Genomic DNA, 57398 nt, shown 5'->3' with positions numbered 1-57398 from the left:
GTCGTACATGCCGCTTTGTACCTTGGAGTAGCTGTTGACACCCAGGCTGCGACCATAATCCCAGCTCACTGCACTGTTTTTGTAGTACACGGTTGCAGCTTCGGCTGCCGTTCCAGCACCAAAAGCCGCCGCAAGTACCAGAGAAGCCCCTGCTACTGCTTTCAGAATTTTGTTTCTCATTTCAATCAACTCCTTTGTGATTTCTTGGTGGGTATGAGTAGTACCATGTGTGATTCATAATATATATGCATATGGTGATTTGCAACACTTTATGCTGTTCGAGCTGAAGGAGTCTTTATAAATGCCTGAGGCGAAGCAGGTTCACAGCGACGCTGCCGGTTCTGTGGGTGGTGTGAACCGCCTGGTGAACGAAGCTAATCAGACGAGGGGTGTTGAGCGGGGGTGCGAAATAAATGCCTTTTGAGTAAGCCTCAAGACTTTTAGGACTTTTGTGTTCGCTGGCGAGGGTGCAACGAACCCCACCCTGTGAAACAAGATGGGGTTGATTAATCTCAGATGAGTCTAGCAGGCACCAAGTAGGCGGTTGAGCTTGTTGAAAGAGGACTTCCAGCCAGTTACCGACATCTCGTGCATAGCTGGGTCAAGAGGACCCTGGGGGGATGGTAACGCAGGTGGTGCGCTCGTCAATCTTCTTGAAAGCAGTGCGGTTGAGGAAGTAGGAGCCGGCCTCCACACCGTGGGCCTCAGCCAGCTCCTCACCGATAGCCTCATAGCCCTCATTCAGCCCACCGGGCACCAGCTTGTGGAAGGTGCCGTTGACGGGGGAGATGAACTCGGGGTTCTCTTCGCTGACCATGACGAACTTCTGGGCGCCGCCCTCACGCACGTCAATCTCAACGGTATCTAGCGGCACGGTGAAGACCTCGGGGCCGAAGTGCCCCTTCCCTTCCCTGGGGCAGGGTAGCGGGGGTGCGGCGTCCTGAGCTTTATAGTGTAGGAGAAATTTTAGGGCAGAAGTTCCGCTAACTCTGCGTAGCTTGAGAAAGTATAGGTCGGCTGCAGCTGGCTGGGGCTAGGTGCTCCACTCGGGTTGTACCAGGCTGTATCTATGCCAGCGTTGACGCCACCTTGGATATCGGCCGTGAGGCTATCACCAATCATTAGAGCCTGCGACGGAGAAAAAGCCGTAATAAGCTCCGATACCCGGTGATAAAAGACGGGCTCTGGCTTTTGGGCTCCCATCTGCTCCGAGATAAAGACCTTTTTGAAATACGGGCCAATGGGTGAGCGGCGAAGCCGGTTTTCCTGATCGCGACCCAATTCGGTAAACGTGCGAGAAAAACGGTTGAGATTCCCCTTTTGTGGGGAATCTCCCCTGGGTGTAGTGGTGGTGCCGGTGTGCCGGGTTTTATGTCTGCTTGAGCAGTTCAGCCAGCTTGCCGAAGGAGCCCTGCCAGGAAGCTAGAGTCTGCTCGTGCACACCGGCGGGCAGGGGGCCCTGGGTGAGCTTAAGGATGGTGCCCTCACCGACGCCGTCCTCGGTCACCGCGGTGCCCGCCTCGAACTCAAGACGCAGGCCAATCAGGGTGTCTGAGGGCTGGCCGGACGGGGTGGGCAGGGCCTCCCGGTACTCGATGGTGTGGGGCTCGGCTAGAGTCACAAAGCGCATGTACATGGGGGCCTGGAACTTAGCCTGGTCCTTGTGGCGCATGACGAACTGCTTGCGGCCGCCAATGACCGGTTCCAGGGTCAGGGTGGAAGGAATGATTTTCCAGTCGGCAGGGCCAAACCACTTGATAAAAAGTGTGGGGTTGGTGAAAGCCTCAAAGACCTGCTGCGGGGTTGCCGCGAACTCGTGGCGGTAGGTGAGGGTTTCCTCGGGCTTGAGGTCGTCAATCTTAAAGTCGTTCATGCTCTACTTTTCGTCGCTGGTGGTCTTAGTGGTCTCAGCCTGCTCAGCTGCCCGGCGGGCCTCGGCCTCAGCCTTTGCCTTCATATTGGCCTCCCAGCGGGCCTGGGCAGCAGCTGCCCGCTCGGCGTCCTTGGCGGCCTTACGGGCAGCAGCTTCTTCCTGGGCCTTTTGCTGGGCAACCTTCTTGGCGTAGTACTTACCCAAGAACTCATCGCGGTAGTCGAAATATTCCCCGGAGTCGATAGCAGCGCGGGCGTCGTCCACCATCTTCACAATAAAGCGCTCATTGTGAATCGAGGCCAGGGTCGCTGAGAGGCGCTCGTCGGCCTTGAAAAGGTGGTGCAGGTAGGCGCGGGTGTAGTGGGTACAGGTGTAGCAGTCGCAGCCCTCGAAGATGGGGGAGAAGTCGGTGCGGTAGCGGGCGTTAGTCAGGTTGAAGCGGCCATCGGGGGTGTAAACAGCCGCGTTGCGGGCCACGCGGGTGGGGGAGACACAGTCGAAAGTATCGACGCCGTTTTCAATGCCGGTGAAGATGTCATCGGGCTCCGAAATGCCCAGCAGGTGGCGGGGCTTGTTCTCGGGTAGCTCCTCGTTGCACCAGCGCACGATAGTGCCCAGGTTTTCCTTTTCGAGTGCCCCGCCCAGACCGAAGCCGTCAAAGGGCATAGCGCCCAGGTCGCGGCAGGCCTTGCGGCGCAGGTCCTCATACTGGGCCCCCTGAATCACGCCAAAAAGGGCCTGGTAGGGCTTGCCCACCCGCTCAGCGGTCAGGCGCTGGTGCTCAGCAATACAGCGCAGGGCCCACAGGCGGGTACGCTCCAGCGCCTCTTCCTGGTAGGCACGGGAGTTATAGAGGGTGGTCAGCTCATCAAAGGCAAACATGATGTCAGCGCCAATCTGGTGCTGCACCTGCATAGATACCTCGGGGGTGAAACGGTGAATATCGCCGTTGATGTGGGACTTAAAGTTGACCCCGTCGTCGTCCACATGGGCCATACGTTCCTTGCCCGCCGCCACGTCGTCGTCACCGATGGGGCGGCCGTCCGCGCCGGTAGCCCCGGCCACGGTGCCCATATCAATCACCTTTTTGAACCCTGAGCCCAGGCTCATGACCTGGAAGCCTCCGGAGTCAGTGAAGGTGGGGCCGTCCCAGTTCATGAACTTACCCAGACCGCCTGCGGCGTCGAGGACGTCCGGCCCCGGCTGCAGGTAGAGGTGGTAGGCGTTGGCCAGCAGGGCCTGGGCACCCAGGTCTTTCATAGCCTCGGGTAGTACGGCCTTGACGGTTGCCTTGGTACCCACCGGGGTGAAGGCGGGGGTGGCAATGTCGCCGTGGGGGGTGTGAATGACGCCGGTGCGGCCCTGGAAGGCGCCGCCGTTGGCGTCCACCTGCTTGCCGGTGGGCTGGGCGGTATCGGTCAGGCGGTTGCCCAGTTCAAAAGAAAAAGTGGGATCAGAAAATTCGGTATTGAGCACGGGAACAAGTCTACCGGGTGAGTGGGGAAGGGCTAGAGCCTGCCGGTGAGACGGCCGTGCAGTTCGCCGGAGATAGCGCCTAAGCCTACAATCTCCACCTGCTTGCCCAGCTTCTCGTATTTGGTGGTAATGGCATCGAGGGCTGATACGGTCGAAGCGTCCCACAGGTGGGCGCCGGATAGGTCGATGCGAACCGTCCCTGGGTCAGCTGTATAGTCAAAGAGGGTGTAGAGGTCGTTTGACGAGGCAAAGAAGAGCTGACCCGATACGGTGTACACGGCTAGCTGCCCCTCTGCGCCTTCGAGAGAACGTTCTACCGTCACGAATCGGGCAACGCGGCGGGCAAAGAAGGCGCAGGCTGCCAGGATGCCTGCGCCGACGCCCAGGGCCAGGTTGTGGGTGAGCAGGGTTAGGGCAACGGTAATCACCATGACCAGGGTTTCAGCCTTGGGCAGGGCGCGTAGGGTTGCAGGTTGCACCGAATGCCAGTCAAAGGTGGTCAGAGCAACATAGACCATAATCGCAACCAGGGCGGCCATTGGAATCATAGCCACGATATCCCCAAGAACCAGCGAGAGCACCAGAATAAAGAAGCCCGAGAAGAAGGTTGATATGCGGGTGCGGGCCCGGGCCCCGTTGACGTTAATCATGGTCTGCCCGATCATGGCGCAACCACCCATACCACCGAAGAAACCGGTGGCGAGGTTAGCTACGCCCAGGCCCCAGGACTCACGGGTTTTGTTGGAGTGGGTATCGGTGATGTCGTCCACGAGCTTGGCCGTCATGAGCGATTCCACTAGCCCTACGAAGGCGATACCCAGGGCGTAGGGGGTGATAATCGCGAGGGTCTCGCCGGTCAGGGGAACCTCGGGGAAGATCAGGGAAGGCAAGGACGAGGGCAGCTGGCCGTAATCGCCAACGGTGGGCACCTGGGCCCCGGCTGCTAGGGCAAAGCCGGTGAGCAGGACGATAACAATTAGCGGGGCGGGGATATTCTGGGAGAGCCGGGGCAGCCCGAAGACCAGGAGCAGGCCCACCGCCACCATGGGGTAGACCAGCCAGGGCACCCCGATGAGCTGGGGTAGCTGGGAAGAGAAAATCAGGATGGCGAGGGCATTGACGAAGCCCACCATGACCTGGCGCGGGATAAACCGCATGAGCTTAGCAATGCCGACGGCAGCAAAGAGGATTTGTAAAAGACCCGCTAGAAGAACCGTGGCGATTAGGTAGTCCAGGCCGTGACTGGCGACCAGGGGCGCTATGACGATTGCTGTTGAACCTGCCGCGCCAGAGATCATGGCGGGCCGTCCGCCGGTGAAGGCAATGACCATGGCCAGCACCACCGAAGTAAAGAGACCCACCTGGGGGTCGACACCTGCCACCACGGCAAAGGCGAGGGCCTCTGGGATCAGGGCAAGGGAGGTTACGAGACCGGCGAGTACCTCGATGAAGAGCAGCTTGGGGGAGCGCAAGGTGTGCAGCACTGACTGGCGCTCCTGGGGGCTGAGCGGTGCGGTCTGGTGGGCTGTGGGTGAGGACGCGGTCATTCGGCTTCTTCTCTTGCGGTGGCTAGGTGCCTGACACACTTTACCCGCCCCGCTGCGTCCTGTCTTTAGGGAAGCTAGTTAGCCGTATCGCTCCGTGCTGAGGGTAAGCGAAAGCTTCATAGGTATGCAGGAAGAGCATACCTATGAAGCTTTCGGCGACATTCGGTGCGGGTGTGGGGTGCGAGCTTAGTCGTCAGAGACGGTGACGGTCACGGGGATGTTGCCGCGGGTGGCGTTGGAGTAGGGGCAGACCTGGTGGGCTGCATCGGCCAGTGCCTGGGCCTCGTCCTGAGGAAGTTCAGGAATGACGACCTCAAGCTCAACGGCCAGGCCAAAGCCCTCGCCCTGCTTGCCGATAGAGACCTTAGCCCCTACGGAGGAGCCCTCGATGTTCTTCTTCTGCATGCGGGCAACCATCTGCAGGGCAGAGTGGAAGCAGGCAGCGTAGCCGGAGGCAAAGAGCTGCTCGGGGTTCAGGCCCTTGCCGGAGCCGCCCATCTCAACGGGAATGGCGAGATCGGCGTCAAAAGCGCCGTCAATGGTGCGGACGTGGCCGTTGCGGCCTTCACCGGTTGCTAGAGCTTCGGTGGTGTAGAGGGGTTCCATGGGGTTTCCTTTCATGAGGTTTTAATTATATTGTACACAATCTAATTGTGTGCAAGTAAATTGTTGGCTGATAATTTGCCCACAACCTATACTGGGTGGAATGAACCAAGACAGCAGCCTCGCCCTTGACAACCAGCTCTGCTTCTCCCTCTACCGCTCCAGCCGGGCTGTCACCCGCGCCTACCAGCAGCACCTGGGGGAGCTGGGCCTGACCTATCCCCAGTACCTGGTCATGCTGGTTATGTGGGAGAACCCCGACGGGCTGGGCATGAAAGAACTTGCCGCCCGCCTGGACCTCGACAGCGGCACCCTGACTCCGCTCATCAAACGCCTGATTGACCACGGCCTGCTGACTAAGACCCGTGACGCCCGCGACGAGCGTCGCACCCTCATCAGCCTCACCCCTGCCGGGCAGGAGCTGAGAGGACGCGCGGCGTCCGTCCCCGGGGCCATCTACGCCGCCTGCGCGGTCGAGGGCCTCGACGTCCTGGCCCTCAAGGCCGAACTCGATGCCCTGGCTGAGCACCTGGCCGAAACACCTCCACGGGCAGACGGAACCAAGTAGGTTAGGGGTATGGTTCTTGCGCGTTTCAAAGCCCGACCCTTGCTCACCTGCATCGCTCTGGTCCTCTGCATAGCGGTTGCATCGCTGCTGAGCAATATCACCACAGAAGCCCAGCTCTCGGGTCAAGCTGAGGCCATCACCTATGCGCGTAAGGTGGTGAGTAAGTTCCTCAACTCGGGCACCCTATGGGCAGCCCTGGGGTTCTACGCGGGCTGGCTGTGGTCCGGCAGCAGAACTCGCCCCGCCCCGCTCTGGGGGGCCTGTGACAGCCGCGGTGGCGGTGTCCTTAGGGGCCCTAGCCGGGCACTACGCCCTGGGGAACCTGCTTGGCATCATGGAAGCCAGCATCTGGATTGAGAACTACCACTGGTTTATTGCAGCCGTCATCATATCGGGGCCCCTGGGCTGGTTGGGCGCTAGGTCCGCGCAGGACGACTGTGCAGGGAAGCTCCTGCGCTATCTGGTTCCCGCGGGGGCTGTAGCAGAGCCCCTCGTCACCGGCATGTTCTGGTATCCGTCAGGGTTCAGTTTCCCGGTGTCTGAGATTGCCTCGAGCTATACCGTGGGCTTACTGCTGGTGCTTCTGGGTGCGCTGGGACTTTGGGCCGTCTACCGCGCGAATAAGGCGGCCGCGCCCGCCCTAGAAAACCCGCGCCGCCGCTTCTAGCACCATCCAGGCCTGGAGCTGGGTTGAAAGATCAACCGGCTGGGCAGGCTTGAGCACCTCAGAAATATGCCGGGTGACATCGGGTGAAAAGAGCGCGACAGCCTCACCGCGAATCTCGGTCGGGTCGATGCCGAGCTCGTTCATGGGCAGGTCGGGGTCGAACTCGCGGCGTCCGTCCCACAAGAGCTCGGCGGTTGCAAGGATGAAATCCCGCGCCTGCTCCCGCACGCCCTGCGGTAGGGCAGCGTGAGTGGCAACCTCGGCAAGGTAGCGCACCAAAATACCGGTAAAAAGCCCACCGTCCCCGCCGCCCTGGGTCGCTAGAACCCGCAGGGTTTCTGCCTCTGACACCTCAAAATCGCGACCAAACTCCCGGTCAATACCGGCCAGAACCTCGGCGATGTGCTCAGCCGGGTCAACCGTCAGCAGCTCAGACTTACCGGCATCAAGCATCGCCAGATAGGCCGCGAGAACCGGCCCCTGGTTATAGGTGTAGAGACCACGCTCCACCGAGGAGATCTCGGCACGATTCCCGCGCCCGGCCACCTTGACCCCGTCCAGGTAGAGGCCGTGCTTGGCGTCAAAGAGGTTGGCGTGCAGCCAGTTCAGCAGGGCAGCCGCCTCGTCATACCGGTGGGCCCGCGCGAGAGCCAGGGCAATGGGAGCGGTTGCCGGGGTGTTCTTAAAATCGTGGTCCTTCGACCAGAAGGCACCCCCACCCACCTCAGGGGTGCAGGCAGCTGCCAGCTCCCGGTAGAGCCGGGTGGCAGCGTCCTGGGCAGCAGAATCTCCGTTCCCCTCCACCGCGAGCGCCAGCCGGTTGAGGCGCTCGCAGGCCAGGGTCAGCCAGGCCATGTCGTCGTAGAAGGAGTTGGGGTAGGAGCCGAAGTTGCGTACTTGAATGCCACGTAGCACCGCGCGGGCCTGCTGGAGGAACGCCCGGGCCTGCTCCTGCCCGTCGGGTGCGGTGAGCTGGCGGAAGCCGGCATCGACCAGGTTGTCGAGTAGGTGGGCCTGCCACCAGTAGTGCCATTCGCCGTGCCGCTGGCTGCGGCGGCGGGTGTCGGGGTGCAGGGTGCGTCCTAGTAGAGTGCCGGGGAGGCCTGCGACCCGGTGCCCGAAGAGTCGTGTCACAGAGTAGGCGGCGGTACCTGCCCGCTGCCCCAGCGCCTGGCGGTGCTCGGCGGTGAGCGCTGCGAGCTGGTCGGGTGAGTGCTGCAGGTGCTTGGGGCGCATGGTGTCTCTTTCTGTGGCGCGTCGGTGGGCGGTGGCCTGGGCCGGTTTTTAGTCTACCGGCTGGTGGGGCTAGTGGGTCTGCGCTGAATGCGCCTCTTATTCCCGAGCGGGGCAGTCTAACCCCCCACGCTCGGGAGTAAGTGGCACCTCTTGGCACTGGGGGGGGGGTATCGGCTAGAGTTTGTGTTTATGCACACCTCTTCTTCCACCGGGCGGGTTTCTGCTGTCTGGGTTTATTTGTCTTCTGCTGCCCTGTCGATGCTGGGCAATTCTATTGCCGGTATTGTCTGGCCCTGGCTGGTGCTAGAGCGCACTGGTAACCCGGCTGCTGCCGGTATCGTGGCGGCTGCGATTGCAGTGCCGTCGCTGGTTTTTGCCTATTTTGGGGGCAACCTGGTCGATAGTCTGGGTCTGAAACCGGTGTCGGTGATTTCGGATATTATTTCGGGTCTGTCGGTGGTGGCCGTGATTGCGGTTGATATGGTTTTTGGGCTGACGCTGAGCTGGTTCATTGTTATCGGTATTTTGGGTGCGGTGGGTGATATTCCCGGTATGAGCGCCCGGGCTGCCCTGGTCGGCGATGTTGCTGAAACCTCTGGTAAGAAGGTCGCCCAGATTTCTGGCTGGAATCAGGCCCTGAGCGGGGTGAGTTTCTTGGTCGGACCCGCTGCGGCTGGTGTGCTGATGACGGCCCTGCCCATCGAGCAGGTTCTCTGGATCACGGCTGCTTGCTCCCTGGTGGCCGCCGCGCTGACCGCCTCCCTACGCCTGCAGAAGGCAGGGGCGGACGTCCTTGCTGAGGGTCAGGACGCCCCCGCCCAACCGGGTGCGGACGGGCAGGTGCCAGCGTCCTCCCCTGAAGCCCCTACCGAAGACCCCCTCAAGGGGCTTGCGGGCTGGAAGAAAGCCCTGGGCTACCCGGTGATTCGTCTGCTGGCTCTGGATTCTTTGCTATCGATGGTCCTGGTAATGCCCTATCTGATGGTGCTTCTGCCTGCCCACTTCCAGGGGATTAACCAGCCGGGGCTGTACGGGGCGTCCATGTCTGCCTTTGCCGTGGGCATGATGGTGACCAGCATGGTGGCGGGGAAGATTATTCCCTTCCCGCGCCGGGCCTGGGTGGTGGGTATGGTCTTCTATACCCTGGCCTTCTTTGGCATGGCCCTGCTCGAAACTTCCTGGTTAGCCATCGTGGGCTTGGGGATTTCCGGCTTGGGCGGGGGTATTATGAACCCCCTGCAGACCCTGCTGGTGACCGAGGGTGTACCCGAGCAGATTCGCGGCCGGTCCTTCTCTATCTTTATGGCTATTAGCCAGGTGGCCGGGCCGATTGGCCTGGTGGCGACCTCGGCGGTTTTGGCCTTTGTGACGATTTACCAGGTGGCCTGGGTACTCGCTGGCCTTTGGCTACTGGCGGCTATCTACCTGGTGGTGCGCGGTCTGCAGCTGCTGCCAGCCAGGAGTGCTGAGTCAGTAGAAAAGGGTGCCCCTGTACCTGTAGCCGAGTAGCTTCAAAGTCCCGGGCCGAATGTGCCTTGTATTCCCGAGCGGGTGTGTTTACTCCCGACATTCGGGAAAAGGTGTCACATTCGGCGGCTAGGGGGCAGAAGCTTCGATGAGGCCTAGCCTCCGCCCGCTCTGCACCGTCACGACGTCCCCGGTGAAGGGGTGGGGGAAGGTCAGCGACCTGGCCAGCAGCTGGAGGGGGAGGGCTGGCTCGTCCTCGGCGATGGGCAGGACGACCGGGTAGACCACGTCCCCCACAATCGGGGCCCCGGCTGCCGCCAGGTGCACCCGCAACTGGTGGGTCTTACCGGTATGCGGTTCCAAAAGATAGTGGGCCAGGGACGTGCCCGCCTGCGGCAGGGGCAGGGCCGGGTTGGCTTCAGAAACAGCGGGCAGGACGCCGTCCGCCACCTCAAACACCGTCAGGCAGGTAATACGCGACTGGGCATTCAGCCCCTCAAAGGACGCCCCGGAGCGGCGGCGCTCGCGTCGCTCCGCCTTGGTCTCAACGGGCAGGGGCCCGGTGTCACCGGGCAGAAGCTCAACTCCGGTGTGGGCTACTTGCAGGGCCCCGTGCTGGTTATCAATGCGCGAGCGCACCGTCAGACTCTGCCCCACCTCCAGCCCGGCGATGGGAACCGCCACTGCCTCGTAGGTCTTGGTGGGTTCTCGCCGCTGGAACATGGTCTGAAAAGGGGCGCGGGCCTCTGGGGTCTTGGCAAAAAGTACCACCCCGGCAGTTGCCCGATCCAGGCGGTGAATCGGAATCAGATCGGGGTTGTTCTCCCGCACCCGCAGCTGGGTCAGGGCAGTATGCGCGACAAAAGAGCCGTTCGGGGTGGTAGGCAGGAAGTGGGGCTTATCAATGGCCAGCACCCACTCGTCCTCGTAGAGCACCGGCATGTCAAAGGGAACCGGCTTCTCAACGCCCAGTTCCCGGTAGTACCAGATCTTTTGACCGGTCAAAGGGGCGTCGGGGGCAACGGCTTGCCCGTCGGCGTCCTTCACCTCATCGCGATCAAAACGGGAGGTGAAGAGGGAGCGCTCGTGGGGGTAGAAGCGGGCTACCAGGTAGTCCAGCACCGTGGTTGCCCCCAGGGTATCGTCCTCGGGGTTGCCCGCGTCGGGTAGCACAAAAGAGACGGCGTCAATCCCGTTGCGCTGGGGCAGGGGCTTGGGGGAAAGGTGGCGGTTGATTCGGCGCATGGGCTCTATTATCGCAGGTAGACCCCAAGGCCTGCTTGATAGAGTTGAACTGCCTCTCTCGTGGACTCCACGCGGTACATCCATCCTTAAGAAAATCTCCGCGAGCGTGAGACCAGAGAGGAGGTAATGGCTGTGGCTAAAAGCAAGGCTAAGAAAAACAGCCCCGACAAGATTGCAGTCAGAATCGTCGCTACTGCAATACTCATCGGAGCTGTAGCAAAGCTTTTGGAAGCTATCGAACCGTTCATTCGATAGGTCCTACAGCAAGGGGTGACTCTGGTAGTAAGCGGCTACCGGGGTTGCCCCGCCTTGTTTGCTGTCATCCTTAAGATAAAACCAGTTTATCTGCTTTGTATTGTGCGTCAAGGGTGGCTAAAGGGAACCCACCATCAGCTCCCGCACCACCCGGTAGCTAGCCTCAAAGGCGGGTAGGGGCAGGAACTCGCAGTTGGAGTGGAAGTTGTGCGCTCCCGTGAAGAAGTTGGGGGTGTAGATTCCCCGGGTGGAGAGGTACGAGCCGTCGGTGCCCCCGCGCATGGCCAGGTTGATGGGCTCGATACCCAGCCGGGCAAAGGCGGCGCGCAGATGCTCGGCCGCCACGGCGTTGGCGCTGGTTTTGGCGTCCTCAAGGTTGCTGTAGATATCTGAGATATCCAGCTGCACGGACGCCCGCGGGTTGGCTTCTGCCGTCCGCTCAGATAGGTCGCGCAGGAAGTCCTTTTTGGCCTCGTAGCTGGCTCGGTCGTGGTCGCGGATACTGATATCGACGGTTGCGGTCGCCTGGTTGCCCGCCATCCCATTGACCCAGAGGTAGCCCTCACGCCCCTCAGTGTGCTCGGGGGTCTGAGCGCGGTCGAGGGCCGCCACAAAGTCGTGGGCCACCAGAATCGGGTTGACCAGGTTGCCCTTGGAGTTCATCGGGTGGGCGGTCACGCCCTCAACGTGCAGACGGGCATGCCCGGCATTGAAGGTAGCCTCAACCAGTTCACCCAGTTCGCAGCAGTCCAGGGTGTAGGCATAATCCACGGGGAAGCGCGCCAGGTCCATGGTGCGCACGCCCAGCAGGCCGATTTCTTCATCCGGCACAAAGGAGAGGTAGATATCGGGATGGGCGGACGCACCCGCCCCGCTTCCCTGCCCCTGGGCACCCGCCTGCCCGGCGGCGTCCGCGTCTGCAGCTAAGAGCCGCACGGCTGCTTCCATGACCGAGGCGACCCCGGCCTTGTCGTCCGCTCCCAGCACACTGGTGCCGTCGGTGACGATGATGCGCTGGCCGGTGTAGCGGGTGATTTCGGGGTGCTCGGCCTCGCGCAACCAGATGTTGAGGTCGGTGTTCAGGCAGATGTCCCCGCCGGGGTAGTCGATGACGCGGGCGTGCACGTCGGGGGAGAGGTTGACGTCAACCGTATCGAGGTGGGTGCAGAATCCGACGGCGGGGGCTTCGGTGCCTGCGGGCAGGGTGGAGGGAATGCGGGCGGTCAGCACGCAGGTGTCGCTCAGGTGCACGTTGTGGGCACCGGCTGCCGTGAGTTCGTCCTTGAGCAGACGGGCCAGCTCCCACTGTCCCTGGCTGGTGGGCACGACCGATGCTGAGGCGTCCGACTGGCTAGAGATCGCCGAGTAGCGCAGAAAGCGGGCGGCCAGGGCCTCCTGTACATCTGCATCTGGGGTATAGGTGGGGGTAAATGTGGTGGTGGTCATGGTGAGTAGTTTACTCCCCGCATGCTCTACCCAAGATATAAAAAATAAGAAAGAATAAATAAGAATAAGAAAGTATGAGAAAGGTGTGGGAAGCGTATGGCTAACCCTTTTACGCCAACCTTCGGTGTTACCCCTCCTCTGCTGGTCGGGCGGGCGCAGCTTCTCGCTGACTTTGAAGAAGCCCTTGAAGATGGCCCCGGTGCACCTGCCCGAGCCCTGCTCGTAACGGGAACACGAGGCTCTGGCAAAACCGTTCTTCTGAATGCCTACGAGGACCTGGCCCTACATCACGGGTGGGCCGTAGTATCTATGACTGCCCGCCCCGGCCTTATACAGGAACTCAAAGATGAGCGTCTACCTCGCCTGCTTTATGATCTAGGCAAACAAGATGCCCGAAAACTCAACCAAATCGAAGTAAACCTATTTGGTGTGGGAGGCGCCGTCGGGTGGTCAGAAGGTAAGGCGCCTCTGGGCGGTTTTCGTTCCCTCTTATTTGAGGTTGCCGACCTTGCAGCAGAGCAAGGTGGAGGACTTTTAATAACTGTAGATGAGGCCCATCGTAACGCTCTCGATGACCTCAGGGTGCTGACTCAAGAAGTCCAACATGCTTTCCGCCAGGGCAAGAATATTGCTTTTATTGCAGCGGGTCTGCCTCAGGCCGTCCACGATTTAACCGGGGACGAGGTGCTGACCTTTCTGCGTCGCGCTGAGCGTATCACCCTGGGGGCCGTGAATCCGCTCGATATTGAGGAAGCCTTGCAAGGGCCAGCCACACAGTTTGGTAAGCCCTTCAGTGAAGAAGCCCTTACCTTAGCTGTTGAAGGCACCGGTGGTTACCCGTTTTTGATTCAGAGTGTTGGGTATGAGAGCTGGCGTGCTGCTAGAGCTGATTCCGTAATTGGGCTTGAAGCTGCTGAGCGCGGGGTGGCTGCTGCCCGGCGCCGGGTGGGGCATCTGGTGCATGAGCCTGCTTTGGCGGGTCTGTCTGGCGTAGATAAGAGCTTTCTTGCAGCGATGTCTGTTGATGATGGGCCGAGCAAGATGTCTGATATAGCAAATCGTTTAGGTAGCACTCCGCAGTATGCGAATACCTATCGGAATCGTTTGATGGGGTATGAGCTCATCGAGTCTTCTCAGCACGGTTACGTGGATTTTACGATTCCTTATCTACGGGAATATCTGCGCGAGCATGTTGCTGGTGAACATTTTGCTTAGCCTAGTGGCAGGTTTAGCCCGGCAGCTCCTGGCAGCCGGGGCAGCGGAAGCTAATGCGGTCGGTGTCTTCCTCGCGGGCGTACAGGTGGCCCGCTGCGTAGCGGTCGGCGCCGGTGCCGGTTTCTGAGAGGTCTTCCTTGCTGATGGTTTCCCCGCAGCGGTAGCAGGGGCGACCTGCCCGCCCGTAGCACCAGAGCGGCTCGGCGCTGGTGCGGGTGACCCGGTGCGGACGCCCGCGGTTAGCATCCAGCAGCAGGCGGGCGATCGAGACCACGGCAGCGATATCGGGCACCGCCCCCACCGGGGTGCGCGGGTCAAGACCCGCGAGAAAACAGGTCTCAGCCCGGTAGATGGTGCCAATACCGGCCAGGTTCTTCTGATCGAGCAGGGCTACCCCTAAGGGGCGCTCCGGCCGGGCAGCTAGGTTAGCTACCGCCTGCTCAACCGACCAGTCGGGACCAAGCAGATCGGGGCCCAGGTAGGATAGGCGGTCAGCCTCCTGGCTGGTGGGGAAAACCTCAAGTAGCCCCAGGGTAAAGCCCACAGCTTCGACCGGGTGGCTGCCGGGCACTACCTGCCCGTCACTATCAATCCTTGCATTAGCCTGAATCAGAGCCCGCACCTGATCAGCCGGGCGCCGCCACTTCTCACGTGCGCCGTCCGCATCTAGCCCATAGAGGTGCCAGATGCCGTCCATCTTCAGGTGGGAGTGCACGGTCATCTCACCGATACGCAGCAGAATATGCTTACCCCGGGCCAGGGCCCCGTGAATGGGCTGGCCCGCCAGATTGATGTCGGCAACCTGGGGGTAGCGGAAATCTGTAGTGTGGGCTGTTCTACCGGCAAGGGCGCGGTGGAGAGAGCGGGCCTGCCGCCATACGGTATCGCCTTCAGGCACTGCTAAGCACCCCTCCGTGTTATCAAAATGTGACTTGTCTAATATGACCTATCTATGACGCCCTGCGCGCCCCTCTGCTCACAGTGTAGACCAGAATTACTGCAAAACTTGCGTGCCACCTGCTGAAAGGGTGTATAGTCGTTTCACGTCATGCTTCACCGTTGAAGTTTATGGCCCAGCACTAACTTAATACAAAGGGCAGGCTCATGCGATGTTGCTAGAGTAGGCCCTGACTCCTTAGGCGGTCTCCCAGCTGCCTGTCCCCTAGATGGAGGTCAGAACAATGAATCTGCTCTTTACCGCACTCATGGTTGTTATGGTCATGATGCTTGTGATGTCTCTCGGTGCTTTCTACGTGCACCTTACCCGCAGCGTCCGCGCCTTCCGCGCTGGCTACGAGGGCGTGGAGTACAACCTCACCGCCTAATCAATGAGAGACCGCTAGCCACTCAGAACCTCCCTTGCCCCACGCAAGGGAGGTTCTGCTGTTTTTAGGAATAGTCCTTCCGCATACGCAGGCCGCGCGGGGTGGCGTAGAAACCAGCGGCCAGCAGGGCCCTTCGCAGTACAAGTACAGGGTGTGCGCCAGCCTCACCCGATGCATCCGGTTGGTCGGGTGCGGGTGGTGGCGGCGTGGGAGAGCTCAGCACATCCACCCCGCCAGCGGTCTCAATAACGATTTTGTCGGCTACTCCGGCGCGCACCAGCTGGCCAATCAGGGGCGCGGACGCCTCCACCCGGTCGGCTCGGTCGGTAAAGGGCAGTAGGGTTTTGCCGCCGCGTTCCAGGTAGAGGGTGAGCTCCCCGTCGACCAGGATGACGACGGCCCCGGCCTTGCGCCCTGGCTTGTGCTTGATGGGGGTGCGGTTGCTGTCCCAGGCCACGGGGGTGGGCCAGGGCAGGGCGGCCCCATAGGGGTTAGCCGGGTCGGTGGCAGCGAGCAGGGTGACCGAGTGGCGGGTGCGGCGCACCGGGGTGTAGGCGGACGCGCCGGGTGCGGCGCCTTGCCCCTCCTCGTCTGCGGCGGTGGTGTCGTCCGCCGCCCGGAGTCTATCGACGGTGGAGGAGGTCGAGAACTGGGCAGCGCCCAGGCCCTCTATGAAGTAGCCACGGCGGGCCAGGCCCTTTTCTTCGGCGGCAGACAGCACCCGGTAGACCCCGGCAAAGCCGCCGGGGGTATCCTCAACGGCCACGGCCCCGCGGGTGAGCACCCCGTAGCGGTCCATGAGCAGTTCGGCGCGGGCGGCAGCTGCCACGATGGCGTCGAGTGGTTCGGCCTCGATACGGGCCCAGCGTCCGCCGTCGATAGGGGCGACCTGGGCTGATACCGCAGGGGCCCGGCCTACGCCCACCCCCAGGCGGGAAGCCGAGAGGCGGGAGGCCCCGCGTCGCATTCCCACGGAGCGGGCCCGGGGGGCGGGGGCGGCCACCTTGTGGGCCGATGCCCTGCCCGAGATCAGGGCCCGTACCGGGGCGAAGGTGTCGCCGGTGACTAGCCCGGCCCAGACCAGGTTCCAGAGGGCGGTTGAAATCTCCTGGGCGTTCGGGGGCGTGTTACCCAGCGAGGTGGCCAGGGCGGCGAGCTGGGTCTGAATCTGGCTGAAGAAGAGCCCGCCGGTCAGCAGCTCGTAGATGGTGTTTTCGAGGGCGCCCAGGGCTGCGAGCGCCTCGGCTCGTTCTACCGCATCGGGCAGGGTCAGGGCCGCGCTCTCACCCAGGTGTAGGGCGATCCAGCCGTCGTCCCCGGCGAGCTGGCCGGCGCCCGTCCAGATGACGTCCCCGGCGCTCATGGCTGAGTCGAGCAGGGCGGGGGTGTAGTCGCTGATGCGGGCCTTGAGAATCAGAGGTTCGAGGGCAGAGGCGGGCACCCGCACCCCGGCGAGCTGGTCGATCACGGTGAGTAGGCCGTCGTAGCCGCTGAGCATGGCGTTTTCGTCGCGGCGGACGCTGATGGACTGGGCCGGTGCCCCGAAGGTGCCGGGGGCGGCGGTGGTTTCGGTGACCTGCCAGGAGCCCACGTGCTGCCAGGGCGGCAGGAAACGGGCGTATGTGCCGGGGGTAACGGGTTCGACGTCGGCGCGCAGGGCTGCCAGGGAGCGGGAGCGCAGGGTGCGCAGGACGGCGGCGTCCACCCACTCAGTTCCGGCTAGGTAGGCGGGGTCGGTGGAGCCGGTGCGGGCGGCGGCTAGCTCAGCGCGGAGCTCTTCGGGCAGGAACTCACCAGAGATAACCCGCCGATCTGCTGCCAGGGTACGCAGGGCGGTATCGACCACCGAGACACCCAGGGAGAGGGCGGCAGCTGCCTGGGCAACGGTAAAGGGGGCATGGGTCCGGGCATAGCGGGCGACCATGTCAACCAGGGGAGCCTCGACCGGCTCTAGGAAGGCCAGGGGGACCCCAATCGGCAGGGGCACACCCAGGGCGTCACGCAGACGAGCGGCGTCCTCAATGGCAGCATACAGTTCCCGCCCGTGCAGGCGGAAGCGCAGGGCCCGCCCGGCTTTCACCAGGGCCTCAAGGTGGTCAGTGGCTTCGGCTTCGGTCAGGACGCGCTCACCCGGCTGACCTGCCTCGGTATCAGGAGCAGGGGGAGCGGCGTCCTGCTCCAGGAGCACCCGCAGGCGCTGGGCAGCCTCGGCAGCGGTGAGCGGGCCGAGCAGGCGCAGTAGGTCGACAGCGCCTTCGACCCCGCGCAGGCGGTAGCCCGTAGCGGTGCGCTGCAAGCGGGCCTCGGTGGAACGGATGACCTCAACATCGAGCAGTTCGCGCAGCTCGTCCTTGCCGAGTAGCTCAGCCAGCAGGGCCGGGTCCAGCGCCAGGGCAGCTGCCCGGCGCTCAGCCAGGGGGGAATCCCCGTCGTAGAGGAACTGGGCGACATAGCCAAAGAGTAGGGTGCGGGCGAAGGGGGAGGGGGTTTCGGTTTCTACCTCGCTGATCCGTACCTTTTTGGCCTCGAGGTCCTTGTGCAGGGCGGTCAGGGCCGGTAGGTCGTAGACGTCCTGCAGGCACTCACGGGCAGTTTCTAGCAACAGGGGGAAGGTGGGGTACTTACGGGCCACATCCAGTAGCTGGGCGGAGCGCTGGCGCTGCTGCCACAGGGGAGTGCGGCGGCCCGGGTCCTTGCGGGGTAGCAGCAGGGCGCGGGCGGCGTTCTCGCGGAAGCGGGAGGCAAAGAGGGCAGAGTTGCCCACCCGTTCGGTTACGATGTCTTCGAGCTCGGCCGGGTAAAAGATGAAGAGGTCAGCCCCGGGCGGTTCTGCCTCCATAGCGGGGATGCGCAGCACGATACCGTCGTCAGCGGCCATAGCTGAGGCATTGACCCCGTAGCGTTCCTGAACCCGCGCCCCCACAGCCAGGGCCCAGGGGGAGTGAACGGGCATACCCAGGGGCGAATGCAGAATCAGACGCCAGTCCCCCAGCTCATCACGGAAGCGCTCGACCAGCAGGTGCTTCTCGCTGGGCACCTGGCCGGTCGCCTCTGCCTGCTCTGCCACGTAGGCCAGCAGATTATCAGCGGCCCACTGATCCAGACCAAGGCCGCGCAGGCGGGCGTGGGCGGCACCGGCGTCCTTACTGTTCTCAAGGGCCAGCTCCCGGGTGAAGGCTCCTAAAGCTCGCCCCAAATCGACAGGACGGCCCGGCGAATCCCCGTGCCAGAAGGGCAGGCGACCGGGTACCCCGGGGGCGGGGGTCACGGTTACCCGATCATGAGTGATGTCCTCAATCCGCCAGGACGAAGCACCCAGGGCAATGACGTCCCCGGCCCGGGACTCATAGACCATCTCCTCATCCAGTTCACCCACCCGCTTGGGAGCCTTAGAATCCTCAGCCCCGGCAATGAAGACCGGGAAGAGGCCGCGGTCAGGAATCGTGCCGCCGGAGGTCACCGCCAGGCGCTGGGCCCCGGGGCGGCCCTCAATCGTCCCGGCGTCCCGGTCCCAGACAATGCGGGGGCGCAGCTCGGCAAACTCGTCCGAGGGGTACTTACCGGCCAGCAAATCCAGGGTCGCCTCAAAGGCCGCCCGGGGCAGGGTAGCAAAGGGGGCCGTTGCCCGCAGGGCCTCAAACCAAGCCTCCACACTAATTGGGCCCAGGGCACAGGCGGCTACGGTTTGCTGGGCCAAAATATCCAGGGGATTAGCGGGAATGGCCAGGGGCTCAATTTGCCCGGCCAGCATACGCTGCACGGTCACTGTGGCGTTCAGCAGGTCGCCCCGGTGCTTGGGGTAGAGGTAGCCGCGCGAGACCTCCCCCACCTGGTGGCCAGCACGGCCCACCCGCTGCAGGCCAGAGGCAACCGAGTGCGGGGCCTCCACCTGAATCACCAGATCCACATGGCCCATATCAATACCCAGTTCCAGGGAACTGGTGGCCACCACGCACCGCAGCTGCCCCGACTTCAGAGCCTCTTCAATCAGGGTGCGCTGGTCCTTGGAAACCGACCCGTGGTGGGCCCGCGCCAGCACCGGCGGCGCCCCAGCAGCCGCCGCCGAACCCCCCATCACCTGGGCAGGGGGCTGGGTAGAGAAGGGCAAGGACGCACCCGCCTCCGGTAGGCGCCCATCGTCGGCTTCCAGCCGGGCAGGGGCGTCCTTGGCTAGAGCCTCAGCCAGTACATCTGCCAGGGCCTTCGGCTCCCCGCCGGTAGAAGCGTAGGTGCGGGCACCGGTGGAGGCGCTTGCGGTCACCTCACCCAGCTCCCCGCGGGCCTCTAGACGGCCCAGGTAAATCTCGTTGAGGCGGGCCGTCAGTTTTTCCGCCAGCCCGCGCGAGTTAGCAAAGACAATGGTGGAGCGATTGGCCACCACCAGATCCACAATGCGCTCTTCCACATGCGGCCAGATGGAGGCCTGGTAGCCGTTGAGGTTCGGGGTTTCGCTCCCGGCGCCTGAGCCCGGGGCGGACGCCGCCACCTGCACCTCTTCGATGGTGAGGGCGGGCTGGGTTCGGGTCTGTACCTGGGGTGCAGACTCTGCTTCCTCACCGGGGAAAACACCCACAGCGTCCCACAGGGCCTGCTCGGCACTTGCCTGCGCAGTGCCTGCCTGCTCACTGCCCACCTGACTACCGGGTGTGCGCGCAGGCAGGGGCTTGTCAAAGTAGTCAGATGAGGGCTCATCTGACTGGGAGCCCAGGGCAGGGCCTGCCACCGGGCGGATGCCCAGGGCATCGGCCACGGTTACCCCCTGAGGCAGGGACTCCGCCAGCCGCACAGAGACTTCCGGCCGGGTGCCAGCGTCCGCCAGGGTATCTGCCTGCACAGCGCCGTCATCGAAAGCACGGTCCTCGAACTCAGTGGCGTCCAGAGAGCGGATCTGGGAGCGGGTACGCCCGGCGAGCTTATCCAGGTAGGCACCTGAACCGTTGGCCTCCCCGGTCTGCGTCACGTTTGCTGGCTGGCCCCCGCCAGCGTGCTGACTCCGGCCCCCAATGTCGTTGTTACCTTCACCGTAGGCATTGGGCCCGCCCAGGGCCGTCATGTCGGGCACTGGTACCGAAAGGGTCAGCTCCCACTCCTTGGTCGAGGACGGGCGCACAATCTGCACCGGCACACTGCCGCCCAAAAAGCGGGCGACGGTTTCAACCGGCTCCACGGTTGCCGACAGGCCCACCCGCTGGGCGGGGGTCTCAAGAATCTGGTCCAGGCGTTCTAGGGTCACCGCCAGGTGGGCACCACGCTTGGTACCGGCAACCGCGTGCACCTCATCGATAATGACCGTGTGCACCTTGGTCAGGGTTGAGCGGGCCTTAGAGGTCAGCATCAAAAAGAGGGATTCAGGGGTGGTGATCAGAATATCTGGCGGGTTAGAAATCAGCTGGCGGCGTTCCTTAGCCGGGGTATCACCGCTGCGCACACCCACCCGAACCTGCGGGGGCTCTACCCCCAGCTGCCGGGCTGTCTGGGCAATGCCGATCAGGGGAGCGCGCAGGTTGCGCTCAACATCCACGCCCAGGGCCTTGAGGGGGGAAATATAGAGGACGCGGGTGCCCCCGCCCCCGTGACTCTCAAAGTGCAGGCGGTCCAGGGCCCACAGAAAGGCCGAAAGGGTTTTACCCGACCCGGTCGGCGCCACAATCAGGGCATGATGGCCCGCCGAAATTGCCTCCCAGGCTCCAGCCTGGGCAGCGGTAGGTGCAGAAAAAGCCCCCTCAAACCAGCGGCGGGTGGGGGCCGAGAAAAAACTCAGGGCACGGGAGGTAACGGGTTCTGCCATAGCCCCATTATCCCCTTAAAAACAAACGGGCCGGGCGCACCGGGTAACCTGGAAGGCAGCCCGGCGCACCCGGCCTTGAGAGCACGGAGGCCCGCCGCTTAGCTAGGGGGTAGCCCCCACCGCGCCTACTGAAAGCTGGGCGACAGAGGTATTAGAGCAGGCTTCCGCCGCAAAGTTCAGTACCAGAGCCTGGGAAGCTCCAGGAGCCTGCACCGAGTAGCCCGCAGCAGAAACACTCTGGCAGGCATCCCCGTAGAGCTGGGCCCGGGTCTCACGCAGGGTAGCGGTCAGGGAGTCACCGGGGGCAAGCACGCCACCCGAGGACGACCACTCAGTAGCGTTTGCAGCTGCCGCCCCCACCTGCTGGCCAGCGGCGTTCACGTAGTGCACAGCGGGGTAGCCGCTCATGGTGCAGTTGGCGTCCCCGGTATTGGTAAAGGTTAGGGTGATATAGCGCGACCCCGCTGCGCCACCGCCCTGAGCTACCGCGGCCTCAATATAGAGCTGGTCGTAGTCGCAGACGGCTACCCCGGCAGCCGAACTGGCGAACTGGCTACCGCTCGCGGCAGGGTTCGGGGCGCTCGCGGTGGGTTCTACGGTGATAACGGTGCCGGTGGGCACCGGTTCTGGGTCAGCGGAGGTGCTGGGGGCCGGGGTGACCTCTTGCACGGTGGGTGTCCGGGTGGTTGCCACGGGGGTGGGCGCGGCGCTCGTGGCTGAGACCGTCGGTGAGGGGGGCACCGGTGCGGACGAGGTCGTAGCAGCCGGACTGCTCACGGTGCTTTCTGCGGTGGTGGTGCCGGTAGTGGCGCTACCGCAGGCGGTGAGGGCCGTGAGCAGGCTGAGGGCAGCGAGGGGGAGAAGGGGGATACGTGCTTTCATGCAGCCTACATTCCGGGCTGTAGGGTGACGCTTGCCCCGTCCATTCCCTCGGTGTATTCGGTCTGGCAGCTCAGACGGGAGCACTCGTTGGCGATGTCGTCAATCATGTCGAGCAGGTCTTCCTCTGCTTCTTCGCGGGGCAGGGTCGCTTCGATGTGCTCGGGGTCGATGAAGGCGTGGCAGGTGGCGCAGGAAGCGTTACCACCGCAGGTTGCCAGCACGGGGAAGCCTGCTGCGAGGACGGCCTCAAGCATGGTCTGGTGGGGTTCCCAGGTGACGTCCTTGGTGGTGCCGTTTTCGTCAGTGACCGTGATGTTTACGCTCAATGTGTTCTCCGTGTGCTGGGCAGCTGTGAGGCTGCGGGTCTAGGGTCTGTCCCTATTTTATGGGGGCAGGCGCGCCTATCCCCGCTTTTTGTGGTTAAAACTACGGTGAGCGGACGTCGGCCGCCAGCTTGGCAACGGGGTGTTACGCTGGGAGGCAGCTGGGGGAGGGCAAGAAAAAACCGGCCCCCGAAGGAGGCCGGTTTTTATCAGTGGTGCGCCCGAAGGGATTCGAACCCCCAACCTTCTGATCCGTAGTCAGATGCTCTATCCGTTGAGCTACAGGCGCATCATGCGTTGACCGGCTGCGTCAGCCCGTCGCGGCAACAGGTAATACATTACGCAGGTTTGCACGGCTGTGCAAATCGAAAATGCGTGACCCTGCTCTCAAAAGGGGTGAATCTGGGGTGAAAACCGCGTAAATATGCGGAAAAGAGGGGTTGAAGAAAGTTGAAAAAGTTTGCCCGGGTCCGCATTCTGTTGGCCAGACCACAGGTCAAGAGGACTGTAACGAAATATTTACGTACTAATGAGGACAAACCGGGGCGAGCTATGTACTCTGGAAACACACGATGAAGTGAAAGTGCACCGCACGACGCGTTTATTCATTGATATGGGTGGCGCGTTTTTCTGTTTCTACCCGCCTGCGGGCTAGTGGCAGGGCGGGGTACTCGCACCTGAACAACACAGTGGAGTGTTTCAGGTCAACGATTTATAAGGGGAAGCGTCAGATGACTGACATTTCAATCGACAACGTAACCGCACAGGCGCCCACCACTCACGCAGAGCTGCTGCAGTGGGTTGCTGATATTGCCCAGATGACCCAGCCTGATCGTATCTACTGGGCCGACGGCTCACAGGAAGAATACGACCGCCTGGCCGGTGAACTGGTCGAGGCTGGTACTTTCCGCAAGCTCAGTGACCATGAGTTCCCGAACTCCTACGTTGCCTTCTCAGACCCCGACGATGTGGCTCGTGTAGAGGAGCGCACCTTTATCTGCTCCGCCACCGAAGAGGGAGCTGGCCCCACCAACAACTGGCGTGACCCCGCCGAGATGAAGGCCACCCTGACCGAGCTCTTCACCGGGTCTATGCGCGGCCGCACCATGTACGTCATTCCTTTCGTCATGGGCTCACTCGATGCCACCAACCCCAAGTTCGGCGTCGAAATCACCGACTCAGCCTACGTGGTGACCTCCATGCGCATCATGGCGACCATCGGTGCCGATGTGCTGAAGAAGATGACCGAAACCGAGGCCTTCTTCGTCAAAGCCCTGCACTCGGTCGGTGCCCCCCTCGAGGCTGGACAGGCGGACGTCCCCTGGCCCTGCAACCCCGAAAAGTACATTGTGCAGTTCCCCGAGGACCGCGAAATCTGGTCCTTCGGCTCCGGCTACGGTGGCAACGCCCTGCTGGGTAAGAAGTGCTACGCCCTGCGTATCGCCTCAGCTATGGGCCACGACGAGGGCTGGATGGCCGAGCACATGCTGGTGCTCAAGATGACCAACCCCGAGGGTGAGAGCAAGTACATCTCGGCAGCCTTCCCCTCAGCCTGTGGCAAGACCAACTTCGCCATGATGGACCCCACCATTGACGGCTGGAAGGCTGAAATGGTCGGCGACGACATCGCCTGGATCGAATTCCGCGACGGAAAGCCCTTCGTGGTCAACCCCGAGGCAGGCCTCTTCGGCGTAGCCCCGGGCACCGGCTGGTCCACCAACCCCAATGCCATGCGCGCCATTGCCAAGGGCAACACCATCTTTACCAACGTGGCCCTCACCGACGATAACTCTGTCTGGTGGGAGGGTAAGACCGACGAGGTGCCCGAGCATCTGATTGACTGGCAGGGCAATGACTGGACGCCTGAATCTGGCCGTCCTGCTGCCCACCCCAACTCCCGCTTCTGCACCCCCATCTCCCAGGCCGACATGCTGGCTGAAGAGTACTACGCACCGGACGGCGTGCCCCTTTCTGCCATCATCTTCGGTGGCCGCCGCAAGACCACTGTGCCGCTGGTCGCTGAAGCTTCCAGCTGGGAGCAGGGTGTTTTCCGCGGTGTGACCCTCTCATCCGAGACCACCGCCGCCGCCAAGGGCGCTGTGGGCGTGGTTCGCCGCGACCCCATGGCCATGCTGCCCTTCATTGGCTACAACGCCGGTGACTACATCCAGCACTGGATTGACCTGGGCAAGAAGCACGGCGAAGAGAACATGCCCAAGATTTACTACGTCAACTGGTTCCGTCGTACCCCCGACGGTGGTTTCGCCTGGCCTGGCTTTGGCGAGAACTCACGCGTGGTCAAATGGATCTTCGACCGCCTGGACGGCAAGGCTGACGGCCAAGAAACCTTCCTCGGCGTGGTGCCCGGAAAGAGCGACCTCGACCTCACCGGCCTCGATATCAGTGACACCGAACTCACCGCTGCCCTGGCCATCAACAAGGACGAGTGGGCCCAGGAGCTGCCCGGAATCGACGAATGGCTGGCCTTCCTCGGTGACAAGGTACCCGCTGAAATTCACGCCCAGCGCGATGCCCTAGCCGCTGAACTGAACTAGGGAGCGTGCCCCGCAGGCTGCGGCGGGCGTCCTTGCAACCGAAAGTAAAATAGCGACACGGTTATGGAGGTGACCTATGCGAAAAACTTTTCGTACAGGTCACCTCCTTATCGTGTAGGCAGATAGGCGGACGGCCCCAAAGAGTGGACGTAAAGCCGACTTAATATTCTGTAGAATGCTTAAGAACGGCTGAATTTTGTGTAGCCCTGCTGTGTTTCCCCCACAAAGCTCATCGACTAGCCACCGGCCTACCACAGAGCTTTTTGCACGGCGTCCCGGGCGCATCACTCGCATGTTGGAAGGAAAGAACAGAGTGGGAAATCTGCTGAGTGTCAAGAACCTCACCAAGAACCACGAGCACCTCCGTGCCCTCAAGGGCGTGAATCTAGAGGTAGCTGCCGGTGAGATTGTAGGTCTTCTCGGCGAAAACGGCGCAGGAAAGTCAACCTTCCTGTCGATTCTGGGCGGCTGGGACCGTCCCGGTGGCGGCACCATCACGCTGGACGGCGAAAAGTACGCCCCCCACACCCCCGAAGAAGCTCTTGAAGCCGGTGTCGGCTCAATCCGCCAGAAGTTCAAGGTGGACCCCGAACTCACCGTTGCCCAGGCTATCTTCCGCTCTACCGAGCACGCCGGTGACGACGAAGAAGCCCTGGTCGCCCGCGCCCAGGAACTGATTTCAGAGATCGGCCTGGCGGTAGACCCCCGCGCCAAGATGGGCGACCTGGTCCGTGCCGAGCAGGCCCTGGTTGAGGTTGTACGCATGGAAGCCGAGAACACCCGCCTGGTACTCATGGACGAAGTCGCCGCAACCTTCAACGACTACGAGATTTACCAGCTGCACGAGGTGACCCGTAAGCTGGCCGCCGAAGGCCGCGCGGTTATCTACATCACCCACCGCATCGACGAGATTCGCTCCCTGGCCAACCGCGCCGTCATCCTCTCTGAGGGCACCATCAACACCGAAATTAACCCCGGTACGATGACCGCAGAAGAAATCGCCTTTAAGATGTTCAACCGCGAAATCGAGATGGGTGGACGCCCCGACGAGTTTGCTGGTGAGGACACCAAATTGGTGATTGAGAACCTGACTAGCGCCAAGGGCTCTCTCAACAACGTCACCTTCTCGGTAGACCGTGGTGAAATCTTTGGCCTGACCGGCCTGCGTCGCTCAGGTATCAACGAGGTTGCCGCTGCCCTGGTTGGTGTGGACGAGACCGCCAAGTTCGGCACCCTCAAGATTAACGGCGAGGACGCCACCATCAGCTCCCCCGAGGATTCTGTGGCCTGCGGCATCGGCTACCTGTCAGATAATGACGACGAGCTGGGTCTGGCTAACGAACGCTCCATCGCTAAGACCCTGATGGAAAATGCCGGCCTCAAGGAAAGCCCCGAAGGCTTCCTGCACGAGGTTTCCGCCCTGCGTGAGGTAGCTGAGCAGATCCAGAAGCTGCGTATCAAGACCACCAACATTCAGGGCGAAGTTGGCAAGCTCTCGGGCGGTGACCAGCAGAAGGTCGCCCTGGCCCGCTGGATGACCACCGACTGCGAGATTTTGATTCTCAACCACCCCACCCGCGGCATCGACGTGAGCGCCAAGAGCGAGATTTACAAGATGCTGACCGAGCTGACCGAGAAGGGTACCTCTATCATCCTGATCGGTTCAGACATGTCTGAGCTCATTGGCCTGTGCAACCGCATCGCCGTAATGCGTTCGGGCGCGCTGGTCTCAATCCAGCAGAACAAAGCCGCAACCGAAGACACCCTCATGGGTGAGGCCCTGGGCGAAGACCTGGTCTAGCCGCCCACCGGCGTCCTAACGCTACAAAGAACCCCGGCAGGTTACCTGCCGGGGTTCTTGAGCTATGAGGCTTGAGAAACTGCCTCTACCTGTGACTTACAGGGAGATGCGGCCTGAGATGGCGTTCAGCTTGTGACGAGCTAGAGCCAGGTTAGCGGTGTTGCGGTCCAGCACCAGGTAAACGAAGAGGCCTGAGGTCTCTGAAGCGTTCAGAACGTTGATCAGGTGGTACTGGGAAGACAGGGTAATCATGATGTCTTCGATGTTGCCGTTCAGACCCAGATCGTTCATGGTCTTGAGCTTGGCACGTACTACGTTGGAGTTACCAGCTGCAGCAACGGTCAGGTCGAAGCCGGGTGAACCGCCGGAGGCCAGAGCCATGCCGGAGGAGATGTCAACGAGAGCTGCACCGGTTGCGCCTTCAATGGACAGGAGTTCCTGGATGGAGGTATCAAGCTGTGACAAGATAGTTCCTTATGTCTAGTTCTGCACCGGCACGCTACGGGGGAGTGGCCGGTGAAGAGACGGTGGGTGCGGTCAGCGTGACCCTTGTCTTCAGCTAGTGTGTGATGACTGGGTGTGTGCGCCCGCGAGTGTTTACAGTATCAATACTACTCTCACCCGACCCCTAACTGCTACAGGTGAGCGGGCAGGTGTGCCGTGTGAAACTCCTTGCAGATAAGGGCACTGTGCTTGTCAACGGTGTAAAGGCGGGGGAAAATTAAGACCTTCAGATGAACAAAGGTTGAACCGTGAACCTTTTTGGCTGTACCGTGAGAGAGAAAGCTTCGCCCTCGCCCATACGATTCAAGGAGTTGGCCCGTGCGTCTTACCGCATTTTCTGACGTGTCGCTGCGCGTCCTGATGCTGCTATCGGGTCTTCACGGTGAGCAGATATCTACCCAGAAGATCGCTGAAGGTGTGGGTACTCCTTACAACCATGTGGCGAAGTCAGTGGCCTTTTTGGCCAACATAGGCCTGGTGGAGTCCACCCGCGGACGCACCGGCGGGGTACGCCTGTCAGAGGCCGGCGCCCGCGCCACGGTAGGGCAGGTGCTTCGTGCCTCTGAAGGCGATATTCCCATGGTGGAGTGCGAGGGCGGAGCGAACGAATGCCCCATGCGCCATTCCTGTTCCCTGAAAAAAATTCTGGCGAACGCCCGCGAAGAATTCTTCAAAATGCTCGACCCGGTCGTTATTTCTGAGCTGCCCAACGAGCAGCAGATGGGCCCGGTTTTCTTAGAACTGGGTCTTGGCCCCCTGGCCCAGACAAAAAAGCTGCCCCAGGCATCCTTTGCCTCATAAGCCATAACAGTGCCGCTCCCGTGCGCGATGTACGGAGCGGTTCTTTTTTCTCCCAAAACTAGCATTCAGTATGCTAAATTGATGGTGGTTTAACAACACTCTGTCACCAAGGAGGAGCCGTGCTCTCAGCCAAGTCCCGCCCCGTCATCGAGGCAACCCTGCCCGTGATCGCCGAGCGAATCAACGACATCACCCCCGACTTCTACCAGCGCATGTTCGCTGCTCGCCCCGACCTGCTCGATGGCATGTTCTCCCGCTCATCACAGCTCGAAGGCACCCAGCCTAAGGCCCTAGCCGGCTCCATCGCGGTCTTTGCCTCCTACATCCTGGCCAACCCCGACAAGTACCCCGACGAGGTACTCTCCCGCGTCGCCCACAAGCACGCCTCTCTGGGCCTGCGCGAAGAGGAATACCCCACCGTCTACAAATACCTCTTCGAGGCTATCGCTGCTAACCTGGGCGACATCCTGACCCCCGAAATCGCAGAAGCCTGGACCGAGGTCTACTGGCTCATGGCCGACGCTCTCATCAAGCTCGAAAAGGGCCTCTACGCCTCCCAGGCCAACAACGTCATGTTCGCCCCCTTCCGCCTGGTTGAGCGCAAGGAAACCGGCGAGAATGTGCTCGACCTTATCTTCGAGCCCGCCAACGCCGTTGCCATGACCGACGCCATTGCCGGCCAGTACGTTTCTATCGTCACCAAGGCTAAGGACGGCCTGCGCCAGGCCCGCCAGTTCACCCTGCTACCCGCCGAGAAGAACCAGCGCCGCGTCGCTATTAAGCTCGACACCGCCGGCGAAATGACCCCTATCCTGCACGAGCTACAGGTCGGCGCTATCGTTGAGGTCTCAAACCCCTACGGCGACGTCACCCTGGGCGGCTTCGGCGACGACGACTCCCAGCCCCTCTACCTCTTCTCAGCCGGTATCGGCGTCACCCCCATGATTGCCTTCCTCTCGGAGCTGGCAGCAACCGGCTCCAAGCGCGAGGTTGTCGTGGTGCACGCTGACCGCTCATTCACCACCTGGCCCCTGCGCGATGAGATGACCGCCTACGTTGAGATGCTCGAAAACGGCCGCCTGGTCTCCTTTATCGAGGCGGACGGCGAGGGCAACTTCGAGGGCCGCGTCAACGTGGCTGAGCTGAACGTGCCCGCTAACGCCTCTGCCTACCTGTGCGGCCCCCTGCCCTTCATGCAGGGTGTGCGTGATCAACTGATTGAGGCTGGCCTGCCCGGCACCAACATCCAGTACGAGATTTTCGGTCCCGACCAGTGGATGCTACACGACCAGGCCCGCGCCTAGAAACAGTAGTAGTACTTTCTTATAGCTCAAAGCCGCCCTGGGATTCTACCATGCGTAGAATCCCAGGGCGGCTTGTGACAGCATGAGGCTTTGAGAGAGGCTAGCAGACGGTAATGCTGATAGATCCCGTCACTAAATGCTGATAGGCCCGTAGCTGCCTTCGATGAGCTGCCCGTCAACCTGCACAGAGTTATCAACATAGAACCTGTCGCTTGTCCGCATGCCCGTGCCGCTTATGAAGCTGAAAGACGGTAGGCAAGTAGAACCTGCGGTCGCGGTAACGGGCCCACTGTAGACAGTGGTGTAGGCGTAGTAGGTTATTCCCCCTATCGTCCTGTTTGCCTTACTGGTATCACGAGTTAGCGGAGTCCAACCATTGGAACCATATGGGCCAGCTGAGAATACCAGGTTTGAAAGAGCCAAGTAGAAGGTGGCCGTATAATTGGTGACAGTCTGCCCTTGGCGGGTATCGAGGAGGCACATGGAGCTACCACCGGGGGTTGCTACGCTACGCCCTCCACTGTAGGTGTAGATTTTGTAGGTTCGAGTGTTATCGATCCTGGAGCCAGCACTCTCCCAGTGGGCGTTGTAGCTTATAAAAGCACCAGGGTTGAGGCGGGGAGGTTGAGTAGATGCCGCATAGGAGGGAATTGTAGAGGTCGCAAGAACAGCTGGTGCGGCCCAGGCAGCTCCCTTGATAAGGGTGCGACGGTTGGAGTTAGTGGTAGCCATAGTTTCCTTCTAAAGATGCCGAGTGAAGAGTGATGGAAATAATTCGAGTGTATCAGAAAACCTTTATCTCTAGTTCTAGAGATTAATCACTTTTCGTTGATGATTTTAAGAATCTGGTCGCGCACGCGCTCCATGGTGGCCTGGTCGGGGGCCTCAAGGTTCAGGCGCAGGAAGGGCTCGGTGTTGGAGGGGCGCAGGTTAGCCCACCAGCCCTCAGTCTTGTGCTCGAAGGTTGTGCCGTCCATGTCGGATACCTCAACAGTGTCGCCGAAGTACTCTGCAACGCGGGCGATAGCACCGGCCTTGTCGTCCAGCTCAGAGTTGATTTCGCCGGAGGGAACGTAGGGGGAGTAGGCAGCGCCCAGCTCGGAGAGAGGTTGCTCGCCCTCACCCAGGGCGGCCAGAACGTGCATGGCAGCCAGCATGCCGGTGTCGGCGTTGAAGAAGTCCTTGAAGTAGTAGTGAGCGGAGTGCTCGCCACCGAAAACGCCAGATTCTTCAGCCATAACAGCCTTGATGAAGGAGTGACCCACGCGGGTCTTGATAGCGCGGCCGTCCAGCTTCTCAACCAGCTCAGGCACAGCCTTGGAGGTAATCAGGTTGTAGATAATCACGGGCTCGTCGTTGCCTTCAGCCTTGGCGCGGGCAATCTCGCGCTCAGCTACCAGGGCGGTGATAGCGGACGGAGTGACGGGCTCGCCCTTCTCATCGATAACGAAGCAGCGGTCGGCATCGCCATCGAAAGCCAGGCCGATATCTGCACCGTGCTCAACAACAGCCTTCTGCAGGTCTACCAGGTTGGCAGGCTCCAGAGGGTTGGCAGGGTGGTTGGGGAAGGTGCCATCCAGCTCGAAGTAGAGGGGCACGATTTCCAGGGGCAGGCCGGGCAGAATAGCGTCGCCCAGAACTGCGGGAGTGGTCAGACCACCCATGCCGTTACCGGCGTCCACAACAACCTTGAGGGGACGGATGTCTGAGAGGTCTACCAGGTTACGCAGGTACTCGGCGTAGGCCTTGAGAACGTCCTTCTCAGAAGCAGAACCGGGAGTCTCAACGGCGGGAATTTCACCCTCGTTCAGGTACTTCTGGGCTAGGTCACGAATATCGAAGAGACCGGACTCTGATGAGAGGGGAACAGCGCCCGCCTTAGACATCTTCATGCCGTTGTACTCGGCAGGGTTGTGGGAGGCAGTGAAGGTGACACCGGCAGCGTTCTCAACGCCACAGGCGAAGTAGAGCTCGTCGGTAGAAATCAGGCCGATGTTGATAACATTGGCGCCGCGGGCGGTGGCGCCCTCAGTGAAAGCGGCCATGAACTCGGGGCCTGAGGGGCGCATGTCAGCGCCGACCAGGACGTCCTGACCTGCCAGACCGAGAACGTCTACGAAAGCTGCGCCGGTTGCGCGAACGGTCTCAGCGGTGATGGTTTCGCCCACGATGCCGCGAACATCGTAAGCCTTAAAAGATGCGGTTAAATCAATAGTATTCACAAGAGTAAGTCTAGTTGCCCTGTGACCTGTTTAAACAGTCTCCAGGCAGATTCCTGGTGTGATTTATGGCCATAAACACCAGCTTTCTGGGCTATAAACTGGCCCGAGGCGGGGCTGGAGCATGGTTTGATGGTGCCTATGGGTGAACTTTTTTCTTTAGATAATTCGATTCAGAACTACGCCTGGGGCTCCTATGAGACGCTGGCCCGCATGCGCGGTGTGCCCGCCCCCACCGAACAGCCGGAGGCTGAGCTGTGGGTGGGCGCGCACGCGTCCGCTCCCTCCGTGGCTCACGTGGACGGCGGCGCCTTCCCGCTCGATGCCCTGGTGGGTGAGCAGCCTGCCCGCTTCCTCAACCCGCAGCGCACCAGCGACACCTTCCCCTTCCTCTTTAAGATTCTGGCGATTGAATCTCCCCTGTCGATTCAGGTGCACCCCACCGACGAGCAGGCCCAGGCCGGTTTTGACGACGAAAACGCCCGTGGTATTGCCCTCGATGACCCGGCCCGTAACTACAAGGACCGATTCTCTAAGCCCGAAACCGTCATCGCTCTGTCGCCCATGCGCATCCTGACCGGCGTGCGCGAGTTTTCAGAGCTGCGCGCTATTGCCGAGCACTTCTCCCTGCCCTGGCTCACTGGGGCCCTGGGCTCGGCTAAGACTGCCAAGGAGCTACTCACCGTTATTATCCGCATGCCACAGGACGCCGCCGCGGCAGCTGTCGAGCAGACCGTTGCGTCCGCGCGCGCCTGGGTAGCCAAGAACGGTGAAGTTCCCGGTAGCGAGTCAACCGCCGCCGGTGTTGCCGAGCTGGTAACCCTGATTGACAGTAAGTACCCCGGCGACCGTGGCCTGCTGGTCGCCCTGGTGATGAACCTGGTCTACCTTGCCCCCGGCGACTCTGCCTACACCCCCGATGGTCAGGTGCACGCCTACGTCTCGGGTACCGCTATTGAGCTGATGAACCCCTCAGACAACGTCATGCGCGCCGGTCTTACCCCCAAGCACATCGATGAGGAAGAGCTTATCAAGATCCTAGGCGAGGGCCAGGGCGCACCTGTCATCCAGCGTCCTACCCCCACCAGCGAGAAGGCCGCCGAGTACTCCATGTGGGACGAACGCCTCTCTGTCACCCACCTGGTCGTCGAAGAGGGCGAAACCATCACTCTGCCCCTAGCCGGTGTAGCTACTGCCCTGTGTGCGGGCGGCACCGTTGTGGTCAGCGATGAGGTCAAGACCTTCACCCTGACCGGCACCCAGTCGGTCATGTACGTGGGCGAACCCACCGAAGTGACCGTCACCGGCGCCGGCGAACTCTACATCGCAGCCCAGCGCTAAGGGTGGACGGACGCCACCGCGCGGCTTTTTCTTTGTTGTCTAGGCCACGTGCGCGGTGAGAACTGGGTAAAGTAGAAGGGACGAAAAAGCCCGCCCCGCTCCACACTCTGGGGGAGCGGGGCTACAAGTCCCACAAGGAAACTCCGTGAAAATTATTCTGACCGTCACCGGCCTTGACCACGAAGGCATCATCGCTGGCGTCACCACCAAGCTGGCTGAGCGCAAGGTCAATATCGAAAACGTCTCCCAGACCCTCATGCAGGGCTACTTCACCATGATCTTGCAGGGTAGCTTCGACGATTCTGCCCAGTCGATTACCGACCTGCAAGAGGCTATGAAGCCGGTGGAAGAAGAGCAGCGCGTGCAGATTCGTATTCAGTCTGACGCCATCTTCCAGGCCATGCACACCCTCTAGGAGTTACCGACTATGTTTAGCGACCGTTCCGGTAACATCCTTGAGACCTTGCAGATGATCAATGAAGATAAGCTTGATATCCGCACGGTCACCATGGGCATCTCTCTACTGGACTGTGCCGACTCTGACGGCGCGGTAGCCCGCCAGAAGATTTACGACAAGATCACCTCTCGTGCAGCCCGCCTGGTTGAGGTAGCTGAGGGCATTGAGGCTGAACTCGGCATTCCCATTATCAATAAGCGTATTTCGGTGACCCCGATTGCCCTGGTAGCGGGTGCCTCAAACGACGAGGACTATGTGGAGTTCGCCAAGACCCTGGACGCCGCTGCCAAGGCCGTGGGCGTTAACTTCATCGGTGGCTTCACCGCCCTGGTTGATAAGGGCGCTACCCCGGCTGACGAGAAGCTCATGCGCTCTATCCCTCGGGCCCTGAACGAAACCGATGTGGTTTGTGCGTCGGTGAATATCGGCTCGTCCCGTGCCGGTATCAACATGACCGCCGTGCGCACCATGGGCGAGGTTATCCGCGAGACCGCTGAGGGCTCCGCTGAAGCCCACGGCTTTGGCTGCTCCAAGCTGGTGGTTTTTGCCAACGCTGTATCTGACAACCCCTTCATGGCAGGTGCCTTCCACGGGGTGCAGGAGGCCGACACCGTTATCTCAGTGGGCGTCTCTGGCCCCGGCGTGGTCAAGCGTGCCCTGGAGAAGGTGCGCGGGGCGTCCTTCGACGACTGTGCTGAAGCTATTAAGAAGGCGGCCTTTAAGATTACCCGTATGGGCCAGCTGGTGGGCACCCTGGCCGCTGAGCGCCTGGGCGTAGAGTTCGGCATCGTCGATCTCTCCCTGGCCCCCACCGCCGAGGTGGGCGACTCGGTAGCCCACGTGCTCGAAGAGATGGGGCTTGAATCGGTGGGCACCCACGGTACCGTTGCTGCCCTGGCACTGCTTAATGATGCGGTGAAAAAGGGCGGGCTCATGGCCTGCTCGCACGTGGGTGGCCTCTCGGGCTCCTTCATCCCGATTTCTGAGGATATCGGCATGATTGAGGCCGCTGCCGCCGGCAAGATTACCCTGGATAAGCTCGAAGCCATGACCGCGATTTGTTCCGTGGGCCTGGATATGGTGGCGATTCCCGGCGATACCTCGGCCGCGACCATTTCGGCCATGATTGCCGACGAAGCCGCGATCGGCGTCATGAACCACAAGACTACTGCTGTGCGCGTTATTCCGGCGATTGGGCTAGAGATTGGCGAGATGGTGGAGTTCGGTGGTCTGCTGGGCCGCGCCCCCGTCATGCCTGCCCATCCTGAGTCGGCTGAGGTCTTTGTGGCCCGTGGTGGCCGCATCCCCTCCCCGGTGCACGGCTTCCGCAACTAATCCCCCCCGTCCCTCCCCCCCCAAGAGGACCTGATTTTCAAAAAGGGACCGCATATTATGCGGTCCCTTTTTGGTTTTGCGGTCCCCTTGCAGGCTAGGGAACCGGGCGCGGACGCAGGGTGCGCGGCACCGTCACGTAGGGCAGGGGCTAGGCGACGAAGCTGGTCATCATGGCTTCGAAGGCCAGGCGGGCGCTGGCGTTGGTGCGGATGCGGCGGCGGGTGGTAGCTACCGTATCGAGGTGGGCTAGGGTGCGGTCAGGGCTGGTGCACTCGGCGTAGGCGTAGATGTCATCGGCTAGGTGGGCGTTGATGATGTCTGCCCCGGTGGAGAGCTGCACGGTGAGCACATCGCGGAAGACGGTTTGAATGTCGGTCAAGAACCGGTCGAGGGTATCGGTTTGAATGCGCTTGGCGCGGCGCTTTTGGTCTTCTTCGAGCTGGCGCACCTGGGCCCGGTGGGTGGGGGAGAGCTTCTCGCCGTCCTCATAGCCCAGGGCTGTGAGCAGGGCGGAGCGCTCGGCTTCGTTGCGGGCTTCGGCGTCCGCTTCGGCTTCTGCTTCGGCGATGGCGATGAGGTCGTCGGCGGCCTCCATGGCAGCGGCAATGGAACGCAGGGTGATGGGCATCTGCACCACTGTGCTGCGGCGTTTGCGGGCTTCGGGGTCGGTGGCTAGCTTGTGGGCTACCTCCAGATTGCCCTGGGCCAGGCGGGCAACAAAGTCTGCCTGGTGGGGCTCTAAGTTCTCCCCGCGGGCCTGCGCATCGGCAAGAAGTCGGGCGGCGACGTCCGCAACCGAGGGCAAACGCAGCTTGACCGGGCGGCAGCGGGAGCGGATGGTCACCAGGACGTCTGCGGGCGAGGGGGCAGTGAGCAGCCAGATGGTGTAGGGCGGGGGCTCCTCGATGGCTTTGAGTAGCACGTTGGAGGTGCGCTCGGGCATGCGGTCGGCGTCCTCAATGAGCATGACGCGCCAGCGCCCTACCGCGGGGCGGTCCTGGGCTTTGACCACGAAGTCGCGGGCCTCTTCGATGGTGATGGTGGTTTTTTCGGTGGTGAAGTGCAGGAAGTCGGCGTGGGAGCCGCTGAGCACTGTCTGGCAGGAGCGGCAGTGCCCGCAGCCCCGGGCAGCCGGGTCTGGTTGGTCGCAGAGCAGGGCGGCGGCGAAGGCTAGGGCAGCGGTGGAGCGGCCTGCCCCCGGAGGGCCGGTGAAGAGCCAGGCGTGGGTTGGTTTCTCTTCGGCGGCGGCGCGGGTGAGCTGGGCTCGTACATCGAGCTGACCGGTGAGGGTGTCAAAGACGCTCATGCGATACTCCCCAGGGCTGCTGCCAGCACATCCTTGTGGACGTCCTCGATGGGGCGGGCACCGTCAATGCGGGCGTACCGCTCGGGGCTGGCGTCGGCTAGCTGCTGGAAGGTGGAGTGTAGGGTGCGGTGGAAGGCGTCATCTGCTGATTCCATGCGGTCGGCGACGCCCCGGGCACCTGCGCGGGAGCGTCCTTCGGCTAGGGGCACATCGAGCAGAATAGTGGTGTCGGGCAGCAGGTTAGAGGTAGCCCAGCGGCTGAGGTTCACCACGGTCTCAATGCCAAGGCCGCGTCCTGCCCCCTGGTAGGCGGCTGAAGAATCAATGTAGCGGTCGCAGAGCACCACCTGCCCGGCTTCAAGGGCGGGGCGAATCTTCTGGTGGGCGTGGGCTGCACGGGAGGCAGCAAAGATGAGGGCCTCGGTGTGGGGGTCAATCTCGCCGTTGCCGTGCTCAAGAACCAGGGCGCGGAGTTTCTCACCGATATCGGTTCCGCCGGGTTCGCGGGTGACCAGCACCGAGTAGCCGTGTTCGGTTAGGGCGTCGGCCAGGAGTTTAATCTGGGTGGTTTTGCCCGAGCCGTCCCCGCCCTCAAAGGCGATGAAGGTGCCGGGGTAGGGGCGGGCCGCGCTGCTCGCGTCCGCTGGGAGGGTATGGACGCCCGGGTCGGCTTCTGGGGTGTAAGAAAGTGCGTGGGTCACGGGTATAAGCCTATCAAGAGGTTTACCCATAAGAATTTTGGTAGGTTTGCGCTTGGCTATGAGGCTTATTCGTAAGGGTAGGTGGAGCAGGCTCACGCCAGCCCCGAGCGTGAGCCTGCGGAACCCCCTTATGAATAAGCCTCGATGTTACGTAGATTTTTTGAGAATGTGTTGACTTGTGGGTTTGCTGTTTTTGTTATTAGTTTGTGATGTAATAAGTTGACTAATTGCATTTGTCATGATTGCATTGGTGTAACACCAATCACCATAGTGAAGATGCTCTGGGGCGAAAGGAAGAACAATGACCCTCGTAAAGAAAATTTCAACTGGGCTTGCTGTTGCTTGTCTCGCCTTAGGTGCAACTTCGGGTGCTGGTAACCCAGCATTTGCTGATAACGGTGAAAGTGATTTTATTGCTGTTTACATAGCCCCAGATGGGAGTGAGTTAGTGTACAATCCCGAGAAAAATAATGAAACAGAGATATCACTTCGCAGTTTCAATCCTCAAGGTGAATTCTCTGGGCCAACATGGGCTGCCTGTGGAATAAAAGACCCGTCTGATAAGCTAGTTCATCAATACACTGCTGGTAGTACACCAATGGGTCCAGAATTCCTAAGGAAGCCAAATTTAAGATGTGGCAATGAGAAATTTGGTTACCGCCATATTAAATTAGAGCATAAGAATGACTGGAAAGCATTAGCAAATCGGGTAGGAGGGGACTGGAGGGATTTTGCCAGTTTTGCTATTCAATCATCTTTAGAGACTCCCCAGAAGGCATGCTTGGGAGATGAGAACGATATCAGGTATATTGGAATGATTGAGATTAGGCGCAGTAATGGTCTAGCTGGAGAGAAATACTACCCACGCGTTCCCGTTGGTAAAGACACAAATAATATCATTACCGCCTTTCCCCAGAAAGTATCTGCTGGTTGTCCATGATGAATACTGAAAAGTCTGTAGTTCTAATGTTGCGTAATATGGGAGCAAAGGAGGTAGGTTCTCCTCCAATAGAGATATTTCCAGAAGAGTCTGATGGTGCTAAATGGATCATAGATAACTCTGTTTCTGAGCTTGCTTCTTATGCAGATTCTTTAGAATCTGCAGGAATCGAAGCGGGCGTCGGTGGTAAGTACTGTCCTGGGGTTGCTCTTTTGAGCATTCACATTCAAGAAAAAATAGCTACTGCTTCTGCTGGCGTTGCTAAAAAGATAAAGATATATAACGGCAGAATTAAGGTACGTTGAAAATTTCATGCCGATTTTCTTCGTCTAGTTCTCTGCGGGCACGATAAGTACATTCTTTCACAGTCGAAACCGCAAGCTTAAAGTGCTTGGCTGTCTGAGTCCATGAGTGCCCTTCGTCGTCATGATAGGCGCGTATGGCTTCTCGCTCTTGGGCTTTTTCAGTCAGCCAGTCAGCACGGCTACGAGAAGTCCAACGTTGTGCAGTGCGTTCAGAAACACCTACACGTTGTGCAGCTTGTTTAGCCGTCTGACTTCCCCGCGAATAGCGAGCGTAGACGCTGGGGGGCAGTTCTTCAGTGCTCATAGAAACCATTTCCTTTCTCGTGCTTTAGTGGCTCTTACCTTCCCACTTTTCACTCCACCTTTACGGCCACGTGCTGACTGGATAGCCGTAAAAGTCGCTTCATAGACAGCTGGACCGTCGTTCCACAACCGAGATTCCGTGACAATCCACCGCACAATACTTGCCGCAATCTGCTGCGCTTCTCTCTCCGACAACGGAGGATACCGCTGAAATCCGGGCTATGTTGCATGCGCATCGTGAGATGCCTATGGAGTATCAGTGATGGGGTGATTGTTATGGGTAGTTGTAGCTTAGAGTGCTAGCGTTTATGAGGTTATTGGTTTGAAACCGGTGCCGGTAGTGCTATTGCAGAGCGGAGTAATAAGTGCCTTGCAGGGCGTTCTATGGATGAGCAGCAGGACGTGGTAGCGTGGCAAAGCCAGGGGGGTACACTCTTCTGCCTATAACCCAAGCGGTACTATAGCGAGGCTTATTCAAAAGTAGGCACACACCCCACACCCACCAACTAGACAACGGCCCCACCCACGGCAAAAATATGAGCGTTAAATCTCCACAAATAACCTCAAACCATACCGGACAAGACCGTTGCTACACCAGCGTACAACCGGCCTCACAGCCACACAATTCACCACACTACACACAGCCCTCACCCATCACCTCACCTGCTCAAAACCAGACGGAAGACCACCAGCGCTAACCCTCACCCAAGCCCTCAAAATCACCCTGCTCTACCACCGCCATAACCTCACCGAAGAACTCCTCGCAGAATTTTTTTACTGTCTCTCAAGCGACAGTCTCACGAGCTATCAACACCATCGAAAAGGCCCTGGAGAAAATTCTCACTCCACTGATTCAGCCTTTGAAAGAAAGCCTCAAAGCACCAGGATCTTTGGTCATCGATGGGACCCTGATACCCACGTGGAACTGGCGTTCACTCGGTAAAACAAATTTCTCTGGAAAGCATAAACGAGCCGGATTCAACCACCAAGTCATCTGCACCCTAGATGGCAGACTCTTAGCCATCACTGACCCACTGCCCGGAGCCAGGCATGATGCTCATGCCTTTAGAGACCATGGGTTAAATCAGCTGCTGGATTCCTCGACTGTGGCTGATAAGGGGTTATGTGGGTCTGGGGTTGGCTACCCCGGCCAGGCGTAAGCCGGGCCAACGGCTGAGCCGGGAGCAGAAGCGGAATAATCGGCTGCGGTCGGTGGTGGAGCGGGTTATCGCTCACATCAAGACTTGGCGGATTCTTCATACGGGGTTTAGGCGGCCGTTAGGGTTGTATGGGCGGGTGTTTTCGGTGGTGCGGGGGGTGGTGTTTTGGGTTGCGGGTGGGACTTTTGAATAAGCCTCATAGCCCTGGTGCCCCAGCACTATAACCCGGTACCTGGGCTCACAGTAGAAGAACATATCCGCTACGTTAGCTGGTTAGCATCAAACTCTGCCCTAGAGACGAACTCCCTAGTCCAAGAAGCTCTTGTGGCCACTCACCTGACAGAACTAGCAAACAGAAAAGCCACGGAACTCTCAGGCGGTGAGACCCAACGTCTGGCTATCGCAGGTGCCCTTGCTACCGGCGCTACAGTTCTACTCCTTGATGAACCCACAGCAGGCCTTGACCCCTCCCATAAGGACGGGATTAACCGGCTAATCTCTAGCATCGGGCAGGAGCGCATTGTCCTGGTGGCTACTCATGATCTCTACCAGCTCGACGAAATCTACCAGAACGTTCTTGCTTTGAGCCAGGGTCATCTGCAATTCTCGGGCAGTACCGCTGCCTTTCTCAAACCCTTTCAGGGCAGCCCGCAAGAGCAAGCCCTTGCAGCCTTTAATCACTTCATGGACCGGTAAACCATGCGGCCTATTTCCTTACGACTCTTCACAAGTCATCTGGCTTTTAAACTGCTTCCTGCTGCCCTGATTCTCAATGCCCTCTACATCCTGGTCTACAGTAACTCTGCCACCATTGTGGGTAATGCTGAATCCGCTGCCGGGCAGGCTTCGCTCCTACTCATCTTTTCAGCTGGTCTGACCTGCATGGCCTCCTGCTGGACCGGGGTTCAGCTGCGCCGTACTGAGCTAATCCATATGACGGCAGCGCGACCGAGCTGGCAGGTGATGGGGCTATGGCTGGCTCCTTCTTTTCTTGGTGGAGCGGCAGCCCAGGTGGCTGGGGTTTTAGGTTTGCTTGCCTTTTCAGGAGCGCTACCAAACACTCGATTTTCGTTGATTCTTTTGGCACAGTGCGCGGCTCTACTCGTTCATCTTGCCCTGGGCTACTGGCTGGGTAAATTGTTGCGCCCGGCTCTTGCCTACCCCCTAGCCCTGCTGGCAAGCTACCTCTGGTTAGCTTTTACCTGGACGCTGCCCATTACTTTCGTACGCTATCTTGCGGGCCCGGCTATGGTGATGTGCTGCTCGCCTGTAGAACATATAGACCCGGCTGCCCCCGTTGCGCTCATTGTTTTTTCTGTAGTAGTTGGTGGCAGTTTTCTGACCCTAGCTATTTGGCAGGGCGGACGCCGACTTATCAAGGTTGGATTAGCTATGGCAGCTCTTGCAGCGGGTGGGGGCGCTGGCTATACCGTGGCTGGTCACCTGGGCCCGGTCGCGACCTCTTATCTCGCTGACGGTGAGCTTGCCTGCGCCGCTCAGGAGCCAGAGGTCTGCGTGGGGAAGGTATCTTTGGCAAGGGGCGACTTACGGGAGCAGATTTCATCTGACTTTAAGAAACTGCAGGGTATAGGGCTACCCCAGGTGAGGCGGGCAGTCATCTACCGGGGTGAGAATACTCCGGCCCTGTACGAGGGAACGGCCTACATTGCCTACCCTCCAACCCTGACAGTAGATGAAGCCCATCGAATGGTTGCCTCTATCTACACCTCACCTTTAGACCGGTGTACCGGTGCCTTTCTGACAGAAGATAATCTTGAAGGTTTCAAACGGTATAGCGACTCCGCTGATTTTCTACAGGCTCGACTCACGGACTATCTTAGCGAGGACTCCTTTACCCCAGACCGTACTCAAGAAGAAGAAATCCGGGAACTCTATGCAGCTCTGAGTATCTGCTCCCTACCCGAGGGAACCTAGATGCGCTATTTTCTCAAATCCCGGTACGTGGTGCAGGTAGTTCTAGTGCTCTTATTTGTTTCAGGGCTTCTGGGCCTATGGCAGGGAACCCTCCTCTATCTTCCTCTACCTGATTTCATTCCGACCCTGGCTCGGTCTATACCTGCTGATGCTGTACTGGTAGCCTGCGCGGTCACAGCAATCGCTCTTGCCGCCTACCCCACGACCCGCATCTGGGAACAGGTGGCGCCGCGCGGCGTCCTCGCCTACTCCCACCTGTTGGCAGTTAGCCTGGGCCTCTTCGCCTGCCTGACCTTTAGTGCAGTCTGCCTCCGGGGACCAGCAAGCGGGCCGGTACTGGTGAAACTGCTAGGGCTACTAGGTTTAGTTTCGATACTCTACCGGCCCCTTGGGCCCTATGTGAGCCTTGTTCCTCCTAGCTTTCTTCTGCTGACCACTGTTTTTGCCCGCCGCCCAGGCGGAGATTTTGCCCCCTGGGCCTGGCTACTTGACGCTCACCCTAACCCTACCCAGGTTCTTTTAACCTGCGTCTTGGCCAGTCTTGTGGCGCTCGTGCTTCAGCGGTGGGGCCCTAAATGCCGGTAGCGCTAAGAGCCAGCCGCTCACTGGCGTCCGCCCCCGTGTGTCACCCTGTGACCTGCCCCTGGCACCGGCTGCGCCTGGGCGCGTATCGTTGAACCTATGACTGAACAGAACCTCTCACCCGAAACCCGCCTGGTGGCCGGTGGCCGTCCCGCCCACGACGATCTGGCTCCCGTGAACCCGCCGATTGCTATGTCGTCCACCTTCCGCCAAACCGGCCCCTCAGACCTCAACACCTACGCCCGTTTCTCCAACCAGAGCTGGGACGGCATCGAAGAGGTCGTCGCTGACCTTGAAGGGGCGGAGCTGCCCGGCCTGGTCTTTGCCTCTGGCATGGCAGCTGTTGCCGCGGTGCAGGATCTGGTGCCCGTTGGCTCTATCATTCTGCTGCCCGAGCATACCTACATGGCATCTGTGTCTATGGCTAAGCGCCTCGAAGCCCGCGGTATCACCACCGTGGTCCGTCTCGATATTGAAAACACCGAGTCCGTCATTGCTGAACTCGAAAAGGCAGCTGCCACCGCGGGCATCACCCCCGAGACCGTCAACTACGCTGCCCCCAAGGTGCTGCTGTGGATGGAGTCCCCCACCAACCCCATGATGGAGGTCGCCGACCTGCCCGCCGTCCTCGGTGCCGCCAAGCGCCTGGGCATTGTCTCTGCCGTTGATAACACCTTCGCAACCCCGCTGGGGCAGAACCCGCTGGCCCTGGGGGCCGACGTGGTCGTCCACTCCGCCACCAAGTCCATCGCCGGTCACTCCGATGTGCTACTGGGCATCACCGTTACCTCTAACCCCGTCCTGCGTGAAGCCATGGCCGCCCACCGCACCACCAACGGCGCTATAGCCGGCCCCTTCGAGGCCTGGCTGGGTCTGCGCGGCATCCGCACCCTGGGCGTGCGCCTTGAACGCGCCGCCGCTAACGCTCTCGAACTGGCCCAGCGTCTGCAGGCCCACCCCGCCGTTAAGGCCGTGCGCTACCCCGGCCTGCCCACCGACCCCGGCTTTGAGCGGGCGTCCGCGCAGATGCGCACCTTCGGTTCGATTCTCTCCATCACCCTGGACGCCACCGCCGAAGAGACCGACCGCGTGGTCAAGGCCCTGAATATCTGGACGCCCGCAACCAGCCTCGGTGGCGTAGAATCACTGATTGAACGCCGCCGCCGCCACGGCTCAGAGCCCCACTCAATCCCCGAGTCACTGCTGCGCCTGTCGGTAGGCATCGAGAATGTCGATGACCTCTACAACGACCTGGCAGCGGCCCTAGAAAACCTCAAGTAGCGAACGGACGCCATGACCCCCATTGCCCTGATTATGCTGGTTACCTACTACGTGGGCCTTGCCCTGGCCCTGGTAGTTGCCGCCCTGTCGATTTTCGCGCTGATTGAGGCCGCCCGCGCTTCAAGCTACGCCTACCAGAGCGCCTTCAAACGCACCAAGGGCTTCTGGGTTGGCGTAACCGCTGCCGCGGCTGTCTTCTCTGTGCTGATGGTTTGGCAGTCACTTACCATCGGGGGCGGTTCTATCTTCCTGCAGCTGATTGCCGCCACCGCCGTGGGCGTCTTTCTCGCGGACGTCCGCCCCGCCGTTGCGGTGCGCCGCCGCTAGCCGCAGCTTGCGTTAAGGTCTGAAAAACCCACACATATTCACGAAGAAACCCCCGGAAAAGACCGGGTTTTCCGTGAATATGTGTGGGGTTATCTTTGCTTTGGAGGGCGTGAGTGGGATAATGAGGGTATGACTTACAAATTGGTACTGCTCCGTCACGGGCAATCAGAATGGAACGAAAAGAACCTCTTCACCGGCTGGGTAGACGTTGCCCTGACCGAGAAGGGCCGCGCCGAAGCCACCCGCGGTGGCGAACTGCTGAAAGAACGCGGCATCCTCCCCGATGTCGTCCATACCTCCCTGCAGCGCCGCGCCATCAACACCGCTAACCTGGCCCTCGATGCCGCTGACCGCCACTGGATTCCCGTCAAGCGCAACTGGCGCCTGAACGAGCGTCACTACGGTGCTCTCCAGGGCAAGGACAAGACTCAGACCCTGGAAACCTACGGCGAAGAGCAGTTCATGACCTGGCGTCGCTCCTACGACGTTCCGCCTCCGGCCCTCGACGACAACGACGAGTTCTCCCAGGCGAACGACCCCCGCTACGCAGACATCGAGAACGCTCCCCGCACCGAGTGCCTGAAGGACGTCCTCGAGCGCATGCTGCCCTACTGGGAATCAGATATCAAGGAAGACCTGAAGGCTGGCAAGACCGTTCTGGTTGCTGCCCACGGTAACTCCCTGCGCGCCCTGGTCAAGAACCTCGAAGGCATCTCAGATGAGGACATCGCCGGTCTGAACATCCCTACCGGTATCCCCCTCTACTACGAGCTCGACGAGAACTTCAAGCCCGTTGGCCCTGGCGAGTACCTCGACCCCGAGGCCGCTAAAGACGCCATCAAGGCTGTTGCTAACCAGGGTAAGAAGTAAGGTCTAGCCCGGGTTTATTAACCACTGAGTGCCCCGCCTTCCTCGTTGAGGAGGGCGGGGCACTGTGGTTTCCTACGAGATAGGGCAGGTGTGGGTTCTTTCCCGCCAGCACCCTTAACGCCAGCCCCGAGCCAGCTGGCGGTCAAGAACCCACCCTGCCCGGGCGTCCGCTCTTCCTTCAGGGGAGGGGAGATGCCTACCAGCCTAGATGCTGGGCACCGCGTTCCAATCGCCGGTAACCAGGTAGGTGACCTTACGGGCTACCGAGACATCGTGGTCGCCAAAGCGCTCCAGGGAGGAGCTCATGCGCAGGGCGCCAACAATCATGCGCAAATCGGAGGCTACCGGGCCCTGCAGGGCCAGAATATCGATAGCGCGCTCATCGAGTTCGTTTTGCATGAAGTCGATGCGGGCATCGTTGGTGATAACCTCTTCGGCTTCTTGGATGTCGGCGTTGAGGAAGGCATCTGCTGCTCGTGAAAGAGCCTCCTGTATGAGGGTGGCGATATGAATCAGCTCTTCGCCGACGTGCTGTAGTTCGGCTTGGAAGACTTTGCGCACGTGCGCGTCCTTTCCATCTGGGGAAGTGCGGGGCACCGGGCAGACTTCTGCCTACGGTTACCCCTTTAGAGTGCCAAGGTCACATGAACACAAACACATGGTTGGGTAAACGTTAGTTGAACCTTGATGACGCGAGTCAGAAGCTGAGCACAACAAGCATCGCCGGCTAATAATATACTAAAGTTCGCCAAATATATATATATTAAATATTACGAAAAATATATTGATTCAGTTATGTTTTTACTAGTCAGGGTAGGAAATATTTTATGTGCTTCATGTACGAGGAGGCACTGGATATAACTCCGCCCCCATAGTAGTGTGATTTAAATCAACATCAATGTTGATGCGTCAAGTTTATTTATGAGTTAAAGAGGCATTTATGGCTGTTCACACTGAGGTGATCTTTCGAGAAGAAGGATCACTCCACGACTTGAATCCAAAATATTTTTATGCTTTATTTCAAAATATTACTGTGTGTGTATCTTTTTTAGTAAGTAAGTATAGAGATGCTAGCTATGCTGTTGGAGCATCAGCGCATGAGGAATGTGATAAAGCCCTTGACAAATCCTTAGATGAGCTGGAGCAGTCGGTTCTTCTGATGCAAGATAATGTGCAACGAAAAAAATTTAAATTTCCCTTGTTGGATGATATGCAGGAGAATTATTATAAATATAATTCCAAAGATTCGGTAAATTTGTGGGAATTTGGTAATAATTTCTTTCCAGAAAAATTCTGTTGTGATTTGAGTAAATTCGATGTTGAAAAATATATTGAAAAATGTGAACTGGAAAAATATTTGTTTGTAGATAAGGTTTGTTATTTTGGGGATTTATTTTATCATGCAAGAATTCTTAGCCCAGAATGGTTTCTGGGATTTAGGGATTTGAGAATATTGGAGAGATTCTCACATCTGCACCGGGTGAACGAATCTCCAGTTCCTTTCGGGTAGAAAGAGGTTAAAGTGATGAAAAAATACTTAACATATGTTACTGAATGTCTTTCTCTTCTGGGGCGAACATCCCCTCTGCGCATGGCTCTCATGGTGTGCATGAGTCTTGCCGCTTCTATTCTGGCGACCCTTACTGCCCTCTTGCCAGGCCAAGCAGTAAACCTCAACAGTGACAGTGAATCATCCCGTTCCCTACTTATCTTCGCGGTAATTTTTAGTGCCTTCTGGCTTACCAGCGCGACCCTTAAAGCCTTGCTCCTACCGGTCTATGGGTACCTTGAGCAGAAAGCTCAAACACAATTAGCCTCCCAAAGTCTCTACCGTTCCTACGGCGTGCAGAAAAACCGCCACACTAGGGATAGTAACGAAATAGCCTTTGCGATAGACAGCCAGATGGCCGCCTTCCGCACTACTAGCTCAACCGTTATCTTCTCCGTCCTGCCAGCTATCTGCGTGATGGTAACTGCCGGAATATCGCTTGCCCTCATTGCTGAGCCTCTGTTGGCAGCGGTTTACCTCGTAGGTATGATTCTCTTTATCTCGCTCTCTCGCCGTCCTGTAGATAAGCACCAGCAGGCTCAGGGAGCTTTCTTTGGCGAGAATATGAAAAATTTTGGTATTCTCACCAACTATGTAAACTACTGGAAAGAAACCGCCTCGTTCTCCCTGGAAGACAGCAACACTGCATCTTATGCACAGTCCCGTAAACCGGTCGAGGAAAGCGGCATCCACTCCTACCGTGTAACTAAAAACCTCTACCTGTTCCAAGCCTGTGTGCTATTCATTATTATGGCTTCCTTGCTGGGGGTCTACCTGGCTCTAGGGCAGGGGCGTGAATACGGTACACTTCTGGCCGGCTTTATTTCTCTTACCGGTGTGTCACTTTATTCCATTCAAATTATTCAAGATATCGGTTTTTCCCTGTCGGCAATTGCTACAGCCTACGCTCAAGATGCAGAAGCACAGCAAAAAATGAGCACATCTAGCTCAGAAGAGCAGCCCGTTCCAGCGAAGGCGCCCCAAAATATTGACAATAAACTACCAGATAAGGGGCTGGTCTGGATCCTGGGTTCCAGTGGTTCCGGAAAAACAACCTACATAGAAACCCTCCTGGGATTCACTACTTACCCGGTGCCGGGGCATCTATCTGCGAGAAAATTTAGAGAGACTCGATACCTGCCCCAAGAAACTAACCTGCCCTTCCAAACCGCCCACGAGACAATTCGGGCTTCCCGCCCTCTTGAAACCCGGCACATTGACTCCTGCCTAGAGCTACTGGGGCTAGATGATTTCATGTCTACCGGTCAACGGGCTCAAGAAACCATTGCCGGTGAAGAGTCAAGGGTTTCAGGCGGTGAAGCTCGCCGAATAGGTCTAGCCCGCACGCTCCTGGGGCAGCCCGGATCGCTCATTATTCTCGATGAGCCAACTACCGGTATTGGTCGTGAAACACAAAAAATAGTGTGGGAGCTAGTTCGTGAAAAGTCTTTAGATAACCTCATACTTGTCATCACTCATGACGTAGACGCGCCCATCCTTGACGGCGATATCGTTTTAAAGTTCTAGTGTCCTGTCACCCAAAATTCGGCTCTTAATAACAGAAGCCAAGGCCACATGAACACAAACACGTGGTTGGGTAAACGTTAGTTGAACCCCGGGATATTTGGGAGTCTGCGGGGCACGGGGTAGGGTCTGTAGGCTCTAAGCTGGTAGATGTGAACCCTACTGTGATTGCTTTGTCTGCCGCTGTGCTGGGGCTCCTGCTCGGCGTGGTGAGCATGCTCGCCGTGCAGCGGAGCGAGCGTCAGCGCGCTCGCTGGGCTGACGTCGAAGAGCCCACCATTAGCGACGGTGCCGCCGAGGTGCTGGCCGTCATCGGTCGCGCCTACTTGGTGGTGGACGCTGTAGACGGCGTGGTTCAGGCATCACCCGGCGCCTACGCCCTGGGGCTGGTACGCGGGCACACGGTAGTCTCCGATGAGCTACTAGAGATGATTGATGCGGTGCGTTCTAAGGGCATCATCGTCGAAAAAGAAATTATCTTAACCCGCGGCTTTTACGACCAGAGCCGCCTGGTGATTGACCTGCGCGTGGCCCCGGTGGGCGATGAATATATCTTGGTGCTGGCTGACGACCGTACCGAGATTGCCCGCGCGCAGACCGTCCGTACCGACTTTGTAGCCAACGTATCGCACGAACTAAAAACCCCGGTGGGGGCTGTTGGACTTATGGCCGAGGCCATCGAGTCATCGGCGGACGACCCCGAGTCTGTGCTCTACTTTTCGGGCAAGCTCAAGAAAGAGTCCCGGCGGTTAGCGGCACTTGTGCAGGACGTCATCGAGCTCTCCCGTCTACAGTCAGCCGATATGGTGCTGAGCTCCACCCTGGTCGATGTTGAGCAGGTGGTAGCTGAGTCGGTCGACCGTAACCGTCTTACAGCCGAGGGTAAAAACATTGAACTCCTGGTGGGCGGAAAGGCCCCCCGCCCGGTCCATGGAGACCCAGAGCTGCTGGGCACGGCTCTGCGCAACCTGATTGAGAACGCCATTCGTTACTCACCCGAGAACACCAAGGTGGGCATCGGTATGGCTGTGAAAGGTGACACTGTTAGAATTTCTGTGAAAGACCAGGGCCCGGGCATTCCCGAGGACGAGCAGGACCGCATTTTTGAGCGCTTCTACCGGGTTGACCCGGCGCGTTCCCGCCAAACCGGGGGCACCGGCCTGGGCTTGAGCATCGTGAAGCACATTGTGGGCCAGCACGGCGGCGAGGTGACCCTCTGGTCTCAACCCGGTTCTGGCTCAACTTTCACCATTGCCCTGCCCATTATTGATGAAGAAACCGAACAAGACCTGCTGGGGGAGCACCCGCCGACGGGCTCGCTTACCCAGGTAGCAGACCCCAACATCCACACAGTGCCGCGCTCTGCGGGGTCGGCTCAAACTGCGAAGGAAACAAAGTAAGTGACCCGTATTTTAGTAGTTGAGGACGAAGAGGCGCTGAGCGAGCCCCTAGCCTTTTTGCTGGGTCGTGAGGGCTTTGAGGTGCAGGTGGTCGATAACGGCCTGGACGCCGTGGTTGAGTTCGAGCGGAACGGCGCAGACCTGGTGCTCCTCGACATCATGCTCCCCGGCCAGTCCGGTACCGAGGTCTGTAAGCAGATTCGCGCCACCAGTGAGGTTCCTATCATCATGCTGACCGCTAAAGACTCAGAAATCGATAAGGTGCTCGGCCTTGAACTGGGTGCGGACGACTACGTAACCAAGCCCTATTCCTCCCGCGAGCTCATCGCCCGCATCCGCGCCGTCCTGCGCCGCCAGGGCGAACCCGAAGAGCACGATGCCGGGGCGATTGAGGGCGGCCCGGTCCGCATGGACGTGGAGCGCCACGTGGTGACCGTATCCGGCGAAACCGTAGCTATGCCCCTCAAGGAGTTTGAGCTGCTGGAGATGCTACTGCGGAACGCCGGACGCGTGATGACGCGCTCGCAGCTGATTGACCGGGTCTGGGGCGCTGACTATGTGGGCGATACTAAGACCCTGGATGTGCACATTAAGCGCCTGCGCTCCAAGGTTGAGCCTGACCCCTCATCCCCGCGCTATGTGGTCACCGTGCGCGGCCTGGGTTACAAGTTTGAACCGTAAACTGGCTCCCTAAGCCGGGTAAAGCAGTGGGGCGGGCGAGCTCTCCCGTCTACAGTCAGCCGATATGGTGCTGAGCTCCACCCTGGTCGATGTTGAGCAGGTGGTAGCTGAGTCGGTCGACCGTAACCGTCTTACAGCCGAGGGTAAAAACATTGAACTCCTGGTGGGCGGAAAGGCCCCCCGCCCGGTCCATGGAGACCCAGAGCTGCTGGGCACGGCTCTGCGCAACCTGATTGAGAACGCCATTCGTTACTCACCCGAGAACACCAAGGTGGGCATCGGTATGGCTGTGAAAGGTGACACTGTTAGAATTTCTGTGAAAGACCAGGGCCCGGGCATTCCCGAGGACGAGCAGGACCGCATTTTTGAGCGCTTCTACCGGGTTGACCCGGCGCGTTCCCGCCAAACCGGGGGCACCGGCCTGGGCTTGAGCATCGTGAAGCACATTGTGGGCCAGCACGGCGGCGAGGTGACCCTCTGGTCTCAACCCGGTTCTGGCTCAACTTTCACCATTGCCCTGCCCATTATTGATGAAGAAACCGAACAAGACCTGCTGGGGGAGCACCCGCCGACGGGCTCGCTTACCCAGGTAGCAGACCCCAACATCCACACAGTGCCGCGCTCTGCGGGGTCGGCTCAAACTGCGAAGGAAACAAAGTAAGTGACCCGTATTTTAGTAGTTGAGGACGAAGAGGCGCTGAGCGAGCCCCTAGCCTTTTTGCTGGGTCGTGAGGGCTTTGAGGTGCAGGTGGTCGATAACGGCCTGGACGCCGTGGTTGAGTTCGAGCGGAACGGCGCAGACCTGGTGCTCCTCGACATCATGCTCCCCGGCCAGTCCGGTACCGAGGTCTGTAAGCAGATTCGCGCCACCAGTGAGGTTCCTATCATCATGCTGACCGCTAAAGACTCAGAAATCGATAAGGTGCTCGGCCTTGAACTGGGTGCGGACGACTACGTAACCAAGCCCTATTCCTCCCGCGAGCTCATCGCCCGCATCCGCGCCGTCCTGCGCCGCCAGGGCGAACCCGAAGAGCACGATGCCGGGGCGATTGAGGGCGGCCCGGTCCGCATGGACGTGGAGCGCCACGTGGTGACCGTATCCGGCGAAACCGTAGCTATGCCCCTCAAGGAGTTTGAGCTGCTGGAGATGCTACTGCGGAACGCCGGACGCGTGATGACGCGCTCGCAGCTGATTGACCGGGTCTGGGGCGCTGACTATGTGGGCGATACTAAGACCCTGGATGTGCACATTAAGCGCCTGCGCTCCAAGGTTGAGCCTGACCCCTCATCCCCGCGCTATGTGGTCACCGTGCGCGGCCTGGGTTACAAGTTTGAACCGTAAACTGGCTCCCTAAGCCGGGTAAAGCAGTGGGGCGGGCCCTTCAGTTACCTGAAGGGCCCGAACTGTCCCTGTCCCCCCCCCGGCGTGCGGGGGGGGGGGCCCCCCCCCCCCCCCCCCCCCCCCCCCCCCCCCCACTCTTTAAAGCGAAAGGGTCCTAGCCGTTGCTGCTAGCGGTTTCGGTAGCGCTGGAAGCATCCGCTGCGGTGGGCAGGTAGGGGGCGTACTCATCCAGAGCGCCGTCAAGAACCGGAACGTTGAAAGTGGCGGTGCTGGAGACGACGTTGGAGGAGACCTCGACGTCCTTCAACAGCAGACCGGGGTTGGCGCCAGCCTCAGCCAGGAGAAGTTCGTTTTCATCGTTTTCCAGGCGGACTTCCTGGCCAGCGGGAACCTCAACGGTGAGAGTTTCGGTGGGGAAGGCCAGGGTAACGGTGGCGTCTTCCTCGGTCTGGTTCAGAATGGTGCCCAGCACGCGGCCCTGTGAGGCCTCATCGGCTGCGATGACCATGATGTTGCGGAGCTGGATGTCCTGCTGGTTGTTCTCGCCTAGCAGGTTAGCCATCTGGCCGTCGGAGGCGGAGTAGACGATGGTGGTGGCGGGCTGGTTGGTGTAGGTGCAACCGGTGGTAGCCAGCAGGGCACCAGCGATGGCAACGAGGGCGCTGGCGCGCTTGACGGTCAAAGAAGCGGTGTTCTTCACAGCTCTAGCTCCTTGTGTAGGGTCGTAGTCTGCCAGTGGGGCAGAGAAAGTGTGTGTGCTCCGCGCCGAGGTACGGAATTTTTGGTCTGTTCAGGTCACATTCTATCTGGTTTAACGACGATACGTCTGTATCAACGAGGCAAAAGGGCGTAAATGAAGCGCACAGGTTCGCTGAGAGCACCGGGCCTATTTTGAGACTTTAAGGGTGCTGTCTTTCGTTGCATGGTAGAATAGGTAGGCTGAAAGGGGTTTATCCATATGGTTTTTGAGGTTGGCGAAACAGTCGTTTACCCTCACCACGGTGCCGCAACGATTGAAGAAATCAAGATGCGCAAGATCCGTGGCGAAGAGAAGATGTATCTGAAACTCAAGGTCGCTAACGGTGACCTGGTCATTGAGGTTCCCGCTGAGAACGTCGATATGGTGGGCGTGCGCGATGTCGTTGACGAGCGCGGTCTGCAGGAAGTCATTGACGTACTTCAGGCTACCGATACCGAAGAAGCAGCAAACTGGTCCCGCCGCTACAAGGCTAACGTTGAGAAGCTGGCATCTGGCGATGTGCTGAAGGTTGCCGAGGTCGTCCGCGACCTGTGGCGCCGCGAGAACGACCGCGGCCTGTCTGCCGGTGAGAAGCGCATGCTGGCTAAGGCCCGTCAGATTCTGTCGTCTGAGGTTGCCCTGGCTAAGGACATCGACGAAGAAGCTGCCGAGGTTGAACTCGATAAGATTCTCGAGGGCGTCTAAACTTTCGGGTATGCTCACTAGCTGTGAGCACTCTAGATTTTTCTGATACAGCGGGCACCGCAACCACATCTGGTGGTTCGGTGCTCGCTGTTGTTATTGTGGCGGCTGGTTCGGGGTCGCGCCTGGGCGCAGGTATGCCGAAGGCAGCGGTGCAGGTTGCCGGGCGCACCTTGCTGGAATGGGCCTTGGCCGGTGCCCGGGAGTCGGGCGTGGCGGCACGGCTGGTGGTGACGGTGCCCCCGCAGGACGTTGAGCTTCGGCAGGTCTGTGCCCGGTACGGTGCCCTGGCGGTGCCCGGCGGCGCAACGCGCGCCGAGTCGGTGACGGCCGCCCTGGCCGCGATTGCGGACGCAGCCCCCCTGCCGGGTGCCCCCGAGCAGCTGCCTACCGGCGTCCTGGTGCACGATGCCGCCCGCTGCTTCACCCCCGCTAGCGTCTATCACCGGGTGGCTACCGCCCTTGATGCGGGGGAGAGAGCTGTGATTCCGACCCTGCCCGTGGTCGATACCATTAAGACGGTGGATGCTGCCGGGTACGTGAGCGGCACCCCGGCCCGGGCGCAGCTGCGGGCTGTGCAGACCCCCCAGGGTTTTGACCTGGCTACTCTTGTACAGGCCCACCGCGATGTCGCCTCCCTGGCCCCCGAGGTTGCCGAAAGCATCACCGACGATGCCATGCTGGCTGAAACCCTGGGGCTGCCGGTTGCGACCGTCGAGGGGGCTGCTGAAGCCTTCAAGATTACAACCCCTCTTGACCTGACCCTAGCTACAGCCCTCTACGACGAAAAGAGAGAATCATGATTCCCCGTATTGGCACCGGTACTGATGTGCACGCTTTTGGTGAAGAAGGCACCGAACTGTGGGTGGCAGGTTTGCACTGGCCGGGCCAGCGCGGGCTCTCAGGCCACTCGGACGGCGACGTGGTAGCTCACGCGGCTGCTGACGCCCTTTTCTCGGCTAGCGGTACGGGCGATTTGGGTTCGAACTTTGGGGTAGACCGGCCCGATATGGCAGGTGCTTCCGGCGTGCGGATTCTTTCTGAGGCCGCTGCGATTGTGCGCGCTGCCGGGTTCGAGATTGGCAACATCGCGGTGCAGCTAATCGGCAATAAACCCAAGTTTTCCCCGCGCCGGGACGAGGCTAACCGCGTTCTATCCGAGGCCGCTGGTGCTCCGGTGACGGTCACCGCTACAACCACCGACGGCCTGGGCCTGACCGGCCGAGGCGAGGGCGTGGCAGCTACCGCTGTGGCCTTGGTCTACCCTCAGACCTCCGGGGAATAGGCCCGCCCTCTAGCCTGCTCACGGTGGGCTGGGGCAGCGCTACAATAAGCCTGTCCCTGTTAACACCCCCCCCAGCTGCGAAGAAGTGCCTGTGAAACCCGACCCCCTTGAACCCCGCCCTCATCTGCTGAGCCAGGACGGGGGCCGCGTCATTGCCTGGCACGAATTTGGGCAGACAGAAGCACCGACAGCTACCGTCATCTACTGCCACGGCACCCCCGGCACCGGCTACGAAGCCCTCTTCCTCGACGAGGCTGCCCGTGAGCTGGGTATCCGCATTATCGCCCCGGACCGCCCGGGGCTGGGAGCGTCGGACGCCGTGCCCTACCGGCTGGTTGGCACCTGGGCAGAAGAGGATGCTGCGGCTATCATCGACCACCTGGAGCTTGACCGCTTTAGCGCCATCGGCTTTTCCGGCGGTGGGCCCCACGCCATGAGCCTGGCGGCCCTCCACCCCGAGAAAGTCGACCAGCTCATCCTACTGGCCCCCTTCACCCACCACCCCCTCTGGGAGTCCCACCTGGGGCTTAACCTCACCCCGCTGCGCGTCCACATGTCGCACCTGACCCTCTCCTGGTTTCCCAAACCGCTCATCGACCTCACCGCCCGCACCGTGAGCCGCCCCCTGGCGTCCTCCTCGACCCTGGCCTCAGCCCTGGGGCGCGACGTGCAGGGGCACACCGCCGCCTACCGCATGGCCATCTCCCACGACTACGCCCTGCAGTTCTCCATCGAGGGCGGCGTGCAAGACGAATACGCTATTCAGGACGACTGGGGCTTCTCAGAAACCACCATTAACACCCCGGTACATCTTTGGGTCGCGGGGCGCGACATAGCCGTCAAACCCGCCCGCGCCCGCAACCTGGGGCTCCGCCTGGGAGCCGAAATCCACGAGCTGCCGCGCGACGGCCACTTCTCCCTGCTGATTAACCACGCAGCCAGCGTCCTCGCACCGGTTCTACAGCGCACGGTAAACTGTTAGGCGTGACTCTACGTTTTTATGATTCAGCAACAGCAAGCGTCCGTGACTTCACCCCGGTTCACCCCGGCGAGGCCCGTATCTACTACTGTGGTGCCACCGTGCAGGGGGCTCCGCACATCGGGCACGTGCGCTCGGGCCTGGTCTTTGACCAGCTCTCCCGCTGGCTGACCTACCGCGGTTACAAGGTCACCACGGTTCGTAACGTCACCGACATCGACGACAAAATTCTGGTGAACTCAGCTGCCTCTTTTGAGCCAGGTTACGCCGGGGAGCACCCGGCCGAGGAATGGTGGGCCCTGGCCTACCGCTTTGAGCGGGTCTTCGGGGCAGCCTACGCCTCCCTCAACATCGCACCCCCCACCTACGAGCCGCGCGCAACCGGGCACATTCCCGAGATGTTCACCCTCATCCAGCGCCTCATCGACCGAGGCCACGCCTACCCTGCTACCGACGGCTGCGGCGACGTCTACTTCGACGTGCGCTCCTGGGATAACTACGGTGCCCTGACCCGCCAGAAGATTGACGACATGCAGGACGCTCCGGACGCCGACCCCCGCGGCAAGCGCGACCCCCGCGACTTTGCCCTGTGGAAGGCCTACAAGGAGGGCGAGCCCGTCACCGCCTCCTGGGATTCCCCTTGGGGTAAGGGCCGCCCCGGCTGGCACCTGGAATGCTCAGCCATGGCCGGCAAGTACCTGGGCGAGACCTTCGATATTCACGGTGGCGGCCTCGATCTGCGCTTCCCCCACCACGAAAACGAGATGGCCCAGTCCCAGGCAGCCGGCTACGGCTTTGCCAACTTCTGGATGCACAACGGCCTGGTCAACTACGAGGGCGAGAAGATGTCCAAATCCATCGGCAACATCATCACCCCCGCCCAGATGCTCGAAACTGCCCGCCCCCTGGTTGTGCGCTACTACCTGGGCCAGGCCCACTACCGTTCCGTACTCGACTACCACCCCACCTCACTCGAGGAGGCCCGTGTAGCTGTCGAACGCGTCGAAGCCTTCCTGGCTGCAACCCGCGACTACCACCGCGAAGACGCTGCGGTACCCGATGCTTTCGCTGAGGCCATGGACGATGACCTCAACATCCCCAAGGCCCTCGCTGCCCTGCACACGGGCGTCCGCGCCGGTAACGCCGCGCTCGCTGCCGGTGAATCTGCCAAGGACGCCGCGGAGCAGGTCTACGCCATGGCCAAGGTATTGGGATTGGTAGAGCTCATGTCTTTTAGCCAGGCAGGCGCTGCCGCCAACGAAACCGGCGAACACGCAGCGCTTGACTCCCTGATCCAGACCATGCTCACCCAGCGCGCCGAAGCCCGCGAGGCTAAGGACTGGGCCCGCGCTGACCAGATTCGTGATGCCCTAGCTGCCGCCGGTATCACCGTCAAGGACGGCGCAACCGGCTCCACCTGGTCCCTCTAGGCCTCATAGCCCTCCAGCCACCGTGCTCCATCTCTCGCCCCGTAAGGGGCAGGGGGTCGGTAAGCTAGAAAACAATTCATAGACATCTATCAAAGGACACAACCCATGGCGAAGGCAGGCTCACGCCCCGGCGCAACCAATAAGAAGAAGGGCCCCACCAAGGGCACCGGTGGCCACGGCCGTAAGGCCCTCGAAGGCCGCGGCAACACCCCCAAGGCAGAAGACCGCGTCTACCACAAGGCCTACAAGATGAAGAAGGCCGCCGAAAACCGCAAAGCAACAAACACCCTGCGCTCCCGCCAGCCCCGCCTAGGCGGCAAGCGGGCCTCCGACGAGCTAGTCACCGGCCGTAACTCCGTGCTTGAGGCCCTGCAGACCGAGATCCCGGCCAAGGCCCTCTTCGTCATGTCCCGCATCGAGGTCGATGACCGCGTCCGCGACATCATGACCGAAGCCAACAAGCAGGGCCTGCCCATGCTCGAAATTGGCCGTAACGAGCTGGACCGCCTGACCGACCACGCCGTCCACCAGGGTGTTGCTCTGCAGATTCCCCCCTACAAGTACCCGGACGCCGGCAACCTGGTGCTCGACACCATGGACCGCTGGTACGACAAGCAGATGGACACCCCGCCCCTCTTCGTCGCCCTGGACGGCATCACCGACCCCCGCAACCTGGGCGCCATCATCCGCTCCGTCTCAGCCTTCTCGGGCAACGGCGTCATCATCCCCGAGCGCCGCTCGGCAGCCATGACCGCCTCAGCCTGGAAAACCTCATCCGGTGCAGCTGCCCGCATTCCAGTTGCTAAGGCAACCAACCTCACCCGTGTGATCCAGCAGGCCAAGGATGCCGGCATCTTCGTTGTCGGTCTGGACGGCGGCGGCGACGTAGACCTGCCCAACCTCGAACTGGCCTCTGAACCGCTCATGATTGTTGTCGGTTCAGAAGGTAAGGGGCTCTCACGACTGGTCACCGAGAACTGCGACCAGATCGTTTCGATTCCCATCAGCTCAGCAATGGAATCACTCAACGCCTCTATGGCAGTCGGCATCTCCCTCTACGAGGTATCCCGCCGCCGAGCAGCCTAAGCTCTCATAAAAACGAAGTGCTCTCCCACGATGGTGGGGGAGCACTTTTGTTTATCTAGGCTTAGGGGGGGGCTCAGACTCGCGCTCGCTGCCGACTCTCTCGCTGGTTCCTTAGCTGGCTCGCAAGCTCGCCAGATTCGCCCCAGCTCCGGTGCCAGCAGCTTCGCTGCGAGCCTGCCGCCCCCGCACAAACATAAGAAACTTATGTGAGTCAGAATAAGGGTCTGGCTCACAAAAAATCCCTAAAATCAAGCCTTTTGAAGACCTTCAAAAAAACTTTAAAAATATTTTTACGGTGTTTGGTTTGGCTTTGACTAGGCGTTTTATCTGTTGCAGGTGGGAATTTTGGGGTGAAAAGGCTCCAGTGGTGGCACTTTTGAGTTGCACGCTCTGGAAAACCTGCGTAGAGTATTACGAGTCGCCACGGCACAGGGGAAACCCGCCAAGCGACAAAACACCTAGTCACATAGCGAATTCAGGCTCCGGTCGGAACTGAGAAATCCCAGCTCGCAGGAGTGAGGTTTTGAAGTAATAATCCAGCCAACAGCCACTGTGAGACACAACACGGAACACCGGGTTGACACGCAGAAAAGAAAAGCGATAGACTAGACGAGTTGCCCAAACGGGTGACACAAAAACTTGAGAATGACCGATACGAAACACCGGCCAGTTCCACTGGCTAGGGTTGAGAATGCGGTTTGTTGCTTGAAAACTCAATAGCGTACCAATGTTATACAT

55 protein-coding genes, 1 tRNA gene and 1 pseudogene (1 of these 57 running past the window's edge) are annotated in these 57398 nt (G+C 60.2%); 33 read left to right on the top strand and 24 right to left on the bottom strand.

Going from position 1 to position 57398, the window contains the following annotated elements:
* From VSX42_RS05320 to VSX42_RS05295, 7 genes are all read right to left on the bottom strand, one after another.
* Nucleotides 1-180, bottom strand: the 5' portion of a protein-coding gene (locus VSX42_RS05320) for a hypothetical protein (protein WP_326503297.1). Its footprint begins 117 nt before the window's first position; 180 of the gene's 297 nt are visible here — the first part of the coding sequence; its start codon is at nucleotides 178-180; the stop codon falls past the left edge of the window.
* A 421-nt stretch (nucleotides 181-601) separates the two neighbouring features.
* On the bottom strand, nucleotides 602-874 hold the full coding sequence (locus tag VSX42_RS05315) for a hypothetical protein (protein ID WP_326503296.1): 273 nt from the start codon (nucleotides 872-874) through the stop codon (nucleotides 602-604).
* Between the two features lie 92 nt (nucleotides 875-966).
* Nucleotides 967-1281 carry an HAD family hydrolase gene (locus VSX42_RS10930; protein ID WP_418950773.1) on the bottom strand — a complete coding sequence of 105 codons (315 nt, stop codon included), beginning with the start codon at nucleotides 1279-1281 and terminating at the stop codon, nucleotides 967-969.
* A gap of 88 nt (nucleotides 1282-1369) precedes the next feature.
* Nucleotides 1370-1873, bottom strand: coding sequence for an SRPBCC domain-containing protein (locus VSX42_RS05310; protein WP_326503295.1), 504 nt, complete (start codon nucleotides 1871-1873; stop codon nucleotides 1370-1372).
* 3 nt (nucleotides 1874-1876) lie between these two features.
* A complete protein-coding gene (gene tgt / locus VSX42_RS05305; protein ID WP_326503294.1) occupies nucleotides 1877-3349 on the bottom strand; it encodes a tRNA guanosine(34) transglycosylase Tgt in 1473 nt (490 codons plus the stop codon).
* A gap of 32 nt (nucleotides 3350-3381) precedes the next feature.
* Complete coding sequence (locus tag VSX42_RS05300; RefSeq protein WP_326503293.1) at nucleotides 3382-4896, bottom strand: SulP family inorganic anion transporter; 1515 nt, start codon at nucleotides 4894-4896, stop codon at nucleotides 3382-3384.
* Nucleotides 4897-5082: 186 nt separating this feature from the next.
* Nucleotides 5083-5502: an organic hydroperoxide resistance protein gene (locus VSX42_RS05295; protein ID WP_326503292.1), complete on the bottom strand. Its 420-nt coding sequence runs from the start codon at nucleotides 5500-5502 to the stop codon at nucleotides 5083-5085.
* Between the two features lie 100 nt (nucleotides 5503-5602).
* Here VSX42_RS05295 and VSX42_RS05290 point away from each other — a divergent pair, with 100 nt between their 5' ends.
* Complete coding sequence (locus VSX42_RS05290; RefSeq protein WP_237210547.1) at nucleotides 5603-6067, top strand: MarR family winged helix-turn-helix transcriptional regulator; 465 nt, start codon at nucleotides 5603-5605, stop codon at nucleotides 6065-6067.
* Between the two features lie 262 nt (nucleotides 6068-6329).
* Nucleotides 6330-6734, top strand: a complete 405-nt coding sequence (locus VSX42_RS05285) for a hypothetical protein (RefSeq protein ID WP_326503291.1) — start codon at nucleotides 6330-6332, stop codon at nucleotides 6732-6734.
* On the opposite strand, the gene VSX42_RS05280 is transcribed toward VSX42_RS05285, so the two are convergent.
* On the bottom strand, nucleotides 6708-7970 hold the full coding sequence (locus tag VSX42_RS05280) for a glycoside hydrolase family 76 protein (RefSeq protein ID WP_326503290.1): 1263 nt from the start codon (nucleotides 7968-7970) through the stop codon (nucleotides 6708-6710). The two genes, VSX42_RS05285 and VSX42_RS05280, sit on opposite strands and share 27 nt — an antisense overlap.
* Before the next feature lie 189 nt (nucleotides 7971-8159).
* On the opposite strand from VSX42_RS05280, the gene VSX42_RS05275 reads away from it, so the two are divergent.
* The gene (locus VSX42_RS05275) at nucleotides 8160-9479 is read left to right on the top strand and encodes an MFS transporter (RefSeq protein ID WP_326503289.1); all 1320 of its coding nucleotides are present in this window, start codon (nucleotides 8160-8162) and stop codon (nucleotides 9477-9479) included.
* An 87-nt stretch (nucleotides 9480-9566) separates the two neighbouring features.
* Here the strand turns inward: VSX42_RS05275 and VSX42_RS05270 are convergent, their stop codons facing one another.
* Nucleotides 9567-10682, bottom strand: a complete 1116-nt coding sequence (locus tag VSX42_RS05270; RefSeq protein ID WP_326503288.1) for a pseudouridine synthase — start codon at nucleotides 10680-10682, stop codon at nucleotides 9567-9569.
* 132 nt (nucleotides 10683-10814) lie between these two features.
* Here VSX42_RS05270 and VSX42_RS05265 point away from each other — a divergent pair, with 132 nt between their 5' ends.
* The gene (locus tag VSX42_RS05265) at nucleotides 10815-10937 is read left to right on the top strand and encodes a hypothetical protein (RefSeq protein ID WP_272878483.1); all 123 of its coding nucleotides are present in this window, start codon (nucleotides 10815-10817) and stop codon (nucleotides 10935-10937) included.
* Nucleotides 10938-11054: 117 nt separating this feature from the next.
* Here the strand turns inward: VSX42_RS05265 and VSX42_RS05260 are convergent, their stop codons facing one another.
* A complete protein-coding gene (locus VSX42_RS05260) occupies nucleotides 11055-12383 on the bottom strand; it encodes a peptidase T (RefSeq protein WP_326503287.1) in 1329 nt (442 codons plus the stop codon).
* 96 nt (nucleotides 12384-12479) lie between these two features.
* Between VSX42_RS05260 and VSX42_RS05255 the strand changes: the two genes are divergently transcribed.
* On the top strand, nucleotides 12480-13598 hold the full coding sequence (locus tag VSX42_RS05255) for an ATP-binding protein (protein ID WP_326503286.1): 1119 nt from the start codon (nucleotides 12480-12482) through the stop codon (nucleotides 13596-13598).
* 13 nt (nucleotides 13599-13611) lie between these two features.
* Here VSX42_RS05255 and VSX42_RS05250 read toward each other — a convergent pair whose 3' ends face one another.
* Nucleotides 13612-14496 carry a DNA-formamidopyrimidine glycosylase family protein gene (locus VSX42_RS05250; protein WP_326503285.1) on the bottom strand — a complete coding sequence of 295 codons (885 nt, stop codon included), beginning with the start codon at nucleotides 14494-14496 and terminating at the stop codon, nucleotides 13612-13614.
* Between the two features lie 283 nt (nucleotides 14497-14779).
* Between VSX42_RS05250 and VSX42_RS05245 the strand changes: the two genes are divergently transcribed.
* Entirely contained in the window at nucleotides 14780-14923 is a 144-nt protein-coding gene (locus VSX42_RS05245) for a hypothetical protein (protein WP_167752381.1), read from the top strand.
* Nucleotides 14924-14987: 64 nt separating this feature from the next.
* Here VSX42_RS05245 and VSX42_RS05240 read toward each other — a convergent pair whose 3' ends face one another.
* From VSX42_RS05240 to VSX42_RS05225, 4 genes are all read right to left on the bottom strand, one after another.
* Nucleotides 14988-20711 (bottom strand): DEAD/DEAH box helicase, encoded by a 5724-nt coding sequence (locus VSX42_RS05240; RefSeq protein ID WP_326503284.1) that lies wholly within the window; start codon nucleotides 20709-20711, stop codon nucleotides 14988-14990.
* A 102-nt stretch (nucleotides 20712-20813) separates the two neighbouring features.
* Entirely contained in the window at nucleotides 20814-21593 is a 780-nt protein-coding gene (locus tag VSX42_RS05235; protein WP_326503283.1) for a DUF4232 domain-containing protein, read from the bottom strand.
* A 5-nt stretch (nucleotides 21594-21598) separates the two neighbouring features.
* Nucleotides 21599-21919 (bottom strand): 2Fe-2S iron-sulfur cluster-binding protein, encoded by a 321-nt coding sequence (locus VSX42_RS05230; RefSeq protein WP_135013785.1) that lies wholly within the window; start codon nucleotides 21917-21919, stop codon nucleotides 21599-21601.
* Nucleotides 21920-22129: 210 nt separating this feature from the next.
* Nucleotides 22130-22205, bottom strand: a tRNA-Arg gene (locus VSX42_RS05225).
* 442 nt (nucleotides 22206-22647) lie between these two features.
* On the opposite strand from VSX42_RS05225, the gene VSX42_RS05220 reads away from it, so the two are divergent.
* Nucleotides 22648-24471: a phosphoenolpyruvate carboxykinase (GTP) gene (locus VSX42_RS05220; protein WP_326503282.1), complete on the top strand. Its 1824-nt coding sequence runs from the start codon at nucleotides 22648-22650 to the stop codon at nucleotides 24469-24471.
* Between the two features lie 313 nt (nucleotides 24472-24784).
* Nucleotides 24785-26272: a sugar ABC transporter ATP-binding protein gene (locus tag VSX42_RS05215; RefSeq protein WP_326503281.1), complete on the top strand. Its 1488-nt coding sequence runs from the start codon at nucleotides 24785-24787 to the stop codon at nucleotides 26270-26272.
* A 96-nt stretch (nucleotides 26273-26368) separates the two neighbouring features.
* Here VSX42_RS05215 and VSX42_RS05210 read toward each other — a convergent pair whose 3' ends face one another.
* Nucleotides 26369-26737 (bottom strand): hypothetical protein, encoded by a 369-nt coding sequence (locus tag VSX42_RS05210; RefSeq protein WP_135013333.1) that lies wholly within the window; start codon nucleotides 26735-26737, stop codon nucleotides 26369-26371.
* A gap of 357 nt (nucleotides 26738-27094) precedes the next feature.
* Here VSX42_RS05210 and VSX42_RS05205 point away from each other — a divergent pair, with 357 nt between their 5' ends.
* The gene (locus VSX42_RS05205) at nucleotides 27095-27577 is read left to right on the top strand and encodes an Rrf2 family transcriptional regulator (RefSeq protein ID WP_326503280.1); all 483 of its coding nucleotides are present in this window, start codon (nucleotides 27095-27097) and stop codon (nucleotides 27575-27577) included.
* A 119-nt stretch (nucleotides 27578-27696) separates the two neighbouring features.
* Nucleotides 27697-28881, top strand: coding sequence for a globin domain-containing protein (locus VSX42_RS05200; protein WP_326503279.1), 1185 nt, complete (start codon nucleotides 27697-27699; stop codon nucleotides 28879-28881).
* A gap of 132 nt (nucleotides 28882-29013) precedes the next feature.
* On the opposite strand, the gene VSX42_RS05195 is transcribed toward VSX42_RS05200, so the two are convergent.
* Together VSX42_RS05195 and VSX42_RS05190 are read right to left on the bottom strand one after the other, a co-directional pair.
* On the bottom strand, nucleotides 29014-29613 hold the full coding sequence (locus tag VSX42_RS05195; protein WP_326503278.1) for a hypothetical protein: 600 nt from the start codon (nucleotides 29611-29613) through the stop codon (nucleotides 29014-29016).
* An 86-nt stretch (nucleotides 29614-29699) separates the two neighbouring features.
* On the bottom strand, nucleotides 29700-31103 hold the full coding sequence (locus VSX42_RS05190; RefSeq protein WP_326503277.1) for a phosphomannomutase/phosphoglucomutase: 1404 nt from the start codon (nucleotides 31101-31103) through the stop codon (nucleotides 29700-29702).
* 138 nt (nucleotides 31104-31241) lie between these two features.
* Here VSX42_RS05190 and manA point away from each other — a divergent pair, with 138 nt between their 5' ends.
* From manA to VSX42_RS05175, 3 genes are all read left to right on the top strand, one after another.
* A complete protein-coding gene (manA, locus tag VSX42_RS05185) occupies nucleotides 31242-32441 on the top strand; it encodes a mannose-6-phosphate isomerase, class I (protein ID WP_326503276.1) in 1200 nt (399 codons plus the stop codon).
* Between the two features lie 145 nt (nucleotides 32442-32586).
* Nucleotides 32587-32856: an ACT domain-containing protein gene (locus VSX42_RS05180; RefSeq protein WP_237222984.1), complete on the top strand. Its 270-nt coding sequence runs from the start codon at nucleotides 32587-32589 to the stop codon at nucleotides 32854-32856.
* A 12-nt stretch (nucleotides 32857-32868) separates the two neighbouring features.
* A complete protein-coding gene (locus tag VSX42_RS05175) occupies nucleotides 32869-34233 on the top strand; it encodes a PFL family protein (protein WP_237186978.1) in 1365 nt (454 codons plus the stop codon).
* Between the two features lie 148 nt (nucleotides 34234-34381).
* Here the strand turns inward: VSX42_RS05175 and VSX42_RS05170 are convergent, their stop codons facing one another.
* Nucleotides 34382-35539: a DNA polymerase III subunit delta' gene (locus VSX42_RS05170; protein ID WP_326503275.1), complete on the bottom strand. Its 1158-nt coding sequence runs from the start codon at nucleotides 35537-35539 to the stop codon at nucleotides 34382-34384.
* The gene (tmk, locus tag VSX42_RS05165; RefSeq protein WP_418950772.1) at nucleotides 35536-36240 is read right to left on the bottom strand and encodes a dTMP kinase; all 705 of its coding nucleotides are present in this window, start codon (nucleotides 36238-36240) and stop codon (nucleotides 35536-35538) included. Before tmk ends, VSX42_RS05170 begins: the two co-directional genes overlap by 4 nt.
* Before the next feature lie 301 nt (nucleotides 36241-36541).
* On the opposite strand from tmk, the gene VSX42_RS05160 reads away from it, so the two are divergent.
* Nucleotides 36542-37180 carry a hypothetical protein gene (locus tag VSX42_RS05160; protein ID WP_326503274.1) on the top strand — a complete coding sequence of 213 codons (639 nt, stop codon included), beginning with the start codon at nucleotides 36542-36544 and terminating at the stop codon, nucleotides 37178-37180.
* Nucleotides 37177-37485 carry a hypothetical protein gene (locus VSX42_RS05155; RefSeq protein WP_326503273.1) on the top strand — a complete coding sequence of 103 codons (309 nt, stop codon included), beginning with the start codon at nucleotides 37177-37179 and terminating at the stop codon, nucleotides 37483-37485. The genes VSX42_RS05160 and VSX42_RS05155 overlap by 4 nt, the downstream gene beginning before the upstream one ends.
* Here the strand turns inward: VSX42_RS05155 and VSX42_RS05150 are convergent.
* Nucleotides 37472-37789, bottom strand: coding sequence for a hypothetical protein (locus tag VSX42_RS05150; protein ID WP_326503272.1), 318 nt, complete (start codon nucleotides 37787-37789; stop codon nucleotides 37472-37474). The two genes, VSX42_RS05155 and VSX42_RS05150, sit on opposite strands and share 14 nt — an antisense overlap.
* Nucleotides 37790-38648: 859 nt before the next feature.
* On the opposite strand from VSX42_RS05150, the gene VSX42_RS10925 reads away from it, so the two are divergent.
* The 6 genes from VSX42_RS10925 (at nucleotide 38649) to VSX42_RS05125 (ending at nucleotide 43943) form a co-directional block, all read left to right on the top strand.
* On the top strand, nucleotides 38649-38948 hold the full coding sequence (locus VSX42_RS10925) for a transposase family protein (RefSeq protein ID WP_418950771.1): 300 nt from the start codon (nucleotides 38649-38651) through the stop codon (nucleotides 38946-38948).
* A gap of 207 nt (nucleotides 38949-39155) precedes the next feature.
* Entirely contained in the window at nucleotides 39156-39644 is a 489-nt protein-coding gene (locus VSX42_RS05145) for an ATP-binding cassette domain-containing protein (protein ID WP_326503271.1), read from the top strand.
* Nucleotides 39645-39647: 3 nt separating this feature from the next.
* Nucleotides 39648-40883: a hypothetical protein gene (locus VSX42_RS05140; RefSeq protein WP_326503270.1), complete on the top strand. Its 1236-nt coding sequence runs from the start codon at nucleotides 39648-39650 to the stop codon at nucleotides 40881-40883.
* Between the two features lie 681 nt (nucleotides 40884-41564).
* Nucleotides 41565-42746 (top strand): PLP-dependent aspartate aminotransferase family protein, encoded by a 1182-nt coding sequence (locus VSX42_RS05135; RefSeq protein ID WP_326503269.1) that lies wholly within the window; start codon nucleotides 41565-41567, stop codon nucleotides 42744-42746.
* Between the two features lie 12 nt (nucleotides 42747-42758).
* Nucleotides 42759-43073: a DUF2516 family protein gene (locus VSX42_RS05130; RefSeq protein ID WP_326503268.1), complete on the top strand. Its 315-nt coding sequence runs from the start codon at nucleotides 42759-42761 to the stop codon at nucleotides 43071-43073.
* A gap of 129 nt (nucleotides 43074-43202) precedes the next feature.
* On the top strand, nucleotides 43203-43943 hold the full coding sequence (locus VSX42_RS05125) for a phosphoglyceromutase (protein WP_135013359.1): 741 nt from the start codon (nucleotides 43203-43205) through the stop codon (nucleotides 43941-43943).
* A gap of 255 nt (nucleotides 43944-44198) precedes the next feature.
* Here VSX42_RS05125 and VSX42_RS05120 read toward each other — a convergent pair.
* Nucleotides 44199-44504: pseudogene (locus VSX42_RS05120) on the bottom strand (phosphate signaling complex PhoU family protein); the annotation flags it as partial.
* Nucleotides 44505-44883: 379 nt separating this feature from the next.
* Here VSX42_RS05120 and VSX42_RS05115 point away from each other — a divergent pair.
* The 6 genes from VSX42_RS05115 (at nucleotide 44884) to VSX42_RS05090 (ending at nucleotide 50439) form a co-directional block, all read left to right on the top strand.
* Nucleotides 44884-45453 carry a hypothetical protein gene (locus VSX42_RS05115; RefSeq protein ID WP_326503266.1) on the top strand — a complete coding sequence of 190 codons (570 nt, stop codon included), beginning with the start codon at nucleotides 44884-44886 and terminating at the stop codon, nucleotides 45451-45453.
* A gap of 15 nt (nucleotides 45454-45468) precedes the next feature.
* Nucleotides 45469-47019, top strand: a complete 1551-nt coding sequence (locus tag VSX42_RS05110; protein ID WP_326503448.1) for an ABC transporter ATP-binding protein — start codon at nucleotides 45469-45471, stop codon at nucleotides 47017-47019.
* 149 nt (nucleotides 47020-47168) lie between these two features.
* Nucleotides 47169-48416, top strand: coding sequence for a sensor histidine kinase (locus tag VSX42_RS05105; RefSeq protein WP_326503265.1), 1248 nt, complete (start codon nucleotides 47169-47171; stop codon nucleotides 48414-48416).
* On the top strand, nucleotides 48417-49097 hold the full coding sequence (locus VSX42_RS05100) for a response regulator transcription factor (RefSeq protein ID WP_326503264.1): 681 nt from the start codon (nucleotides 48417-48419) through the stop codon (nucleotides 49095-49097).
* Nucleotides 49098-49161: 64 nt separating this feature from the next.
* On the top strand, nucleotides 49162-49758 hold the full coding sequence (locus VSX42_RS05095) for a sensor histidine kinase (protein WP_418950770.1): 597 nt from the start codon (nucleotides 49162-49164) through the stop codon (nucleotides 49756-49758).
* On the top strand, nucleotides 49759-50439 hold the full coding sequence (locus VSX42_RS05090; RefSeq protein ID WP_326503264.1) for a response regulator transcription factor: 681 nt from the start codon (nucleotides 49759-49761) through the stop codon (nucleotides 50437-50439).
* Nucleotides 50440-50593: 154 nt separating this feature from the next.
* Here the strand turns inward: VSX42_RS05090 and VSX42_RS05085 are convergent, their stop codons facing one another.
* The gene (locus tag VSX42_RS05085; protein WP_326503263.1) at nucleotides 50594-51139 is read right to left on the bottom strand and encodes a hypothetical protein; all 546 of its coding nucleotides are present in this window, start codon (nucleotides 51137-51139) and stop codon (nucleotides 50594-50596) included.
* A 258-nt stretch (nucleotides 51140-51397) separates the two neighbouring features.
* On the opposite strand from VSX42_RS05085, the gene VSX42_RS05080 reads away from it, so the two are divergent.
* The 6 genes from VSX42_RS05080 (at nucleotide 51398) to rlmB (ending at nucleotide 56660) form a co-directional block, all read left to right on the top strand.
* Nucleotides 51398-51883, top strand: coding sequence for a CarD family transcriptional regulator (locus VSX42_RS05080; protein WP_185173529.1), 486 nt, complete (start codon nucleotides 51398-51400; stop codon nucleotides 51881-51883).
* A 23-nt stretch (nucleotides 51884-51906) separates the two neighbouring features.
* The gene (gene ispD, locus VSX42_RS05075; RefSeq protein ID WP_326503262.1) at nucleotides 51907-52683 is read left to right on the top strand and encodes a 2-C-methyl-D-erythritol 4-phosphate cytidylyltransferase; all 777 of its coding nucleotides are present in this window, start codon (nucleotides 51907-51909) and stop codon (nucleotides 52681-52683) included.
* A complete protein-coding gene (gene ispF, locus VSX42_RS05070; RefSeq protein WP_326503261.1) occupies nucleotides 52680-53165 on the top strand; it encodes a 2-C-methyl-D-erythritol 2,4-cyclodiphosphate synthase in 486 nt (161 codons plus the stop codon). Before ispD ends, ispF begins: the two co-directional genes overlap by 4 nt.
* A 91-nt stretch (nucleotides 53166-53256) precedes the next feature.
* The gene (locus VSX42_RS05065) at nucleotides 53257-54147 is read left to right on the top strand and encodes an alpha/beta hydrolase (protein WP_326503260.1); all 891 of its coding nucleotides are present in this window, start codon (nucleotides 53257-53259) and stop codon (nucleotides 54145-54147) included.
* 2 nt (nucleotides 54148-54149) lie between these two features.
* Nucleotides 54150-55574 (top strand): cysteine--tRNA ligase, encoded by a 1425-nt coding sequence (cysS, locus tag VSX42_RS05060; RefSeq protein ID WP_326503259.1) that lies wholly within the window; start codon nucleotides 54150-54152, stop codon nucleotides 55572-55574.
* Between the two features lie 105 nt (nucleotides 55575-55679).
* Nucleotides 55680-56660, top strand: coding sequence for a 23S rRNA (guanosine(2251)-2'-O)-methyltransferase RlmB (gene rlmB, locus VSX42_RS05055; RefSeq protein WP_326503258.1), 981 nt, complete (start codon nucleotides 55680-55682; stop codon nucleotides 56658-56660).
* Between the two features lie 462 nt (nucleotides 56661-57122).
* On the opposite strand, the gene VSX42_RS05050 is transcribed toward rlmB, so the two are convergent.
* A partial coding sequence (locus VSX42_RS05050) for a hypothetical protein (protein ID WP_326503257.1) occupies nucleotides 57123-57398 on the bottom strand: 276 nt, incomplete at its 5' end.

Origin of the sequence: Rothia nasimurium (assembly GCF_035916755.1) — a bacterium.
GTDB lineage: Bacteria > Actinomycetota > Actinomycetes > Actinomycetales > Micrococcaceae > Rothia.
The sequence above is the reverse complement of the archived record's forward strand: the minus strand, read 5'-3'. Positions and strand labels throughout refer to the sequence as shown.

Coding starts and splice junctions, on each gene's coding strand:
- VSX42_RS05310 (WP_326503295.1), bottom strand. CDS start 1,873: ATGAACGACTTTAAGATTGACGACCTCAAGCCCGAGGAAACCCTCACC.
- VSX42_RS05300 (WP_326503293.1), bottom strand. CDS start 4,896: ATGACCGCGTCCTCACCCACAGCCCACCAGACCGCACCGCTCAGCCCC.
- VSX42_RS05295 (WP_326503292.1), bottom strand. CDS start 5,502: ATGGAACCCCTCTACACCACCGAAGCTCTAGCAACCGGTGAAGGCCGC.
- VSX42_RS05290 (WP_237210547.1), top strand. CDS start 5,603: ATGAACCAAGACAGCAGCCTCGCCCTTGACAACCAGCTCTGCTTCTCC.
- VSX42_RS05280 (WP_326503290.1), bottom strand. CDS start 7,970: ATGCGCCCCAAGCACCTGCAGCACTCACCCGACCAGCTCGCAGCGCTC.
- VSX42_RS05275 (WP_326503289.1), top strand. CDS start 8,160: ATGCACACCTCTTCTTCCACCGGGCGGGTTTCTGCTGTCTGGGTTTAT.
- VSX42_RS05270 (WP_326503288.1), bottom strand. CDS start 10,682: ATGCGCCGAATCAACCGCCACCTTTCCCCCAAGCCCCTGCCCCAGCGC.
- VSX42_RS05260 (WP_326503287.1), bottom strand. CDS start 12,383: ATGACCACCACCACATTTACCCCCACCTATACCCCAGATGCAGATGTA.
- VSX42_RS05255 (WP_326503286.1), top strand. CDS start 12,480: ATGGCTAACCCTTTTACGCCAACCTTCGGTGTTACCCCTCCTCTGCTG.
- VSX42_RS05245 (WP_167752381.1), top strand. CDS start 14,780: ATGAATCTGCTCTTTACCGCACTCATGGTTGTTATGGTCATGATGCTT.
- VSX42_RS05240 (WP_326503284.1), bottom strand. CDS start 20,711: ATGGCAGAACCCGTTACCTCCCGTGCCCTGAGTTTTTTCTCGGCCCCC.
- VSX42_RS05235 (WP_326503283.1), bottom strand. CDS start 21,593: ATGAAAGCACGTATCCCCCTTCTCCCCCTCGCTGCCCTCAGCCTGCTC.
- VSX42_RS05220 (WP_326503282.1), top strand. CDS start 22,648: ATGACTGACATTTCAATCGACAACGTAACCGCACAGGCGCCCACCACT.
- VSX42_RS05195 (WP_326503278.1), bottom strand. CDS start 29,613: ATGGCTACCACTAACTCCAACCGTCGCACCCTTATCAAGGGAGCTGCC.
- manA (WP_326503276.1), top strand. CDS start 31,242: ATGGGTGAACTTTTTTCTTTAGATAATTCGATTCAGAACTACGCCTGG.
- VSX42_RS05175 (WP_237186978.1), top strand. CDS start 32,869: ATGTTTAGCGACCGTTCCGGTAACATCCTTGAGACCTTGCAGATGATC.
- VSX42_RS05170 (WP_326503275.1), bottom strand. CDS start 35,539: ATGAGCGTCTTTGACACCCTCACCGGTCAGCTCGATGTACGAGCCCAG.
- VSX42_RS05160 (WP_326503274.1), top strand. CDS start 36,542: ATGACCCTCGTAAAGAAAATTTCAACTGGGCTTGCTGTTGCTTGTCTC.
- VSX42_RS05155 (WP_326503273.1), top strand. CDS start 37,177: ATGATGAATACTGAAAAGTCTGTAGTTCTAATGTTGCGTAATATGGGA.
- VSX42_RS05150 (WP_326503272.1), bottom strand. CDS start 37,789: ATGAGCACTGAAGAACTGCCCCCCAGCGTCTACGCTCGCTATTCGCGG.
- VSX42_RS05140 (WP_326503270.1), top strand. CDS start 39,648: ATGCGGCCTATTTCCTTACGACTCTTCACAAGTCATCTGGCTTTTAAA.
- VSX42_RS05135 (WP_326503269.1), top strand. CDS start 41,565: ATGACTGAACAGAACCTCTCACCCGAAACCCGCCTGGTGGCCGGTGGC.
- VSX42_RS05130 (WP_326503268.1), top strand. CDS start 42,759: ATGACCCCCATTGCCCTGATTATGCTGGTTACCTACTACGTGGGCCTT.
- VSX42_RS05125 (WP_135013359.1), top strand. CDS start 43,203: ATGACTTACAAATTGGTACTGCTCCGTCACGGGCAATCAGAATGGAAC.
- VSX42_RS05115 (WP_326503266.1), top strand. CDS start 44,884: ATGGCTGTTCACACTGAGGTGATCTTTCGAGAAGAAGGATCACTCCAC.
- VSX42_RS05110 (WP_326503448.1), top strand. CDS start 45,469: ATGAAAAAATACTTAACATATGTTACTGAATGTCTTTCTCTTCTGGGG.
- VSX42_RS05095 (WP_418950770.1), top strand. CDS start 49,162: ATGGTGCTGAGCTCCACCCTGGTCGATGTTGAGCAGGTGGTAGCTGAG.
- VSX42_RS05080 (WP_185173529.1), top strand. CDS start 51,398: ATGGTTTTTGAGGTTGGCGAAACAGTCGTTTACCCTCACCACGGTGCC.
- ispF (WP_326503261.1), top strand. CDS start 52,680: ATGATTCCCCGTATTGGCACCGGTACTGATGTGCACGCTTTTGGTGAA.
- rlmB (WP_326503258.1), top strand. CDS start 55,680: ATGGCGAAGGCAGGCTCACGCCCCGGCGCAACCAATAAGAAGAAGGGC.